Raw genomic sequence first — 56,937 nt, forward strand, 5'->3', positions numbered from 1 at the left:
GGTGCCAAGGTTTGTAGAGTTGTGGATTTGTAGCCGACCAAGAAATTGATAGAATTAAGAAATAGGCAGAGTGATAATATAGATTACGACAACTCGGGGCAGGGAGTTTGTCGGTAGCTCCTCCACGCCTGCATCGGTAAGGGCGCTTGATTCAAGTCGCGAATTGAGAGCGAGTTATTGTCTCGCGCAAAAATGCGATAAGTCAGGACTTATGCATGAAGCTGGAATTATAGTAGTATGTGAATCTATGATGCTATCATTGCCACGCAAGCAACTCTTACATGTCCTCCGTACTGTTCTATGCCAAAGCACTGTCTGATGTTTACCGCCAATATCGATTCGAAATCGATGAGTTTGCTCTTTCAGTACCTGGTTGATCTACAGCGCAAGGGTGCGAGGGAGCTCATTATCGCCATCAGCTCCCAGGGCGGGAACGTCGCGAGCGGCATCACCATGTATAATGCTATTCGGGCAGCCACGATCAACGTGACCACGCACAATATCGGGAATATCGATTCCATTGCCACCGCCGTTTTCCTTGCCGGCCAACAGCGAGTCGCGAATGAGAGCGCGACGTTCATGTTTCACGGGGTCGGCATCGGATTGACAGGCAATCAGCGTCTCGAAGAAAGAGATCTACTTGAGAAGCTCGACGTCGTAGCAGCCGAGCACCGACGCCTCTCGAAGCTGATCGCGTCGCACAGCAGCCTTGCTATCGACCAATGCATGGACTTGTTCAAGCAGCAGAAAACGCGAGACGCCGATTGGGCGCAAACGAAAGGGCTCGTGCATGAGGTGAAAGACTTTGTCATCCCGGCGGATGTCGATGTCCGGTATCTCGGTTAGACTTGGTGATCGGCGGGCGCGGGGAGGACGCACAGCGTGCGAGCTAGCTGTGGCCGCGACGGGTTCGTAGCGACGCATCAATCATGTCGGTTTCCACAATGCAGATGCCGTCGGCACGAAGAGCCGACATGATAATGTGACGCACGCTCGTCTGGCGCTCGGCGGCCCGGATCTTCAGCGCCTTCCATACATAGTCGGGCAGTTCCACGTTAAGCGCCTTCATCGCTGTCCTTAGTGGGGCAGGCTCATTCGTGACCAAAATCTTCGGCTTTTCGGATGGATTTTGCTCCAGCCGAGAGGCCTTGACGAGAGTGCTGACCCCCTTCTCTTGCGCGAGAGCTTCTATCTTAGTGTCCATATCTTCATCGAGCGGCTGGAATGGCAAACGTTGTTTCATGGTCAGCCTGCCTTGCGCAGCTCAGATTCCGGCTGCTCGGCGATGGCGTGGATTTCATTCACGAGTGCCGTGATCTCGGCGCCGGCACCCTTCCCCGGTTCGAAAATCGTCGGTGGTTGTCCATTCAAGAACATCTCGCGATAAGCAACCCTCTCGACCAAGGCGGTGCGGAAGAGCGGCATGCCTTTGCGTTCGAGCTCGGCGTAGGCGTAGTCGGTCACGCCTGTGCGTAAGGGGAAGATCTTAGTCAGCAGGAGCCGGTACGGAATCTTGCGGTTCGTGGTCTCGCCGACATCGCGGATGTCGCTGACAACGACCAACGCTTCGCGCAAATCTGGTTCGGAAGCTTGTGCCGGTATGATGACGAGATCGGAACGGGCCAGCGCCTTGAACAGAGTGACCTCCCTCGTCCCGGGCAAATCAATGCAGATATGGTCGTAGTCGCCCGAGGCTTCGGCGTCGCGGAAATACGTCCCGAAGGTCTCGGTCGCTATCGCGCTGACCGTTAGCCGGTCGATGGCCGCGCGTTTGGACCAGCGCCCGAGCGTGCGGTTCTGGTCGAGATCGATGACGAGCACGCGTGCCCCGCCGAGCGCGAGTGCACATGCCACGGCCGCGCAGGTTGTCGATTTACCGACGCCGCCTTTGGAGGACGCAAATGTAATAATCATGAAAGCCTCAAAAATGGATTTGTAGAAATGTGGATCGGTGTAATTGAACAATCGAATAGTTCCAAGGCTACGGGATTCGTTCAATTCTCCAAGCTAAGAATGGTGCAACAGTGCAAATGCACGATTACGTAATCCCATGAGCGTAGAAATACATGGTCCTACAGATGTGGAATCCTACAATTCAATGTCGTGATGATACGGCGCGGCCCAGCATAAGGCGCTGCGGCGGTGTTCGGGGCGGGCAGCTTCCCTGAGAATGTGTGCTTCCCCAATTCCCCAAATGTTGATTTGCGCAAACCTACGAAACAGGGCTTTTCGCTCTACGTTTTGCTGCCGGTATGCACAACGCCTTCGCGCCTCATCTTGCTCGTGGCATTTGCAAAGATGTTTTGGTCGTGGCGAGGGCAGGACGCGTTGAATGAAATCGGTTTCCGCCTGTTCGTGCGGGGATACGGTGCAATTCCAGATCTCCCGCTGCGCTTGTCTTTCGGGCCGTGCTTCAAGGGACAAGTGATAAGGACCGGATGTGCTTCACGTGAAAACATGCGAAGGCGGCGGGCCGCGCAGGTCAAAAGAATGATTGGTGAGGAAATGGGCGGCCCCCCGAGTCGCGCCCGGATTCCTGAGCGTTGCACGTGAATCCAACGGTGAGTTTTTGGGCGGAAGCAACCGCATGGGAAAAGTCAAAGCCCTTTAAACGCTCGGACATCGCGGCATCTCGAGAGGGTGGTCCGACGCGGGCGTTGTCCAGGCCGGGCATCTGTACCCGGATAAAGGGCCCTCTGGCCTATCCGCAAGCTGAGGCGGCGCCCTGACAGCGTTGAACGCTCGGCAAGCCCACACACCCGCTGGCAATCTTCGGCCTCACCGCTCCGCCGGCCAGGGCCTTAGGGCTTCGGGAGCGCAGTCAACCGATCACTGGCTTTTCGCCCTAACCGGTTTCCACCGCTGTTCCTCCTGCCGCCAGAAGGCGAGTTGGTCATGGCTTTTCGGCGTGCGTGTCACGTTTCAGCGTCGCCGATGCGCGTTCGGCTCCGACCATCGGCGACCTCAGCGATTCTAATTCTTAATTCAGTAGTTCAGATTCAGGGCGCATTTGTGCAAGGCGGATCAAACACTTGTGCCGCCAATTGTGAGGTTTTGGGCGGGATAGGTGAGCAAACGGGCGGAGTCGCGTGAGCAAATGGGCGATTTGCGGTGAGCATGAGGGCGGCTTTGCGCGAGTTTTTGGGCGCAAGCTCACCGTCGGGGTGACGTATCGGTGAGTTTTTGGGCGGCGGCTAATGTTCGGGCGTGTGCGCGATGACATCGATCCTGCCACGCGATCGAGCGTGACGTCCGACGCGGCTTTTCTCGCGCTCATCGAAAGCGTTGCGCATCTCATCGGGATCTTTGCGCAGCCAGGTCACAAAGAGCTTCTCGACTGCCCGGCCGCGCTTAACGACGCCAATATCGACCACGAAGTCCGATAAGAAATTGACTTCCTGCAAGGCCGGCTTGAGACAGTATTTATTGAAGTCGGCAAAGCGTTCCAGTTTGCCTTCGGGCACGCCGAGCATGCCGCGAAGCTCATCGACCGTAAATTCCTCCGACTGCTTGGCCATCCCGATACGCCGCTCGATCATCTCGTAAAGCCGGATAGAATACTTCGAGCGCAGCGAATACATGATGTGCGACTTGATGGTCGCCCACGCCTTACTTTGCGTAATCACGGCAAGTAGGTCGGCCGGGAAGGTGTAATAAAAATATCCGTCCTTGCGCTCTTCCTCCTTGTTGGTGCCGAGAAGATGGACACGAAAGGTGGACCAAGTGCCGCTGATTGGATCTCGAGCGCGGATCTTCGCCCAAGCACCCATCAGCGTGTCGAAGGCTTCCTCCAGGCGGTCATTGCTGTCGTGGCTGCCGCGCAACGATGCCTTAAGCACCTTGTGGACCGCCACATCGCGAATATTGTTCCAGGCGTTGGCGAGAAGCTGGTTATAGAGAATCGTTTCGCTGCGGTTCAGCGGTGTGATTTCGACGATATCGACCAGTTCGCGCGGCTTGATGATGCGGCCCATATGGCCGGGATCAAGCGGTTGACCATTGACCTTGATATCGGTCGCGAGCAGGGGTCCTGGGCGTTTGGGCAGCTCCGGATCTTCAAATACGCCAACAAGGGATACGCTCACTTCAGACACGCGCAAAGCGTGCTGATCAAAAGTGAGTTGGTCAAGCGATCAACTCACTTTATCCCGATCCGATACAAACGACTGCGCCCAAAGTTCACCACGGGCTCGCCTGCGGCTCGGCGGAATCCTTGGAGAGAGCCGGGATTCAGCTCGATCTCTTATCAAGGACAGTCTCGCGCGGTGATTATGCGGCTCTATGGTTCGCGATGACGGTCCCGATGAGCGCCACGAGCTTTTGACGGCGTTTGCGGTCGCAACAGATGAAATGCTTCGCTTCGAGATGCTCCAAAGCGTTGAGTGCCTGCTCCGCGTGCGTCGATATGCGGGGTGGATGAATCTCAGAAAAGCAAAGAGGCGCGAGCAACAAGATCACAAGATGTGGATCAATGCCCTGTTCGATAGTGACGCCCTTGCCGACCAGGATTTGCAGCAATCGCGCCGCCTCTTCATAATACTGCGGATAGTGCCGATGCATGGGCGTCATCGCTTGGATCCGCGATAGATGACCAGGATTCGCCGCTGCGCCTGTTCTCCGTGCCGAAGGTCTGCTGCAACAGTCCGGGGAACGATTCGAATCTCCGCGGTCGAATGATTGATGATATGGTCGCGCCACCAACGCTCGCGCGGCTTCAAAGGCAGGAAGCTAACGCACAATTGCGCCTCGCATAGCGCCGCCTTCGCCACCCAACGCGCGAGATTCTCGTCGTCGGTCGGGTTGAGCCATATGCGCCGCTCTTTCCAATCGGCATTGAGTGCATCGTTCAGCGGATGCTGATAGAAAGGCAGCGGAGCGAGATAGTCCCCGCCGCAGACATCCCAGAACAATTCAGAGTCTTCGGGTGCCTTCCAGAACAACTCGGTCAGGTAGTCGCGCAGGAATTCAGCCAGATCCGGCTCATGCCGCGGTAAGACTTCGATCCCTGTTGCACTCGCTAGATCCTGCACGATATCTCGCGCAGTTTCTGTGGCCGGTCTCCGCCGCCGGTTGAAATGACGCAAATGGGCCTGGAGAATCCCCTGGCCTCGATTTTCGGCTGCTCCATCCGATATTCGGAGTCCGCGGCGCTTCAGACGGCAGAGCGCTTGCAAAGCTTCGGCTGAATAGCTGTGCATGGCATCACCCGCGGCCTGTCTCACGCAGCGCAGCCTGCGCCTGAACGTAAGCTTCGACTTCCGCAGAAATCCAGCCCACCCGCCCCGGAGAATATCTCAACCGTCTGGGGAATTTTCCCGCCTTTTCAAGGCGATGAACATGTTGCCGGCTGAGCGGAATGATTTGGCGAAGCTCAGTCCATGTCAGAATACGCGTAGGAGTGCGAAGCTCGGCAGGCATGAAAATTCCTCCGGTGTCACATCACCAGAGTAGTAAGCATTTGACATATGTCAATACGAACTAGAGGCGAATTTTTGCTGCTTGATAGAGACGGCGTGCTCTCTTTTGATCGTTCGGAAAGCGGGCGAAGGCATCGGCAGGTTTTTTGATGTTGTACTTGGCAAGCTCCGCTTCGACATCTTGTCGAGACCGGCGCTTTTTCGCTTCGCCGAAGAAAGCCTTCAAGTCTTGTGGGACCTTATTCCGCCCGCCCCATTGCTTTAACGTGAGGTAGAGAGGCTCGTCTATTTTTCGTAAGTCGGCGATCGTTATATCTGCGAGCCAAGGTCCGTATACACGTCGCAAGAAACCGAGAGAGGTTTCGCCAGAACCTTCTGCTCGGCTTTCCCATAATTCCGGTGCACGTGTAAGCAACGGGGCTTGCTCCATCGGAGCGGCAGCGGAGCTAAATACGTCATTAAAGCTCTGACTCTGACGAATCACTTCGGCCAGTGTGGGCGAATCTCGAAGCAACTTCGCAAGTTCTTCAAGTAAAAATTCAGCGTGGAGTCGGTTCGCTTCCAAATTGCCTTCAATAGGCGCAAATTTATTGTAGTATTGACCGACGATTATCGCGTCATGCCGCTCAGCCTGCAAGTAATTTGCGACACTTTCGCGCAGATGGGACATCGATGGAATGGCAACACGGCCATTTGAGAGCAGAGAAAACTGCTCTGCGTTGGACTGAATGATAAAATCTGCAGCTTGACCAAGAAATGCTAGAACATTGGCCCGAGCCGACGACGGGTGGTCTGAAGCATCATGCGGGATCTGCTCTTCGAGTATTTGGCGAAACCTCGGCAGAACCACCTCATGTACAAAGCCGAAGGCGGTGACCTTCACCGTGAAAGGCGAAGAAGTCAGCAAGCGAACTATAAGGTGCTCGATTTCTGCGGATGTCCTTTGGACAAACCGATTTTCCAGGGCTTCTTTTGCCGCGCGCTCACCGTCCTGCGGCTCGGGCGCCCAATTGGCTTTTTGGTCTCGCTCAAAAGGTGATGGAGGCATGTCGGGCAGTCTGGCTCCCAAGGAGGTCCGCTACCTTAAGGATCGCCTCTTAGCCGTAAAGCGAATAAGGCAAATGATGATAAGACATCACCTAGCAGGCTTGGATAACGCCGAATTGGCGACGAGGGGGTGCAAGCGGGGGTAACTGCCCTTTTTGCGATCGAATCAAATAAGGAAGTCAAGATGATGGCGGCCCGGTGGGATTCCGCCCCTGGCACCATCGCCTTCTTGATGTTGAGTATTCCAAGAAGCCAAGCCCCATCAGTGTGTTGCGCTTACTCTCTCCGTGTAACGATGGTGAGCGACATGGCTGTTCGGGCTGGTGCGGCCGATGCGCCGCGAGGTTCTCTTAACGCCTGTTTCATCCAGCGCATCCCATCTGACGCAACTCCACGAGTGGCGGGGCTGCGTCTCGCATCCCGGTCGGCGATGGCTTCGCGTTTGTAACGCCTGGCGCGAACGCCCGGTCGATTCGATGCTCCCTACGCACCCAGCGCAGCCAGGACACATCGGGCGGCCGCTGCGGCGTTCATGGAGGTGGTCTACTCACACGGGGCATTCGAAAAGCAGATTGCGAGTCGTGCGGCGTGCTGCTGGCGGCCTTCGGGTTCGCGCCGAGAGATGCATTGCGCAGCCGCATGTCGCGCTCCAAGCCGGTCCGGTGACAACCGATGAGGCTGTGATGTTGTGCTCCGCGCTCACGTCATCGAGGCAGCTGCCTCTGGAAAGCGAAACGTGACGGTGATCGTGCCGGCTCGCATGGCACTGGCCCTCAAGACGACCTTGGGCAAGCACTTGGTTGCCCCGCGAAAGGTCCGACATCAGCCGGCCGATGACGCCGAGTTCGTGCTTCAATCGGCGTCTTGCGGTGTGTGTTCACGAAGCGGGTCGTCTCCCGGCGACGCTGCCGATCATCGAAGGCCCAGATAGGTAAGCGGCGGACTGCCGAAAGCACGACGAAACATCAGCGTGAAGGCAGCAGGGCTCTCGTAGCCAAGCTCGGCTGCAACCTTTGCGACCGGTACTCCCGCGGCCAGCTGCGGCATCGCACACAGCAAACAAGCCTGCTGGCGCCACGCAGTGAAACTCATCCCGATCTTTTGCGTGAATAGTCGGGTGAAAGATCGTCGGCTCATGCCGAGCGCCTCGGCCCACGAATCCACCGTCGCATGGATGTCCGGCTTTTCAACGAACTGATAGCAAAGCTCGGAAAGGGGCCCCTCGGCCGGGAAATGCAACGATAGCGGGGCTGCCGGCAATTCGCGCATCTCATGTTGAATCAGCCTCATCAATGCGTCGGAGCGTCCCCCAAGTTCGTATTCGAGAGGCAGCTCAACTGCTTCGGTCATGAGGCTGTGCAAGAAGGGAGAAATCGTCACAACCCGGCAATCGGTCGGCATTCCCTGGATTGCTCCGGGCTCGACATACAAGCTCAGGAAGGAAACATCGCCGACCATTCGCACCTGATGAATGGTTCTGGACGGGACCCACACGCCTCGGTGGGGTGGTGTCACCCATACCCCTTCAGGTGTCGTAACGACAATCAACCCCGTCGATCCGGAGATCAGCTGTCCTCGGACGTGTTGATGCGACTTGATCACGTAGCCACTGTCAAAGTCGCAACCATACGAGATGATCGGCCGCGGAGCGTGCTCAACCCTTGGGATGCAAACTGCTCGAACCACGGATCTACACCCGGCTCGTCAATGTCACGTCGGTAACGGGGCGTCTCACGGTCGATCCTCTTCGAGGCTGGATGATTGCGTCACCTTGCATGGAGCTCCGCCCGCTACTCACGGGCGAACAACGTAGTCGCGCTCCTAAACCGCGAGCGACTCGCTGCCCAACAGAGGTCTAAAGCCTCTTACTCGACTAGGTCGCAATGCTATCGCGTTTAGGCCAGTTTTGTTGGTCCATTGCAACACCTTTGCCGTCGAGCGTTCTGATTAGATACATTCAAACATCGACCGTGATGCAATCCGAATTCCGACGCGGCAAGGGTTCCCGAGGGCGGCACTGATCGCTGCCAGTTGCAACCGGGGTTATGAATGTCCATCACGGGTTTCCGCAAGATCACGCTACTTAGTGCTGCCAGTGCTCTCACTCGTGCATCGGCGGGCCAACTCGACGGCGGTGTCGCGTACGCCCAATCTGCATCCAATCTCCCCCCAGTGACTGTTGACGCCCCGGCGGCACGCCCCGCGCCGCGTGCGACTCCATCGCAGGGGAGAGCCGCGACAACACGTGCCAGTCGAACGCGGACAGTCAATCGGCCTTCGGCCGCGAATGCGCCGGCGGTCGCGGGAGCAAGCCCGGCAGAGATAGCGAGAGGTCACGTCGACGGCTATGTGGCGTCGAGAAGCGGTACGGGCACGAAAACCGATACGCCGTTGATCGAAACGCCCGCCTCCATCTCAGTCGTCACCCAGGACCAGATTCAAGCTCAAGCTGCTCAAAGCGCTTCGGAGGCCGTCCGGTACGTGGCGGGAGTTCGCACGGAGTTCACTGGATCAGACCGAAGGTTCGACAACGTCTACGTTCGCGGATTTCAGGTCGATAACTATCTCGACGGGATGCGGCTCACTGCGGCAGGCTACGCGAACGTCAACGTAGATCCGTACAACCTCGAACGGATCGAGGTGTTGAAGGGGCCGGCGTCGATTCTCTACGGAGCCGGCTCGCCCGGCGGCATCGTCGACATGGTGAGCAAGAAGCCGAAGTTCGAACCCTACAACGAGATGTTTGTGTCGACCGGCAGCTATGGGCGCATTCAAGCAGGCATAGACTCCACGGGGCCGCTCGATAAGAACAAGGAATGGGCGTACCGCCTGACCGCTTCAGGGTTCAATACGGGCACGCAGGTCGATAACGTCGACTATCAGCGGGTCTCGATTGCGCCGTCGTTGATGTGGCGGCCCGACAATAACACCAGCGTTACCCTGCTCGGGACCTATCAGCGCGATCCCAAGGCCGGTTACTTCGCGTTCCTGCCTCTGACAGGAACGCTCAATCCATTTCCAAATGGAAGTCGCGTCCCGACGAATTTTTACGCGGGCGAACCCAGTACCGATCAAATGAAGCGTGAGACCGGATCGATCGGCTATCTCGCCGAGCATCGCTTCGACAACGGCCTGACCGTGCGTCAGAACCTTCGATACACGGATGTGTCGAGCTACTTCAGGTCGGTGTATCCTTATGCAACCGACGCGACGCTTCCGAACACGCTCGACCGCTTCTCCTTCTATGAAGGCGATCACACGCGCACCTTCACCGTCGATAATCAGGTCGAGGCAAAGTTCAGGACGGGGCCGTTCCAGCACACGACGCTGTTCGGCATCGACTATCGTGATGGAACGTTCGACTACCGCGCTGGATCGCCTGCGGGCGCCGTTCCCACCATCAGCGTGACCAACCCGGTCTATGGTCTCTCCATCCCCTTGAATCCCACGGGCGGTGCGAACCAGACTTTCTCCCAGGTCGGGTTCTACGCGCAGGATCAAATCAAGGTTGATCGCTGGGTGGCGTTGCTGGGCGTCCGGTGGGATCACGCTCAAACAACCACATTGCCTGTCGATGCTCTTGGCACGGTGGGGACGACGCCCACCAGTCGCTTGGACGATGCCGCGACAACGAAGCGAGCCGCGCTGCTCTATAAGTTCGATAACGGCATTTCGCCCTATATTCAGTACACGGAGTCCTTCTCCCCTGAATTCGGCACCGACTTTTTCGGGAATGCGTTCAAGCCTACGACGGGGAAGATGGAGGAAGCCGGTATCAAATACCAGCCGGACCCCAAGTCGCTCTACAGCATCGCCTTTTACAATCTGGTCCAGCAGAATGTCGTAACGGCCGATCTTGATCCTTCCCACGCGTTTGCAAGCGTTCAGACCGGTGAAATCCGGTCGCGCGGCATCGAACTCGAAGGCAAGACGGAAGTGACGAGGAGCCTCGCGCTGCTCGCATCGTACACTTATCTGGATAACGTCATCACCAAGAGCAACACAGCCATCGAGGTGGGGCGCCGGCAAGCCGGCATGCCGATGCACTCTGCATCACTTTGGGCTGATTACACGTTTCGCTCGGGTGCTTTGGACGGCTTCGGAGTGGCTGGAGGCGTGCGCTACATCGGAGATCAGGATGTGGGAATCGACACGGCGACTGTCCTGACCAATCCTGCCGTCACGGTGTTCGATGCGGCGATGCACTACGACTTCTCCGCACTTGGGCCGCAGTACAAGGGCTATAAACTGCAATTGAACGCCACCAATCTGTTCGACAAGATCTATTTTGGACAGTGCCAGGATCGTGGCTGTTATTACGGGTTGCGCAGGCAGGTGATCGCAACGCTCCGCTATCAGTGGTGATCGCAGTCCCGCATCTGCCAGCTAGGCTGAACTGCGAATGAGAAGGACGAAGAGGGGCTTTCAAAGGCCCCTCTTTTTGCGACGGATGACGCTTGGCCGGAGTTTCCCGACGAGCCGCCAATGACCAACCCGCGATGGCCTCGGAAGCGGCGATCCCGCGGGCGCCATTTTGCGCGGTACGAGACAGCCTTGGAATCCGAGACCGATCTTCCGCTGGATGATGCGGAAGACTCGCCTCATGTTGCCCCCGCATCTTCGCGATGCCGCGGTCGCGAGACCTGAACCGACCCACATTCGAAAGAAGCAGCACCGGCCAATGCCGCGGCTAGAGCGATTCTACCGTATCGTCCGGGCAATCTACGTTATCAAGAGTGGTGAGGGGTTGTTGCTCGAAGCCCTTCGTTTAGCCTCCAGGCGGCCCCGGAGTTCATCTTTCGGGGTCGCCTCTCTCTACCGATGCAGAACAAACTTCATGGGCTTTCGTCCGGGCTGAGCCGCATCGAAACGTGACCGGATGGGTCTTTCAAGGTGCACGCTCGGGAGGTGGCGGCGATCCCGATCGTGAGGAGGCCGGACCTCGATTTAGAGCTATTACACATACCGAACAACTATAAACCTAGTTGACAGTGCCGGTTCCCGAATGTCACCGTCAACTATGATGATAGTAGAAGAGGCTTCCATGGACATTCAATTTACGGATCGAGAAGCCGAAGTCATGGAAGTGCTTTGGGAGCGCGGTCCTTCCCTCGTTGCGGAAGTCCGAGACGCGCTGAAGGACGACTTCGCCTACACGACGGTCCTCACCGTGCTCCGCATGCTCGAGAGCAAGGGCTACGTCGGTCATGAGCAGGAAGGCCGTGGGCATCGCTACTTCGCCACGGTGAAACAACAGGCGGCGCAGAAGAGCGCGCTGCGGCACCTGACGCGCAAACTCTTCAAGGGCTCCTCGGAGCTGCTGTTTACCCGCCTGGTCTCGGATCAAAAGCTCAGCGCGGAGCAAATCCGCAAACTGCGCAAGCTTTTGGCTGACAAGTCCGGTGAGGAAGACTGACATGCTGGCGTGGATGACATACGTCAACCTGGTCAGCCTGTTCCTGGGTCTCGCGGCTCTTTCGTTCGAGCGATCCGCGCGGCTTCGGAAGACCAATACCCGCTGGCTGTGGGGTGGCAGCCTTCTGGCCTCCCTCATCGTTCCCTTCGCGATTTCATCGGTCTCCGTTCAGGTTCCTCTGCTGACGACCGTCGGCGATCCCGCAGCCTCGACGAAAACCGTCGTCTTGCGGCAGATGACGCTGCCGCAGCTTTCCCCTTCGGAGTGGATTGCCGAGAGCGTCGGCGACGTTGCGGACGTTGGAGGTCTGGATGCGGCGCTTCAGACCGTCTGGATCGCAGCTTCCGCATCCCTGCTCCTGGCGATCGTCGCCAGCACCCTGCATCTGGCCTGGCGTCGACGGCATTGGACGTCCGAGAACATCTCCGGCGTCTCGGTCTACATCTCGGAGGACACGGGTCCGGCGATCGTGGGCCTCTTCTCTCCCCGTATCGTTCTGCCGCGCTGGCTCATGACGGCGACGCGCGCCGAACAGAAGCTGGTCCTCGCGCACGAGGATGCGCATCTCGAAGCGCACGACGCGCAACTTCTGGCCGTCGCCTTGTTTCTTCTCGTATGCATGCCCTGGAATCTGCCGCTGTGGCGGCAGATCAGGCGTCTCCGCTGCGCGATCGAGATCGACTGTGACGCGCGCGTGTTGCGGCGAGGCCATGCGATGCGCCGTTACGGAGAGCTCCTGGTCGCCATCGGCGAGAAGCAGCAGGCCAATGTCGCGGTTGTCGCCGCGATGTCCGAATCATTCCTCGAGCAGCGCATCCGCCACATGCTCCGGAGGCGCGCCAAGTGGGCCGGTCTTGCGACGGCGGTGCTGGTCTGCGCCGGAACGACTTTGGTCGCCGTCGCCGCGCATGTCAGCCCTCCGAATATCGGCGGCGCGCGCCAGCCGGTCTCCCTCAATGCGTCCACCCTCGATAGCTACACCGGTTACTACCGTCTCGGCGACAACGCGGTCCTGTCGGTGACCCGCGTCGGCGATCAACTGATGACGCAATCGACGGGGCACCGGTCCGTCCCGGTCTATCCGCTGAGCAAGACGACCTTCGCCGCGAAGGCCAGCGATGCGCAGATCACCTTCATCGTGGACGCGAGCGGAGGCAACCCATCGGCAATTTCGCGCCAGGGCGGCCGCGACCTCCTGCTGGCGCGCATCGACGAAGAAACAGCGCAGCAGATTGCCGCGAGAGTCGACCGGAAAGTCAGGAGTCAATCGGCCAGCCCCGAGACGGAGGTCGCGCTTCGGCGGCTTCTCGACGGGATCGCCGGCGGAGCGCCGCGCTATGACGAGATGACCCCGGCTCTGGCGGACGCGACGCGAGATCAACTGGCCAAGCTGAAAGCCGCCTCGGTGCAACTCGGCGACGTCAGATCCATTGCCTTCCTTGGCGTCGGATCGAAGGGCGAGGACGTCTATTCCGTCCGGCACGACAGGGGCACGTCACGCTGGCGCATCGCGCTGGACCTGAATGGATTGCTCTCGACGGCGTTGGTCAGCGCGGGGCCGTGAAGCCCCCGGGTTCGAGCGCAGGATTGATCCGCTCCTGAAGACCTTCAGGCAAGCGAACCAGGCAGCGAACAATACGAAATCTGCAAGCGCCGTGGGGACGGCGAGAACTATGGAGTGCACGTCAGTGGGGCGTCTTACATTGCGTCGGGGCAGCGCGGCTTTTCTCTGCTTCGTGAGTTATTCGGCTTTCGGCACCTCGTCCGCGTCGTCGCAATCCACGACCCTGCCTCCGGTTTCAGTCGATGCGCCGGTGCCGCGACATGCGGCGACGTCGGTCAACCGTCCTGCCGGTCAAACGGCTAAGCGCCGGTCCCGCCAGGCAGCGACGCGACCTGGAACGACGAGCCCGGCGCGAACTCCTCTTCCTTCGGAGGTGGCCGATGCCGCCCGCCGAAGCGAGGTGGGCTATGTGCCGAAAGTGTCCACGACGGGGACGAAGACGAGCGAGCCGGTCGCAACCACACCGGCGACCATCTCGGTCGTCAATCAGAGCCAGTTGGAGGCAACCCGGCCTGCGAACGTCGCCGAAGCGTTGCGGTACACGCCCGGTGTGATCTCGGAAGGCTTCGGCATTTCGAATCGTGACCAGATCTACGTGCGCGGCTTCAGCGAGACGGATGGCGGGATTCAGTATCTGGACGGATTGAGACTGCCGTTCGGCAGCGGCTTCGCGAGCCCCCGCCAGGATCCCTACCTCCTCGACCGGATCGAGGTCATCAAGGGGCCGGCGTCCGTGCTCTATGGTCAGGCCAGCCCCGGCGGGATCGTGAATTCGATCAGCAAGCGGCCGCTGGACGAGCCGTTTCACGAGGTCATCCTCCAGGGAGGAAACTGGAACACGGCAAATCTCGGCTTCGATTTCGGCGGACCGGTCAACAACAACCCAGACGTGACCTATCGACTGGCCGGTATCTTGCGCAACGCCGAGGCGCAGGCCGACTTCGTCCGGGATTTCCGCCAGGCCGTCGCTCCCAGCATCAGCATCAAGCCGACCGACGACACCAAGCTGACGCTGTATGCGAGCTACATCCACGACAGCCCCGGCGGACGCTTCTACAATCTGCTCCCGTCGCAGGGAACGGTGACCTACAATCCGAACGGTCAGCTGCCGCGAAACCGCTCCGACGCCGATCCCAACTACAACAAGTTCGATCAGACGCAGGCGAGCGCCGGCTACACGCTCGAACACCGCTTCGACAACATTTTCAGCTTCCGGCAGAATACGCGCTACTATCATGGGGAATCCGAGCTGAACGACGTCTTCTCGATCGGCTACCAGGCGGGGTCGACGACGACGGTCAACCGGTTCACGCGCCTGAACAAGGAGAAGCTCGACGGCGTCACGAACGACAACCAGCTGCAGGCCCGGTTCAACACCGGTGTCCTGCGCCATACCGCGCTTCTCGGCATGGACTATCAATACCTGAAGGATACGAGTGCGCTGGGCCTGGCCTTCTCGCTGCCGCTCAACCTGTACGCACCGGTCTATTATCAGGCCATCACGGCGCCGCCGATTCTGTCGAACCAGCTACAGCGGCAGGGCCAGCTCGGCGGCTATGCGCAGGATCAGGTGCAAGTCGGCAATCTTCATCTGCTCGCGGGCCTGCGATATGACGACGCTGCGACGGATACGACGAACCTGCTGACAAACGCGCCGACCCAAAGGAAATCGTCTTCGGCGATGACTTACCGCCTGGGCGCCTTGTACCAGTTCGAGAGCGGCTTTGCCCCATATGTCAGCTATTCGACGTCGTTCTTCCCGACGACGGGCTACGACTTCTTCGGTCAGCCGTTCAAGCCGACGACCGGCGAGCAATCGGAAGCGGGAATCAAGTTCCAGCCCAAGGGCTACAACGCCCTGTTCACCGTGTCGGTCTTCGATCTGACCAAGCACAATGTGCTGACGGCAGACCCGGATCCGACGCACGGTTCGTCACAGGTGCAGATCGGTGCGGTCCGTTCGACCGGCGTCGAGTTTTCGGCGACGGCGCGACTTCTCGACAACTGGAATGTGCTCGCATCCTACGTCTACAACGACGTGCGGGTGACGCAGGCCAATGTCAACGCCGGCACGATCGGCAAGCATCCCGTCCTGATCCCGGAGAACGCCGCGTCGTTGCTCCTGGACTACACGTTCAGAGGCGGTCCGGCGGCCGGCCTGACCCTGGGAGGCGGCGTCCGCTACATCGGCACGACTTACGCGAACGACATCAACACCGTCGCGGTGCCGAGCTACGTGGTGACCGATCTTCTGGCCCGCTACGACTTCGGAGCGCTCTCCAGGCAGTATGCCGGTTGGCAGGCCCAGCTCAACGTCTCGAACCTGTTCGACAGGGTTTATGTGGCCGGCTGTACCAATCTCAGCGCTTGCTACTACGGACAGGGACGCACGGTGCTCGCGGGATTGCGGTATCGCTGGTAGGCGGCGGTTCTCTCCAGCCGATTGTCTCGATGGCATGCGATGAATGCGAAAGCTGATCTGGCTTCACAAGTGGTCCAGCCTCACTTGCACGCTGTTTCTCCTGGTGACGTGCTTCACCGGGCTGCCTCTCATCTTCAGGGACGAGATCAATGATTGGTTGAGCGACGATCCGCTCTACGAGGTGATGCCGGCCGGGAGCCCCCGGGTCGATCTCGATCGCATCACCCGCGAGAGCTACGACCGATATCCCGGAGACATCATCATTTCGGTGTCCATCGACGACGACGATCCGAAGATCGTCGTCTTCATGGCCTCGTCCTGGGATGCCTTCGCGAAAGACCAGAGCGTCGCCCACTTTCTCCGGTTCGACGCCCGAACGGCGAGACTGCTGAAGGAGTCGAAGCCGGTCGATGAACGAAGAATGACCCTGACCGGGGGCGTGCTTCAATTGCACCGAAATCTGTTTGCGGGCATGTTCGGCGAACTCCTGCTCGCTACAGTCGCCGCTGCGTTCATCGTCTCGCTGGTGTCCGGCGCGTTGCTGTACGGCCCCTTCATGCGCCGGCTCGAATTCGGCACGATACGGCAGTCCCGCTCGCCCCGCATCAAATGGCTCGACGTTCATAATTTTCTGGGCATTGCCATCGTTGTCTGGATGGTCGTGGTGGGCGCGACCGGCCTGATGAACGAGCTGTCTTTGCCGCTCTTCAATCTCTGGCGATCGACCGACGTCCGGAATGCGCTTGCCCGCAGCGTGGGCGATCCGATCTCGCCGAGCCGCCTGGGATCGCTTCAGGATGCTTTCGAGAGTGCCCGAAAGGCCGTTCCCGGCATGACCGTATCGAGCGTGATCTTTCCCGGGGGTGCGTTCAGCACGCCTTACCACTACGTGTTCTGGGCGAAGGGCAATTCGCCGCTCACGGCCAAATTGTTTCAACCGATACTGGTCGACGCGCGCGATGGAGAGTTCGATCGGCTGCTGCCCATGCCGTGGTACCTTCGATTGCTCGAGCTATCGCGGCCGCTGCACTTCGGCGATTATGGCGGACTGCCGCTCAAGATCATCTGGGCGCTCCTCGATGCCGTTACGATCCTCGTCCTCGTCACCGGGATCTATCTCTGGCTGGTGCGGAACGGGCGCGCCGATCCGCGGCGATGAGGGGCGGTGGCTTCGCGCCGGACGGCAAGATCGGGGGGCGAAGCGCCGCACCGGCGATCCGCCCAATGAGGCGTTCGTTCGAAGCTCGCGAATGCGCCGGCCCCTGCCGCGAGAACGCTTCCATCAACCGGGGCTGGTTTCCAGGCCCTCGGGCTGCCAGCCCGCCGTGGCCGACAAAGCGCGCGCGTGGGCGAGCAACGTCGTTGCCGTCGCGCCCTTGAGGTCGTCGTCGAGGATTCCGATCGGCCCCATCATCGTAATGGCCGCGATCATGGCGCCTGTCTGATCGAAGATCGGCGCCGAGAAGGAGGTGAAGTTCGGCAGCAGGGCATCGCGGCAGCGGCTGATGCCGTCGCGCTGGATGGCCGCCACCATCTCCTCCACCTCGGCCTTCGTCGCTGGCGCATCATCGATCCGCGCGTGCCGGGACCGCTCTTCCTTGAGCTCCTGTTCCAGCATCGGCTCGGTGATCGAGCGCGGCAGGTGCGCGAGGAAATTGCGGCCGAGCGCCGAGCGCAGCAGGCTGAGCACGCTGCCGACACGCAGTTCGATGATCGGCCGGCTGGCGCCACCCTCGACGCGATAGATGATGGTCGGTCCGCGATTGCCCCACACGCCGAGAAAGACCGTATGGCCGATCGTCGTCGCCAGTTCGGTCATCGCCGGGCGGGCGGCGGTGAAGACGTCGAATTGCTCGATCGCGGCCATGCCGAGCTTCAGTGCGTAGGGACCGAGCGCATAGCAGCCGGTGTCGGTCTCCTGCCGGACGATGCCCACGGCCTGAAAGCTCACGAGGTAGTAGTGGACGTTGGCTGCCGACATTCCCGTCTTGGTGGCGATCATCTTGAGCGGGACGGGACGCAGTTCGGTGCGCAGGTAATCGAGGATCCGGAAGCCGATCTCGATCGACTGGATGCCGCGGCGCCCGGAGCGTTCCGCCTTCTCCGGCTTCACGGATTTGGGCCTCGGTGCCCCTGTGGCGCGCTCCAGAACGGGCGCGAGCGATCTGTCTGGCGGCGGGTTTCCGCGCGGCTTCTTCACTGAAAATCCTTTTGAATCAGATCGTTATTCGATCCTGAGGCATGGCGCATTATTGGGCTCGGCGCGCCGGATATTCAAGCTTGAATGATTTGATAATATCATATCTATCTGACTATATACGAAGGAACCGTTCCGTATGCCGCAGGCGGGGCTGGCGGGACACCAAGCAGGGGAATGGCGATGGATGCACTCACGGAGACGGAGACGGCGGCGGCCGCCCATCACGATCTGACGCGGAGCGAGGAGCGGCAGGTCGTGCTCGCTTCGACGCTCGGCACGATCTTCGAGTGGTATGATTTCTTCATCTACGGCTCGCTGGCCGTGTTCATGAGTTCGGTGCTGTTTCCGGCGGACAATCCGACGGCCGCCGTGCTGGCCTCGCTCGGCGCGCTCGCCGCGGGCTTCGTCATCCGCCCGATCGGCGCGGTGGTGTTCGGCCGCATCGGCGATCTGGTGGGCCGCAAATACACCTTCCTCATCACCATCGTGATGATGGGCGGCGGCACCGCACTGATCGGCTTCCTGCCGACCTATGCCGCGGTCGGCCATGCGGCGTGGATTTCGCTGGTCGTGCTGCGCCTGATCCAGGGCCTTGCGGTCGGCGGCGAGTACGGCGGCGCCGTCGTCTATGTCGCGGAGCACTCGCGTCCCAACCGGCGTGGCTTCCTCACCGGCTGGATCCAGATCACCTCGTCGGTCGGCCTGGCGCTCTCGATCGCCGTCATCATCGGCACGCAGAGCCTGATGAGCGAAGCCGACTTCAAGGCCTGGGGCTGGCGCGTTCCCTTCATCATCTCGATCGTGATGCTGGCATTCTCGATCTATATCCGCGCCAGGCTGCATGAATCGCCGGTGTTCGCACGGCTCAAGGCCGAGCGGCGCCTGTCGAAGAACCCGGTCCGCGACACGTTCGGCCGCTGGTCCAGCCTGCGTCTCGTGCTGATCGCGCTGTTCGGCGCCACCGCCGGCATGGGCTCGACCTACTTCACGGGACAGTTCTACGTGATGATCTTCATGCAGCAGGTGGCGAAGATCGATCTGCAGACGTCCTACATCCTGATGGCGGTCGGCCTGATCATCGGCGCTCCGGCCTTCATCTTCTTCGGCTGGTTGTCCGACCGCGTCGGCCGCAAATGGCTGATGATGGCGGGCCTCGCGCTGTCGGCCCTGTGCTATCGGCCGATGTTCGCCTCGCTGCTGGAAGCCGGCAATCCGCAGCTCGTCGCCGCAACCCGCAGCGCGCCCGTGATGGTGCATGCGGATGCGTCCAGCGAAGCGTGCAAGTTCGGCCTCGCGGCCGCGTTGCTTAGCACGCACGGCGATCACAGCAAGCCCTGCGTTCAGGCCAAGAAGCTGTTGATCGCGAGCGGCATCAACTTCAGCTATGCGCCGCCGATCGACGGAAGCGCCGTGGCGATGTCGGTGAAGGGCACGACGATTGCGGGTTACGACCCGGCCGCCTACCGCAAGGCGCTGGCCGACGCCGGCTATCCCGCGAAGGCCGATCCCGCCAAGGTGTCGTCCGGCTACATCGTCTTCCTGCTGATCGTCATGACCATCATCGTGGCGATGATCTACGGGCCTGTGGCATCGTTCCTCGTCGAGGTCTTCCCCGCGAACATCCGCTACACGGCGCTGTCGTTCCCGTATCACATCGGCGCGGGCATCTTCGGCGGCTTCCTGCCGTTCTTCGCCACCTATCTCTCGCTGGCGGTGGGTGACGTGTTTGCGGGGCTCTGGTATCCGGTCGTGATCTGCGCCGCGGTCGCGGTGATCGGCTCGATCGTGCTGCCCAACAAGCCGAAGCTCGAGACCGACTACTGAATCCTTCACGTCGCACGCGGGCTGCCGTCATGGCAGCCCGCGTTTCGCAATCTCGTCACCTTCCGGGAGGGGTGCCATGACTTCGAACAGCCGCAGCTACAAGGCCGCCGTCATTCAGGCCGGGTCGAATCCGAATGACACGCTCGCATCCGCCGAGAAGGCGGTCAGCCTGCTCAAGCAGGCGGCCGACGCGGGCGCCCGGCTGGTGGTCTTTCCCGAAGCTTTCCTCGGCGGCTATCCCAAGGGGAATTCGTTCGGCGCGCCGATCGGCCTGCGCAAGCCTGAAGGCCGCGATGCGTTCCGCGTGTACTGGGAGCAGGCGATCGATCTCGACGGACCCGAGGTCGAGGCAATCGCGACGGCGACGGCCGCCACCGGCCTCTTCGTCGTCATCGGCTGCATCGAGCGTGATCGCGGCACGCTGTACTGCACGGTGTTGTTCTTCGACGGTACGAAGGGTCTCATCGGCAAGCATCGCAAGCTGATGCCGACCGCGGGCGAGCGCCTGATCTGGGGATTCGGCGACGGGTCGACCATGCCTGCCTTCGAGACCTCGCTCGGCACGATCGGCGCAGTGATCTGCTGGGAAAACTACATGCCGGCGCTGCGCATGCACATGTACAGCCAGGGTGTCAGCATCTACTGCGCTCCGACCGCGGACGATCGCGATACCTGGCTGTCGTCGATGCAGCATATCGCGCTCGAGGGGCGCTGCTTCGTGCTCACCGCCTGTCAGTATCTCAAGCGCGGCGCGTTCCCCGAGAACTATGAATGCTCGCTCGGCAACGATCCGGAGACCGTGCTGATGCGCGGCGGCAGCGCCATCGTCAATCCGCTCGGCAAGGTGCTGGTCGGGCCGAATTTCGACGGCGAAACGATCCTCTATGCCGACATCGATCTCGATGACGTGGCGCGCGGCAAGTACGATTTCGACGCCACCGGTCATTATGCGCGGCCCGATGTGTTCCAACTCATTGTCGACGACCGGCCGAAGCTCGCGGTCTCGACGGTCACCGCGTCGCCGACGAGGACCTGAGCAGCATGTTCTTCGACATGGGCCAGCTTGCAGCGGAGATACGCTACAAGATCCTCACGGCGACCGTGACCCCGCGCCCCATCGCGTGGGTGACGACCCGTTCGGCCGACGGCATCGCGAATGCGGCGCCGTTCAGTTTCTTCAATGTCCTGGGGCACGAGCCTCCGACGGTCGTGCTCGGGCTGCTGCGCCATCCCGAGAAGGGATTGAAGGACACGGCGGAGAATATCCTTGCGACCGGCGAGTTCGTTGTCCATCTCGTGCCGCACCAGATGGCGGAAGCGATGAACGCGACCTGTGTCGACGCGCCACCCGGCATCGATGAACTCGCGCTGGCCGGCCTGCAGACGGTCCCATCACGGATGGTTTCCCCTCCGCGCATCGCCGGCGGTCCGGTGGCGTTCGAATGCCGCAGCCTGTCGTCCCACGAGACCGGGCCGAGACAGATCGCCGTGATCGGCGAAGTCGTGTGCGCCCATGTGGCGGACAAGTTCGTTCTCGACGCCGGAAAGGGCTACATCGACACGCCAGCCCTCGATCTCATCGCACGCATGCATGGGAGCGGCTGGTACGCGCGCCCGGCTGATCTGTTCCAGCTGGCCCGCCCTGCGCCGATCGGCGAAAGCGTGATGAAATGAGATTTGGCCGGCGTGCCGCCACGCCGATCAAGCGTCCGGCGGCGTCTGGCGCGCCGCATTGTAGACGGCGCGGATGACGTCGAGAATCTCGCGCACTTCCGGCGAGGTGTCGCTGGCGCGAAAACTCATGATGAGCGGCGAGGTGATCGAATCCTCGGCGAGCGGGCGATAGAGCACGCCGTGCCTGCGTAGCTGCTGGACGGATTGCGGGACCAGGCTGATGCCGACGCCGGCCGCGACGAGGCCCAGCGCGGTCTGCAGCTCGCGAACCTCCTGGACGACCTGCGGCTCCGTGCTCCGGTCGCGAAAGAAGGACAAGATCTGGTCGGCATAGCTCGGCCGCGGCGACCTCGGATAAAGCACCAGGGGTTCGGCGGCGATATCTGCGAAGCGCAGCGTCTTGCGGTCACGCAGGCGATGATCCGGCGAGAGCGCGACCAGCAGGCTCTCCTCGACGATCACCTCGCGGCGGATGGCCGGATCATCGAAGCGAAGGCGGCCGAAGCCGACGTCGATGCGCCCTTCCTTCAGCGCCGCGATCTGCTCCACCGTGTTCATCTCGACAAGTCCGACTTCGAGCCGGGAATGGGTCTCGCGGAAATCGCGCACCACGTCGGGCAGTCCGCCATAGAGCGCTGAGCCGACGAAGCCGATGACGAGCTGGCGCCGCCCGGTCTCGCCGAAGCGGCGCGTCGTGATGCGGAGCTCGTCGGCCCGCTCCAGGATCTGCAGGGCGTGCTCGTGGAAGAAACGTCCAGCCGGCGTGAGGCGCAACGGCCGGCTGCCGCGCTCGAACAGCGCGACACCCAGTTCGTCCTCGAGATCGCGCATCTGACGGCTGAGGGGCGGCTGGGCGATGCGCAGCTTCTCCGCCGCACGCGTGAAGCTCCGCTCGCCGGCGATCGCCGTGAAATAACGCAGATGGCGCAGTTCCAATTGATACCTTTTAGGTATGGAGGAGGACCAACACGGTCTTTGACCTCAGGGCCTCCGGCGTGAAATGCCCTATCCCAACAGGAGAGACGCCCTTCATGAGCACCAACGTGCCAGCTCGGATCGATGAGGTCGAGACCTTTTTGGTCGATGTGCCCACCATCCGCCCGCATCGCCTGTCGATGCACACGATGAACAGCCAATGCCTGGTCCTTGTCATGATCCGGTGCTCCGACGGGACCGTCGGGCTCGGCGAGGGCACGACCATCGGCGGCCTCAGCTATGGCGAGGAGAGCCCGGAAGGCATCAAGCTCACGATCGACACCTACATCGCCCCGGCCATCATCGGCCTGGACGCTTCCCGGGTCGCCGCGGTCATGGCGGGGGTGAAGCGTCGGGTGAAGGGCAACCGCTTCGCCAAATGCGCCGTCGAGACCGCGCTACTGGATGCTCTCGGCAAGCGCCTCGGCCAGCCGGTGTCGGAACTCCTCGGCGGACGCCAGCACGATACGCTGCCGGTTGCCTGGACGCTCGCCAGCGGCGATACGGCCCGCGATATCGACGAAGCGGAAGAGATGCTGGCCAAGCGCCGCCACAACATCTTCAAGCTGAAGATCGGCCTGCGTGCCTGGAACGACGACGTGGCCCATGTCGCCGCCATCAAGAAGGCGCTAGGCGATCGTGCCAGCGTCCGCGTGGATGTGAACCAGGCGTGGTCCGAGCCCGTTGCGCGCCGCGGCATTGCCGCGCTCGAGGCCGCCGGTGTTGATCTGGTCGAGCAACCCCTGTCGCGCGACCATCGCGGCGCTCAGGCGCGCCTCGCCGGACGGTTCACGGTTGCCATCATGGCCGACGAGGCCTTGCATGGCCTGACGGATGCCTTTGACGTCGCGGCCGGCGGCACGGCCGATGTGTTCGCGCTGAAGATCGCCCAGGCCGGCGGCTTGTTCGACGCCGCGAAGATGGCGGCCGTGGCGGAGGCCGCCGGCATCGGCCTCTACGGCGGCACGATGCTCGAAGGTGGCGTCGGCACGGCGGCCTCGGCGCAGGTGTTCGCGACGCTGCCGCAACTGGCGTGGGGCACCGAACTGTTCGGCCCGCTGCTGCTGACCGAGGAGATCCTGGCGACGCCTCTGCGCTACGGCGACTTCGCGCTGCAGGTGCCGACTGGTCCCGGCATCGGTGTCGAGCTGGACATGGAGCGCGTCGCATTCTTCAGCCGTGATCGCCGCGCCCCGCGCGTCCATCCGGTCCTGACATCCGTGGGAGCCTGAGTCATGCTGTTCCAGGTCGAAATGAACGTCGAGATTCCGCACGGGCTCGCCCCCGAGTTGGTGGCGCAACTGAAAGAGACCGAGCGTCAACGCGCGCAGGAATTGCAGCGCAGCGGCCAGTGGCGCCATCTGTGGCGCGTCGCCGGTCGCTACGCCAATGTCAGCATCTTCGACGTGGAGAGCAACGAGGCGCTGCACGACATCCTGTCGACCCTGCCGCTGTTCCCCTTCATGCGCGTGAGCGTGACGCCGCTGTGCCGGCACCCGTCGTCCGTTCGTACCGACGACAGCTAGGCGCGCGGAACGGACCCCGGTCAACAAGAAGCAACAGTCATCATTTTCCTTGGGCGGAAACCACACCATGAACGAACAGATCATCACCGAGCCGCTAGAGACCTTCCAGGTGCCCGCCTCGGGCAATGGACAGCAGGAGCGGGACGCCGCGATCGAGAACGCGGCGATGCGCAAGGTCATCTGGCGCATCGTTCCGATCCTGACACTGTCGTATTTCCTGGCCTATCTCGACCGCATCAACATCGGCTTCGCGGCGCTCGAGATGAACAAGAGTCTCGGACTGTCCAGCACCGTCTATGGATGGGCGGCCGGCGTGTTCTTCGTCGCCTACATCATCTTCGAAATTCCGAGCAACCTCGTCCTGGAGCGCGTCGGCGCGCGGATATGGATCGCGCGCATCCTCATGACGTGGGGACTGATCGCAGCAGGGACCGCGTTCGTCGCGGGACCGACGTCGCTCGTCGTCATGCGGTTCCTGCTGGGCTTTGCCGAGGCCGGCTTCTTCCCGGGCGTTCTGCTCTATCTCACCTTCTGGTGTCCGGCGGCCTATCGCGCCAAGGTCATCGCCGCGTTTTCGGTGTCGGTGCCGCTCGCAGGCTTCGTCGGCTCGCCGCTGTCGGGCGCGCTGCTCGGCATGGACGGTTATCTCGGATTGCACGGCTGGCAGTGGCTGTTCATCGTCGAGGGATTGCCCGCGACGTTCCTGGGCCTGTTCGTCCTCGTCTATCTTCCCAGCAAGCCGGACTCCGCGAGCTGGCTGTCCGCCGAGGAGAAGCGCTGGCTGCAGCGCAAGCTTGCCGCGGAAGAGAAGGGCAACCCCGGCAGTTCGCATGGCAGCGTGTGGCGCACGCTGGCCAATCCCCGGGTGCTCGCCCTTGGGCTCGCCTCCGCCGGCAGCCTTGCGACCGGCTACGGCCTCGCCTTCTGGCAGCCGCAGATGGTGAAGTCGTTCGGCCTCACCAACTTCCAGACCGGTCTGGTCAATTCCGTTCCCTTCGCCGTCGCGGCGGTCGGCATGTTCGTGTGGGCACGCCGTTCCGACAGCCGGCGGGAACGCGTCTGGCACACGGTGGTGCCGTTGCTGGTGTCGGCAGCCGCGCTGGCGTCCTGCATCTATCTCCATCAACTGAGCCTGGTGGTCGTCGCACTGTGTTTCGCGCTGCTCGGCGGATACGGCGTGAAGGGACCGTTCTGGGCGCTGGTCTCCGAATGGACGTCGCCGTCGGAGAAGGCGGCCGCGATCGCCATGATCAATTCGCTCGCCAACATCTCCGGCTTCGTGGCGCCGTTCCTGCTCGGGTTCATCAAGGACCAGACCGGAAGCTTCGTGCTCGGCTTGATTCCGATGATCGTCCTGGCCCTGATCGGCGCGGCAACCATCCTGATCCTCAAAGGGTACGCGGCTGCCGGCTCGCGCCGGCTGGTGTCGTCGACCGGCTGACGATTGCCCGCGCGGGGCGAAGAACCGCGCAGAATGCGACGCATGAAGGCCGGAGGCATCGAGAACGATCGCCCCCGCGCCTCAGGCCTCCGCCTTCCTCGCGCGCCCCAGCGCGAACTGCCCGACCGGGCCTTCGACGTGGAAGTCCAGTCCCGTCATCGCCGCGAACAGATCGATGTTGCTGGTGCCGATGGCGCAGCCGCCGAGGCCCATGTCGGTCGCCGTCAGGTAGAACGTCTGGATCAGGCTGCCGACGTCCTTCAGGATCAGCGAATAGGCGATCGAGCTGTATTTCCGGGAGATCCGCCCGAAGCGCGCGGCGATCGTGATCAGGATCTGCGGCGGGCCTGATGCATCCATGGCAAACGTGGCGGCCATCGCCAGTGCCTGAATCTGTTGCGCGGAGGCATCGATCGCGACCAGCGCGTGGCCGCCCGCGTCGTAGTGATAAAATCCGCGCGCGAGGCCCTCGCAGTTCGAGACCGTCAGATACAGTTCCAGCTCATAGGCGCTGCCTGCCGCCGGATACGGCCTCGAACTGTAGGAGGCCGCGTGGCCACCGCCGGCATCCGCGCCGCTCGTCCATTCCGACATCACGCGGGCGCTGGTGCCGAGAAACCGCGCGAGCTCGGTGAGCGTGATGGGATGCCGGTCGTCGAAATCGCGGGTCGAATGACGCGCGTGCAGGAGTGCCGCGAATGGCGAGGTGGGCGCGGGCGCCAAACTGCCGAGCGGGATCGCCTTGCCGGGCCAGCGCGGGCGCACCGCGGGCAGGGGCGGAGTGACGCCGGCATAGGCGTAGGCGCCGCCGACGGGATCGCCGTGCCGGCCTTCCGTGCTCCGCGTGTGAAACACGAAATCGTGGAAATCCCAGAGCACGAGATCGCCATCGCCTTCGTTCACGCGAAGGCCGTCCGCATCCTTCGCGCCGAGCTTGAGCAGCAGTGCGCTGTCGAGCAGCAATCCGAGCAGGTCGAGAGGCAGGGCGGGCATCTGCCGGCGCAGCTTGCCGATCTGTTGCGGCCGCGACAGCGCGGCCAGCATCGCCGCGATGGCGGGATCGCCGATCCTGAACAGCGCCCCGGCGCGCGGCGATTCCAGCACCATCTCGTTGCCGCGCCGGCGCAGATAGGCGAAGCGCGACAACACGACCGTATCGCCGTTCGATAGTTTGACGGGACGCGGCCAGTAGTCCGCGATCTGCGGCTCGATGATCACGAGATCCCGCTGCTCGCGGGGCGAGAACAGGCGATAGTCGAGGAGCCGGTGCCGCGCCAGCCGCTGTGCCAGCGCGAGAACCTGTTTCGCCAGCGCGCTCCTGCCGGACATTGAAGCAAGCGGCAGGCCGGTGGCGAGATCCGCGGCGCGGTCGATCGCGGCGGGGCTGAACTGTCCGAGATTGACCGCATGATCGCCGGACACGGCGGCGATGCTTCCGTCGGCCTGCATGTGAAGGGAGACACGGCCGTTCAGCCGGGCCGCGATGATCGGCGTTGCGGTCCTGGTCGGCTTTTTCCGGGGCGCGCGCACGAAAGCCCGCCCTCAGGTGTGCGGCAGGAACGGCGTCAGCTCGCTCTCCAGCCGCGGGCGATCCAACAGTCCGAGCTTCACCGGGACGTCGTAGAGGCGTCCGGGGCCGAAGCGGCGATAGAAATGCCGCAAGCCGGGAACGAGCACCCTGACGACGGGGACCTCGACGTCGGGCCGGGTCTGGTCGAGCACGAGGAAATCATATCCCGCGCGGACCGCGATCTCGACGCAGGCATTGACCTGGTCGCGCGTGTTGTCGTGAACCGCGAGGCCCGGCGCCGGAGGGACGACCGGATCGTCGCTGGGAATCAGGAACGGATGATCGTCGAGCCGCAGCGGCGTGACACCGTCGAGCGACGGCTTCTCGCCGCTGCCGCCGCCCATCAGGCCGATCGACATGAACTGGGTCAGCTCGGTGAGGGAGCGCAACAGCGCGATGCGGCGATCGAAATGCGAACCGGACCCGAACTCGATGTTCTCGTGCCCGTTCTGCATCCAGTGCATGATCGCGACGTAGGAGGGAATGCCGAGATCGGTGGTGATGTCGAGCACCCAGAGCCGGCGCCCCGCGTCGGCGAACTGGCGCTGCAGATCCCGCACGTAGGAATCCTCGAATTGCGACAGATCGACTTCGGCGCGCCGGACGCGATTGTACCACCAGATCGCATAGGCATCGCGTTCGACCAGTTCGAGGAAGCCCTGGACGATGGCCTCCTCGCGGGTGTTGCCGGCCGCGCATCCGTTCGAATCGGTGTGGAAGCCGCCATAGAAGAAATACAGAAGGCCGGTCGGAAGATACCTGAACCGCTGGTCGCGCAACGACCAGACCGGCGACCACTCGGTCCGCGACGAGGGATCGAACGGCTCGGGCACCGGATGCGAATCGTCGGCCTGCGGAACGTGCCTGTTCTGAAACTGCGTCTCGCTGAAGAACTGGACGTCGTTGGGAAGCAGCGCGTCGCCGGGCGCGAAATCGGCAAAGCGGCGCGTGGTCCTGATCTCGTCGCCCTGGAAGATGCCCGAGTAGCGCTCGATCGCCTCCATCAGCGCGCTGGCCTCGCCTTGTTCAGCCGTGGAGCCCTTGCCGAAGCTGCCGCCGCTGAGGCCCGACCTGAGCTGGTCGACGTTCCAGGCCGGCGCGGAGAAATTGTGGTAGGCGAAGAAATTGGTGTTCATCGGCAGGTCGGCCTCGATCCGCTCGAGCCGCGAGACCACGCCGGTGAGCGGGCTGACGTGCCTGCGGAATCGCGCCACGGTGGCCCGCGATGTCACGGTGCGGTATCCGCCGCTGGTCATGACGAGCTTCCTGCCCTCGGCGATCTCGACCGGCACCGGCGTTCGTCGCGGATTGCGCAGCTTCTTGCTGCCGCAGGTCCGGCATTGCGGACGCTTCGCGACGAAATGCTTGGCGATGGCGGCGCCGGTCAGGTCGAAGCTTGCGATGTGATCGCCGAGATCGGTGCGAAATCCCGACGCGATCGCCTTGGCGATTTCGACGGCCGCGAAGTGGATCGCGGTCTGCCCGACGGGGTCGCTGACCAGCGGCGACGTCGTGACCGCTTGCGCCGAGCCGCGCTGGAGAAATCCCTTGATCTCGCGATTGCGGATCATGCGATCGAACAGGCAGGTCCAGCAGGCGCTCTCGCCCGGCTTGAACACGGGCCCCACCAGCGGAAACACGCCGGATGGCTGCACCAGCAGCCAGGGCGTGTCCTCGGCCACGCGCGCCTCGTTCAGTTCGGCGAGCCGTCCCTCGAGATAGTCGTTCACGAGCGTGATGACGAGCCTGGGCGATCGCGTGGTGACGTGCACCCCGAGCTTGCCCAGCGCCGCGCTGAGCTCGCTCGCGCCCTTGACGTCGATCGATTCCACCCGCACGGGCCAATCGCGGAGGTTTTCTTCGGCCTCCTGCGGCGGCAGGCCGAGGCTTGCCCAATATCCGTCGACGGCGCCGGTGTAGGCCTGCGATGGCGCGCTGACGACGTAGCGTCGCTCCAGCAATCGTTTGATCGCTTCCTCGATCTCGGCCGCGGGAAAATTCCGCGCAAGCTGGCTGACGATCTCCGGCGCAGCCTTTCCGTTTTTTCCGATCGCGCTCGCCACGGCGCAATAGAGGTCGCCGTGCAGGAAGAACTTGCGGCTCTCGGAATAGAGACAGACCACGTTGGGAGGGAGCAGATAGACGGTGAAGTTCGGCGCGAAGCGCAGGATGCCCTTCCGGGGTGCCTTGCGTGTCTGCTTCGTGGCGCGGCTCTTTCGCTTGACTGTCATCGGGCCAGCACGCTGATCCTGTTCCCGTCATTCCGATTGCCGGCGCGCGACGAACGCATGGCCGGTCCGGATCGTGCCGGGCTCGACCGCAGGCTTCCCTGGCACGAGTTGGAACACACCCGCCCGCCATCGGCAAGCCGACTGAAGCGCGATGCGAGCGCGACGAAGCGTGATCGGCTTTGGTGGTTGCCTGTTCGGGCGTGGCGAAGCGATCGTTGCGACGCACGCAGCAAATTGGCCGGGCGGCTTGCGAGCCCGGCCAACGAATTCCCGAACTGTCGGTGTCCGGCGCAGAGAGCGCTGACTCCTAGCACCAGCGGCAGCGGCCCCACGATGCACAGCAACCCGTGCAGGCCACCGGCCAGGGGACGCCGATCCAGCCGACGCCGCAGCCACCGCAACCGACGCCGCAGCGACAGGCTCTGCAGCCTGCGCAGCCTCTGCAGCCGCCGCAACCTCTGCAGCCGCCACAGCCTCTGGCGCCGCCGCAGCCATGGCAACCGCCGCATCCTCGCGCGAGCAGCACGCCGCTGAATCCGGCTTCCTGATTGGCGAGATGGAAGGTGGCGAGGCTGACGTCAGCGAGTTCTTCTTCGCTGAGCGCGGTGAAATGGCCGGGCGTGTAGTTCGGTCTTTGTTGAAGTTCGCCGGTCGGCACCGCGGACGCTGCCGCGCTTCCCGCCAGCGAAAAAGTCAGTCCGGCGACTCCGAGTGCCGGGACTGCGGCTTTGGTCATTCGCTTCTTTTTCGAAGCTTGCTTCGTCCGCTGCATGGCCGCATCCTCCAAGGCTGGAAGAACGATCTTCTCCGATGATCCTACGCCGAGCGAACAACCTCGGCAAGATTCACGCGAACACGAAATGTTATGATCGCGTTCAAATTGCATTCATCTTCATGAACGACATCGCTACAAATTCTTGTCGATCACTTCGCGATGCGGTCATGATGCAGTGCGCAACCGTCTGTTCATTCGCACGGGAAGGCTAGCTTGGCCGATCAACACGGACGCTTCGTCTGGCAAGAATTGGTGACGACGGACATGCCGTCGGCGGCCGCGTTCTACGCTGCGGTCGTCGGCTGGACTGCGAAGGACGCATCGCGCGCGGAACTCGCCTACACGCTGCTGGCGGCGGGAGATGCGCCGGTCGCCGGCCTCATGGATCTTCCCGAAGAGGGCGTGCGCATGGGCGCAACGCCGCGATGGATCGGCTACGTCGCCGTCGATGACATCGATGCGCGCGCCGCGCAGATCCGCCGGCTTGGCGGCGCCGTGCTGGTGGCGCCGACCGACAGCAACATCGGCCGCATCGCGGTGGTGGCCGATCCGCAAGGCGCGACGTTCGCGCTGGTCAACGGGCTGATCTACGGCGGGTCGCAATCGTCCGCATCGGACGAGCCCGGACGCGTGGGCTGGCACGAATTGCTCGCCGAAGACCGAGGCAAGGTGTTTCCGTTTTACGGGAAGCTTCTCGGCTGGCGCCACGGCACCGCAGGTGCCGAGCCGGCGAGCGTGTACGAATTGTTCGCGGTGGCCGGGCAGACGATCGGCGGCATGCTCACCAAGCTGCCGAGCGTACCCCAGGCGTGCTGGCTGCATTACTTCAACGTCGCGGACGTCGGCGCGGCGGCAAGACAGGTCAATGCCGGCGGCGGACAGGTTCTGCTGGGGCCGATCGAACTGTCGGACGGTTGCTGGATCGTGCGATGTGCCGATCCCCAGGGCGCGCTGTTCGCGCTGCAGGGGGCGTGGGATCAGCAGGCCATCGCGGGATCCTCAGGCGCGGAAGTCCGCTGGTCCGCGAAATGGGGCGACATCGCATCCCGGGGCAGGGTGGTGCTGCACAAGATCAGGCGCTAACGGACGCGCGGACGGAGCACGGGCAGGAGTGCAGATTCCGTTTCGCGGCTAGCGTCCGACCTTGGCCGGATTCGCATGGGCCAGATTTGCAAGGCTCGCCGCCAGCTCGTCGCTCCGGAACGGCTTCGTCAGCCGCGACAGGTCCGGCGTAATGCCCTCGTTGTTGGCGTAGCCCGACACGACGAGAATCTGAATCTCCGGATACTGGCTGCGCAGCGCAAGGCCGAGATCGGTTCCGCTCATGCCCGGCATCAGATGGTCCGTGACCAAGAGGTTCGGCCGCAAGCCTTCCCTGACGCGCTGGAGCGCGTCTTCCGCCGAGCCGGCTTCGACGACCCGGTAGCCGAGCTCGTTCAGCATCTCGGCCGTGCTCATGCGGACCAGCGGTTCGTCATCCACCAGCAGCGCCGTGCCGGAGAGAAGCGGCTGCAGTTTCGGTTGCGGGGCAGCGTCGACCGGACTCACGACCGCGTGGCTGACCGGGAGCCATAATTCCACATTGGTCCCCGCTCCCACGGTGCTCTTGATCGTCAGCGCGCCGCCGAGCTGCGAGGCAAGGCCGTGAACCATCGAGAGGCCGAGACCCGTCCCTCGACCGACCCCCTTGGTCGAGAAGAACGGTTCGACGGCGTGAGCCAATGTGGTTTCGTCCATCCCGACGCCGGTATCGGCAACGGAGATGCAGACATAGGTGCCGGCCGCCAATTCCGACCTGTGCTCGCCGTCAATCGTCCGGGACTTGGCGGAGATGCACAGCTTGCCTCCGCTCGGCATCGCGTCGCGGGCATTCACGCTGAGGTTCAGGATCGCCATCTCGACCTGGTTGGGGTCGGCCATCGCTTCGGGAAGATCCGCAGGGGTGTCCACCGTCACCTGGATCTTCGGTCCCGTCGTGCTCGAGATCAGCTCGCCCATGTCGGTCACGAGCTGGCTGATGTTGACCGGCACCGCCTGAAGCGGCTGCCGCCGCGCAAAGGCGAGGAGGCGTTGCACGAGCGTCTTGGCGCGTTCCGCCGCCTGCGCGGCGCCGGCCACCAGGCGATGTTCGCGCTCGCCGCCGATGCCCTTGCGCTGGAACAGGTCGAGCAGCCCCACGATCGGCGTGAGCAGGTTGTTGAAATCGTGCGCGACGCCGCCCGTGAGTTGCCCCATGGCTTCCATCTTCTGGGCCTGGCGCAGCGCTTCCTCGGCTTGCGCGAGCCGCGCCTGTTCCTCCAGGCGCTCCGTCACGTCGCGGCCGGTGAGGAATGCGCCGATGCGCGAGCCGTCCGCGGCGCGCAGTGCCTCGAATTTCATTTCGTAGACCCGGCGGTCGAAGCTGGGATCGCCGAATTCCTCGATGTTGGTGAAGGCTTCGCCACCGAGCGCGCGGCCCCAGATCGCCGTCGCCGCAGTCAGATGCTCGGGCCGGTCGGCGAGGAATTCGTGCAGGGAATCTCCGACCTTCGGCCTCTTGCCGTAGATGCGCTCATAGGCGTCGGCGCAGGAGGCGTTGATCGCGAGCCAGCGATAGTCGAGATCGAGCGCCTGAATCTGCCCGTCGGTCGTCTCCACGATGGTGGCGAGCAGATGACGCTCCGCGGTGCGTTCGGCCACGCGCTGCTCCAGCGTCGTGGTCAACTCCCTGTAGCGCGCCTCGCTGGCCCGCAGCCGCGTCTCGCCCAGCACGCGCTCGGTCGTGTCGGACACGATGCAGAGCACGCCGCCGACCGATCCGTCGTCATCGGGCACGGCGGAGTAGGAGACGTCCCAATAGCTGGTCTCGCCGTAGCCATGACGTTCGATGTAGAAGGGGCGATCCTTGGCCGCGAAGGTCTTTCTGGTGTCGCGGACCCCGGCCAGCAGCGGTTCGAGATCGTCCCACAACTCGCCCCAGTTCTCGATCGCGGGGCGGCCGAGCGCACGGGGATGCTTGTTGCCGATGCCCGGCGCATAGGCGTCGTTGTAGAGCGCGACGAAATCCGGACCCCAGAACAGCACGATCTGCGCCTCGACGGCCAGCAGCATGCCCACCGTCGTCTGCAGAGCCCGGGACCAGGTCCGCGGGTGGCCGAGCGGTGAACCGGACCAGTCGAGGGTGCGCATCATCGCGCCGACGTCCCCGCCGCCGGCGAGGAAGCTCACATCAATCGACTGCCGAGCGACTTTCTCTGACAGCACCGGACCCCCGCGACGCATGACTTGGGCTCCGTGCCCATTCGAGCCCGGATTTCAAGGACTCGTACTCGAGGGCCATAACGCCGGATGAAGCCTCCGGTTCCATTCCGGTGGTGCGGCGCCGTGCTTGTGCTATTTTCGGGCCTCCGCAGAACGAGGCCGTCCATGCTCCCCATCCCCGCCGACATCTTCACCGAGCCCGACGACGTCTCGCCGGACGGGCTGGCGAATCTCGGGCCGCTGCGGCGGCTGGCCGGAGTCTGGCAGGCCGACAAGGGTATCGACATCAACCCGAAGGGCGAAGGCCCGGAGCGGCGGGTCTTCATCGAGCATATCCGGATGGACCCGATCGACCCCCAGGCCAACGGGCCGCAGCTCTTCTACGGGCTGCGCTATCACATCCACATCAACACGCCCGAGGAGGACATCACCTTCCACGATCAGGTCGGCTACTGGCTGTGGGAGCCCGCGACCGGGCTGATCATGCAGACGCTGGCGATCCCGCGCGGCCAGGTGCTGCTGGCCTCGGGCAAGGCCAAGCCCGACGACGCCAAGATCTCGGTCACGGCCAAGCGCGGCGAGACCAATTACGGGATCTGCTCGACCGACTTTCTGGAACAAGCCTTCCGCACCGACAGTTACCGCTGCGACATCACCTTCAACGAGGACGGCAGCTGGAGCTATCTGATCCAGACCGAGCTCTTCGTGAGAGGCGCCCCGTTCGATCATCACGACACCAACACGCTCAAGCGCGTCGCGCCGCCGAAGCTCAATCCGCTGGCGGCGATCCTGCAGGACCGCGCCAAGGGCGGCGGCACGGCGGCCTGAAGCGATCCGGAGATTTCCATGAAACCCTACGTCATCTGTCTGATGGCCTCCAGCGTGGACGGCCGTACGCATCACAGCCGCTGGCGGCCGAAGGGCGCCGGCTCGGAATGGTTCGAGAAGATCCATGACGAACTCGGCGGCGATGCCTGGCTGATCGGCCGTGTCACCGGCTCGGAATTCGCCAAGGGCAAGCCTTATCCCGCCGAAACGCGGGAGCGATTTCCGCGCGAGAACTGGTTCGCGCCCACTGCCAGGACGCCTGGCGTCAAGGCCTATGGCGTCGTGCTCGATGCGCACGGCAAGATCGGCTGGGGCCGCTCGGACATCGGCGGCGATCCGATCGTCGTGGTGCTGACCGAGGCGGTCTCGGATGCGCATCTCGCGGGCCTGCGCGGCGAAGGCGTGTCGTATGTGTTCGCCGGCAAGTCCGAGATCGATCTGGCGCTGACGCTCGAAATCCTCCATCGCGAGCTCGGCGTGAAGCGCCTGCTTCTGGAAGGCGGCGGCGCCGCCAATGGCGCGTTCCTGCGCGCCGGGCTCATCGACGAACTCGATCTGATCCTCTGTCCCGCGGTGGACGGCGCCAGGGGCGCGCCGATCGTATTCGATTCGACGGAGGCGGAGAGCGACCGGCGTGCGCCCGTCACGGCGATGACGCTGGAGAGCACGCGGCAGCTCGGCGGCGGCGTCCTGCTCCTGCGCTATCTGATCCGGAACGAACTCGCGGGCCAATGAAGCGCCGGCATGTCTGACAGGTCCGAGCATATCGTCGTGGTCGGCGCCGGCGCGGCCGGCCTGATGGCGGCACGCGAACTGGCGCGCGCCGGCAAGCGGGTCACCATCCTGGAGGCGCGCGATCGTTGCGGCGGGCGCATCCATCCGCTGCCTGCCGCGCAGTTTGGATACGCCGCCGATGGCGGTGCCGAGTTCGTGCACGGCGAGGCACCGGTCACGCGCGCCCTGCTGCACGAGGCGGGACTGTCGTTGCAGGCGATCGAAGGCACGCAGCGGAGCTTCGACGGCACCAAACTCCTGCGCGAAATCCATCATGATCCGCATGAGGCCGAGCTTCATGCCGCGCTGAACGATCTCAAGGACGATCTGACCGTCGCGGACTTCCTGCGCCGTCACTTCGCGGCGGACGAATACGCCCGCATGCGTCATTCCATCCGGCGCATGGTCGAGGGTTACGATGCCGCTGACCCCGAGCGCGCCTCGACGCTGGCGCTGCGCGAGGAATGGATGAATGGCGGCCACGGCATGCAGGCGCGCATCGTCGGCGGCTACGGCGCGCTCGTCGCGTTCCTGGCGGCGGAGTGCCGTGGTCATGGTGTTGCCATCCGCTTCGGCGCGGTGGTGTCCGCGATCGAGGCGGGCCGGGGCGCCGTCGTCCGCTGCACCGGCGGCGAGGTGTTCGCCTGCGACGACGTGATCCTCACCGTACCGCTGCCGTTGCTGCGCGAGATCGCGCTTCCGGAAGCCGTGCGCGAGAAGGCGTCGGCCGCCGATGACATCGGCTTCGGCAACGTCGTCAAGATCCTGTTGCGCTTCACGCGGCCATGGTGGCGCGACGGGGCGGCAGACCTCGACGATCTCACCTTCCTGTTGTCGGACGAGACGATCCCGGTGTGGTGGACGCAACGTCCTGCCGAGCATCCGGTGCTGACCGGCTGGTTCGGCGGCCCGCGGACGGCGGAGCTGTCGGGTCTCGACGCGCAGGACTTGGTCGATGCCGGCATCGATTCGCTTGCCGCAATGTTCGCCCGGCCGCGCGACGACATCGCCCGCAGCGTCGTCGCGGCCATCGCGGCCAACTGGGCCCGCGATCCCTTCGCTCGCGGCGCCTATTCCTGGGCGACGCCGCGGACGCGCGCGGCGCAAACGATCCTCGCGCGCGCCGATGGTCCGGTCCTCTTCTCCGGCGAAGCGCTCTATCGCGGCCGCGACATGGGCACGGTCGAGGCGGCGCTGGCGAGCGGGCTGGAGACGGCGGAGACGATCCTGCGGAGATAGCGCGCCTGACCGTCAGCGGCACGCGCAAAAAAGGCCCGCATCGCTGCGGGCCTTTTCGTCGCTTGGCGGGAGCGCATTCACCAGCGGTGACCGCCACCTCCGAAGCTGAAAGTCACGCCGGGGCCGCCGCCGCCGTAATAACCGTAGGGCCCGCCGCCATAATAGCGGTGCGGCCGCGGGTAGTAGCCGTAGCTGCGATAGTGCGGACGATAATAGCCGTGGTGGTGATGGCGCCAGTGATGGCGGTGTCCATGATGATGATGGCGCCTGTGCTGCGCGCTGATGTCGGTCGATCGGCTGCCCTGTACGTTGCCCTGCACGTTCTGCTTCGCGCCTGCCTTGCCGGCTGCGTGCGCCGTCGATCCGCCGGCGAGCGCCGCAGCGCCGACAGCCATCGCGACAAAGAGATACTTCATGTCATCACTCCAGTTGAGATGTCGTGTGACAACAGATGGGCGCATGGCACGTTCCGGAAAGCGCGGGCGTCGAAACGACGCAGTTATTGGTTCCGGATCGCGCGGATGTTCGTGAGGTCTATTGTCGCGCCGTCAGCACGATCACGGTGTCGCCATCACGTCGCCACAAGCGACGTGATCACATCGTGCGTCGTGACGATGCGCGCGAATTCGCCGTTGAGGTTCGACAGCGTCATCGCGTGGATTTCCTCGGCCGAATGCGTATCGCCGTCGGGGCCGACGCGATCGAATGTCCACGTTGCATCCCGCACCAGCCTTGCGTCGAAGCCGAGATTGCCGGCCATCCGCGTCGTCGTCTCGACGCAATGATTGGTGGTGGCACCGCAGATGACGACGGTGCCGATGCCGGCCGCGCGCAGCCGCTCATCGAGATCGGTGCCGATGAAGGCGCTGTTGACGCGCTTGACGATGACGGGCTCGCCGGGCCTTTCGCGCGCCTCGTCCTTGACCACGTAGCCGGTGCCCGACGGCAGGAAGGAAGAGCTCGGCCTGGTGCCTTCGTGCCGGATGTGGAAGATCGGCGCGCCGCTCGCCCTGAACGCGCCCAGCAGGTCGACGATGCGCGCGACCGCGTCCAGATTGTTGCGCCGTTTGCCTGCCGCCTCCCACTCGTCGAACGCGCGCTGGACGTCGATGACGACGAGGGCGGGGAGGGGGCTGGTCATGGCGCGGCCTTCGGACTTGCTTGCTGCGCCGAGTATGCGAGCCCTGGGAGGGCGCAAGCAATGCCAATCTTCCCTCGATTAGGGACGGCTCTCGCGCGTCGGGCGTAATGCAAGGCCTCTTCGACTCCATGCGAGTCCGCGCGGCATGGGTCCTGCGGAGCCGCGCGACGCGCTCCGCCGCGTCCGGGACGAAAGTTCGGGCTGGTGACGGATCATCGTCACGGATGCGGATCGGGAAAGCCGTGGCGTTCGGAGAGCGCGGCGAGGATCGCGTCCTTGTCGGCGATGAAGGCGCGGCCGCGGTGGCTGCCGGTCTGGTGCGGCGAGGCCGTCCCGTCCGCGAGCACGAGCAGGGGCAGCGACTGGTTCTCCGCGCCGACCAGCGCGACGACGGCCTGCCGCGGCAACGGCCACGCGATGCGCTCGACGTCGAGCCTTTCGGCGAGTGTGGGAAACGAGGCGAGCACGCCCTCGATCAGCGCGCAATGCCAGCAATAGAAACGGCGGCCGGGGAAGGCCGGGTCCTCGAAATCCGGTCGCAGCAGAAACAGCAGGTCGCGCGTCATGGATCGCTCCCGGGACATGGCCGCCTTGCTGAGGATCAAGACGGCAGGGACTGGCCGGCCTAGTATCGAGGCCCCAGATTGATGGGGGATCGTCGAAGTCGCGAAAGGACGCCATGCCGGGGCCGATCAGTCAACCACAGGCGCTCGCCGACGTGAGGACGCTTCCGGAGTTGTTGCGCTGGCGCGTCCGGGCGACGCCCGATGCGGAGGCCTATCGGCATTTCGATACGGCTGCCAAGCGCTGGGTCAGCCAGTCCTGGCAGGAGATCGATGCCGAGTTCGAAGGCTGGCGGCGCGCGCTGGCCGCCGAGGGCTTTGCGCCCGGTGAACGCGTCGCGATCCTGATGCCGAACGGCATTGCGGACATCGCGATGGACCAGGCGGCATTGTCGCGCGGCCTCGTGCCGGTGCCGATGCACGCCGTCGACAACCCCGACAGCATCGCCTACATCCTCGGCGATTCCGGTGCGCTCCTGTTGCTCGTGGACACGCTGGAGCGCTGGCAGGCGATCGTGGCCACCGGCCGGCCGCTGGGCAATCTCAAGCGCGTCGTCTGCGCGGACGCGAGCGGTCCGGCGCCGTCCGATGCACGGATCGTGGCGCTCGACCGCTGGCTCGCGGCCGCACCCGGCGCGTCGGCGCCGCTGCCCGACGTTGCGGTCGAACAGGACGATCTCGCGGCGATCGTCTACACGTCGGGGACCACCGGACGGCCGAAAGGCGTGATGCTGTCGCACCGCAACGTGGTCGCCAATGTGAAGGCGGTCGATCGGCGCCTCGCGGCGCTGCCAAGCGATGTGTTCCTGTCGTTCCTGCCGCTCTCGCACACTTTCGAGCGCACCGGCGGCTATTATTATCCGATCGCGGCGGGTGCCTGCGTCGCCTATGCGCGCTCGGTGCCTCAGCTCGCCGAGGATCTCAGGCATGTGCGGCCGACGGTGCTCAATTCGGTGCCGCGGATCTATGAGCGCATCCACGCGCTGATCATGCAGCATCGCGCGTCCGCCGGCAGCGTCGAACGCGCGCTGCTCGACCTCGCGATCGCCGTCGGCGGCCGGCGTTTCGATGCGCGGCAGGGACGCGGCACACTCTCGCTGCTCGACCGGCTGGCCTGGCCGCTGCTGAAGCGGCTCGTCGCCGACAAGGTGCTGGCGCAGTTCGGCGGCCGCCTGCGCATCGCGGTGTCCGGCGGCGCGCCGATCGCCGAGCCGGTCATCCGCCTGTTTCTCGCGCTCGGGCTCGACATCCTGCAGGGCTACGGCATGACCGAGACGTCGCCGGTGGTTTCGGTCAACACGCCCGAGGACAATGATCCGCGTTCGGTCGGCCGCGTGCTCGACGGCATCGAGGTCCGGCTCGGCGAGAACGACGAGCTTCAGGTGCGCGGGCCGAGCGTGATGCTCGGCTACTGGCACAAGCCGGACGAGACGCGCCGGGTCAAGGACGCCGACGGCTGGCTGCACACCGGCGATCAGGCCCGCATCGAGAACGGGCGCATCACCATCACCGGCCGCATCAAGGATATTCTCGTCACCTCGACCGGCGAGAAGATCGCGCCGGTCGATCTGGAGACCGCGATCCTCGCCGATCCCCTGTTCGAGCAGGCGCTGGTGGTCGGCGAGCAGCGCCCCTTCCTCACTGCGCTCGTGGTGCTCAACGCCAAGGCCTGGGTGGAAGAGAAGCAGCGGCTGACAGCGGCGGGCAAGCAGGGCGAGGCTGCGGAGCGCGCCGCGCTGCTGGCGCGGATCGCGGCCGCGGTTAAGGCCTATCCGTCCTACGCGACCCCGCGCGCGGTGTGGTGGACGCTGGAGCCCTGGACCATCGCCGCCGGCCTGCTCACGCCGACGCTGAAGAACAAGCGTCCCGCGCTCGAGCATCGCTTCGCGGCCGAGATCGAGCAGATCTATGCGAGGAAGCCGGCCGCGGCATCAAGGCCCGCGACCTGAGACGGCCCGTTACCTGAAGGGATCGTGGATCGAAGGCGTGGACTGGCGGATGCGGCGCACGCTCACCGGCGAGCCGTCGGACACGAACAGCAGCTCGTAGCGCCGGCCTTCGCTGTCGGTTGCCGAGCAGGTGATGTCCGAGACCTGCTTGGCGGCGAAGTTCCCGGTCTGCCGGCACCGTCCCGTGGACGTCTGCTCGGCGGGCACCGGCAGGCCGTCGACCCGGGGCCGGCTCTTGGAATTGAGCAGCATGCGGTCGATCGGCAATTCGTAGGAATTGTCGTCGGCCCGGGTGCCGTTCTCGCCCGAGAACGAGATGACATGGCTGTCGTCGCTGGGGTCGTCGATCGCCACGGCGAAGTTGACCCGGCCCTTGTCGGCGTGGGCGTAGGCCACCGTCTTGCAGCCGAAGGTGCGTCCGGCGACCTTGAGCGTCTTGCAGTGGCCCGACATCAGGGCCAGGAGGTCGATCAGGGAATTCTGCTGGGCCGGCGGATTATTGACCGGGAGGAAGGAAGAAGACTGGCCAAAACAAGGGGTTACGAGGGCAGTCAGGGATGCGGCGAGGACCAAACGGCAGAGGCTCATTGTCGGGCTCTTGTGCCAGGGGACCACGGAAAAGTTCCGTCCTACAACCATCGAACGCCGAATTGGTTGCGATCCCGTTTGTATTGTCAAATCCGACTGGAATACCACCGCGCCACCCGTCGGCGATTCGCCCAAATCGCCCCCATCCATCCTGGCAGGCACTTGCCGCCAAACCGATGTTTTTTTCGTGGCAGAGGCCGGTCGCTACCCCATCCCCGCCAGCCAGCGCGCATCGCGCAGGGAGGGGCGGCGGTGGAGACGGGTGTCGAGCAGTGCGCGGGCGCGCGGCAGATCGCCGCTCCGGATCAGCGCCACGATGAAGGTGTCCTCGACCAGCTCGCGCTGGGCATGGCTGCCGCCGATGCGCACGACCTCGCCGAGCACGGGCGCGAGCTCGCCGGCGCAAGCCCGATAGTCTTCATCCGCAAAGGCCGCCAGCGCGCGGCAGATCGCCGGTACGACCGGGCCGGCCGGCAGCTTGCCGTCGGCGAGCCGCTGCTCGATCACGGCAAGGCGCGCGGCCAGCGCCTCGCGGTTCTGCGTCGCGGCGGCGAACAGCGCCATGTGGACGTCGGCGAACGGCAGGCCTGATTTCGGAAACAGGCGCTGGGCGGTCGCGTCGGCTTCGGTCCACAGCGTTTTCGGCACGGCGTGGCCGTAGGCGGACAGGCGCCAGAGCAGCGAGGCGGCGTCGGTGACGACGTTCAGCGGCGGTGCCTGCGTGGCGGTCGGCTGCAGGACGTCGGCATAGATCGCGAGCGCGCGGGCCGCATCGCCGTGCTCCAGCGCGCCGAGCGCCTGGTGCCAAAGGATGTGGCCGTGCAGGATGCCGGCGCGGTCGTAGGACGGAATCCAGGCATCGACGAGACGATCGGCCTCGTCGATCGAGCCGTCCTCGAACATCGCATGCAGCACGGCGTGCGCGGCATGGGCGTTCTCGCGCCGCAGCGCGAAGCCGCGCTCGGTCACGCGGCGTCCGCGCGCGACGTCGCCGTTCTCGGTCATCGCCCAGCCGGACATGGTGAGGAACCACCAGTCCTCGCCGTAATGCGCCGCGACACGCTCGCACAGCTCGTGGCGGGCGCGGTCGTGATCGGCCATGCCGGAGAAGGCGAACAGGCCGAACGCACCGAGCGGCAACGACAGCACCACGGCGTCGCGCGGCCACGCATCGACATGCTTCAGCGTCGATGCCAGCGCCTCGGGCAGGCGTCCCTCGATCGCGAGCGCGAGCGTTTCGACATGCGAGCGCTCGCGCTCCGTGCCGCGCCTGGCGACGAACTCGCGCGCCGCGGCCGCCTTCTGTCGCGCCAGATCGCCCTGCTGGTAGAACGCATGCAGCCGCGCCCGCGCGATGTGAGGCAACGCGAAATCCGGATCGGCCGCGATCGCGCGCTCCTGCGCGTCCGTCGCACCGGTCCATCCCGCGAGCATGAGGTCGATACCCTCGCGATAGGCCGATGCCGCCTCATCCGAGGTGGTGGAGATCGGCAGGCCGTAGCGGTCCTCGCGTGCCATCGTCGTCTCCGCTGTCACGCCGTCCGCGCGCGGCGGCCCTCGATCGGATAGGCGGGGTCGTTGTAGCCCGGCGTCGAGGGATGTCCCGGCGTCACCAGGCGGTCGATCAGGGCTTCGTCCTCGGCGGTGAAGCGGTAGTCGAGCGCGCGGATGTAGTCATCCCATTGCTGCTCGGTGCGCGGGCCGGCGATCACCGAGCTGACGAAGGCCGAGTTCAGCACCCAGGCCACCGCGAACTGGCCGGCGGTGATGCCCTTGCTCTCGGCGTGGTGCTTGATCTCCTGCGCGAGCCGGAGCGATTCCGGCCGCCACTCGGTCTGCATCATGCGGGTGTCGTTGCGGCCGGCGCGCGTCTCCTTGTCCGGCGCCGCATCGGGCTTGTACTTGCCGGTGAGCACGCCGCGCGCCAGCGGGCTGTAGGACACGATGCCGAGACCGTAGTAGGTGCAGGCCGGGAAGTGCTCGACCTCGGGCATGCGGTTCATGGCGTTGTAATAGGGCTGGCTCACCGCCGGCCGGTCGATGCCGAGCCGGTCGCAGATGTTGCAGATCTCGGCGACGCGCCAGGCGCGATAGTTGGACAGGCCGAAATAGCGCACCTTGCCTGATCGGATCAGGTCGCCCATCGCGCGCACCGTCTCCTCCAGCGGCGTCGCGTGGTCTTCCTTGTGCAGATAGTAGATGTCGATGTGGTCGGTGCCGAGCCGCTTCAGGCTCTCGTCCGCCGCCTGCAACACCCAGCGCCGCGACAGCCCGCCGCGATTGGGATCGCTGCCCATGGGATTGGCGAGCTTCGTCGCGAGTACCCAGGCCTGCCGATTGTTGCCGATCGCGCGTCCCACCACCTCCTCGGATGCGCCTTTCGCATAGGCATCCGCGCTGTCGATGAAATTGACGCCGGCCTCCTGCGCCTTTGCGATGATCCGCTGCGAGGCGGCTTCGTCGGTCGGACCGCCGAACATCATGGTGCCCAGGCAGATCGGCGAAACCTTCAGGCCGCTGCGGCCGAGCTGGCGATATTTCATGTGGCTATTGTCCTGGGCGCTTCGATTGCACGCCAGCATAGCCGCCCGGTTTCGTCATTGCGAGCGCAGCGAAGCAATCCAGAGATGCGCGCGTGAAGGGATGCCGGATTGCTTCGCCGCGTGCGCAATGACGCGGAAGCTGGCGACAACATGCTCGACTGTCATCGCCCGACTTGATCGGGCGATCCGGTACGCCGAGGCGCCGGTGCTCGATCGAGAGGCCGCGGCTGACTGGATGCCCCGCCTTCGCTGGGAATAGAGAATGATGGCGCGTACCGCGGCCCCGCTGCTTGGCTAACCCGGTCCCTTCAGGATCTTGAACACGCCGTTCGCCATCACGATGCAGCGGTCGTCGACGGTGACCTCGGTGCTCATGAAGATCAGGCTGCGCGTCGAGCGGACCACGCGCGGGCGGGAGATCAGGATGTCGCCGATCTGGCCGGCCTCGACGAAATGGGTGTCGAGCTGCACCGTCGCCATGTACTCCTTGCCCGAGACGTAGCGGGCGGTCATGCCGCAGGTGCGGTCGGCGAACGTCATCATCACGCCGCCCTGGACCATGCCGCGGCGGTTGTGGTGCTTGTCCTCGGTGGCGAGCGCAAATTCGTAATGGCCGCCGACCTTGCGCTCCCACAAGGGGCCGATCAGGTGCATGAAGCCAGTGGTCTCCAGGATGGTCCAGCCGTCTGATTTGAGCCTTGCGGCGGCCTTGTTCGTCATCGTCCGGTCCATCCTTGCACGCGTCTCTCTCCACGTTTCATCAGGTGCGGTCCTGGTGTAGTCAAGCATCATGAGAGCTTTCGACGATGCCACCAGACGGAATATCGCAGAGGCCTGCGCGACATTCGCGCGGCTGCTGGACGAAGCCGGGCCATCAGCGCTGAAGCGCGCCGCGGTGGTGCTGGCGCTAACCGAATCCAGTGAAGGCGGCGACACCGCCTTCCTGCTCACCAAGCGCGCATCGAGCCTGCGTGCCCATCGCGGCCAATGGGCGCTTCCGGGCGGACGCTGCGATGCCGGCGAAACACCCGTCGAAGCCGCGCTGCGCGAACTCGAGGAAGAGCTCGCGCTCAAGCTCGGCGGCGACGCGGTGCTCGGCTTGCTCGACGACTATCCGACGCGCTCCGGCTATCTGATCACGCCGGTCGTGGTGTGGGCGGCCGACAGTGCGGCGATCCGGCCGAACCCGGACGAGGTCGCCTCGGTGCATCGCATCGGACTTGCGACGATCGAGCGCGAGGAGGCCTTCGACTTCGTTGCGATCCCGGAAAGCGCGCGCCGTGTGATCCGCTTCCATCACCAGATGAGCCTGATCCACGCGCCGACGGCCGCGCTCATCTATCAGTTCCGCGAGGTGCTGGCGGGACGGCACACCCGCGTCACCGACCTGGAACAGCCGGTGTTCGCCTGGAAGTGACGATGGTAAACGGCGCGTTAACGTGACGGTTACCGGATGCCTGCTAAGACGACGGCATGCATCGTTCGATTCGAAATAGTCTCGCGCTGGTTCCACTCGCGCTCGTCCTGCTCGCGCCCGCCGCGCGGGGCGGCGACGCCGACGCGCTGCCGCCCGCCATCCGCAATGCCAGGGCACAGTTGCTGTCGCAATTCTTCGGGCAGGGCGGCGCATCGTCCGCCGTGCTCGAATATCGCCGCAAGCTCGAGGAATACCAGGCGGCGCGCGCCGCCTTCGATGCCGAGGCGGGCGCCTATTGGAGCCAGATTTCGGAGAAGCGGCGCACCCGCAATGCCAAGCGGCGCAGCGGACAGCAGGTCACGCTCGACGATTACGTGCTGGAGCATCCGCCGCTCTACAACGGGCCGAAGCGGCCGGTGAATCCGGAGCCGGAGGAAACGCCGTCGCGTCCGGAGCGGAAGCCGATCCCCGTGGCCGCCGATTTCCTGCGCGCGGCGCAGGAGCTCTATCAGTTCACGCCGCAGCGTCCCGCGAACGAGGTCGAGTTCAAGCGCGCCTATGCGCGCTACGCGCGGGCCGCGGGGCTTACCCGCGAGCAGGCCGTGCGGGTCTATTCGTTCGAGACCGGCGGCACCGGCAATTACGACGTGCAGGCGGGAATCGAGCATGGCGGCAAGCGCGCGATCTCGACCGCGATGGGCTACAACCAGTTGCTGACGACCAACAGCGTCGAGCTGCTCGCCGAGCAGGGCGACGAGTTCATCCGTGCGCTGGGTGCGAAAGTGGCGCAGACTTCGGGACCGGCCCGCAAGACGCTGGAGCACAAGCTCGCCGTGCTCAAGCGCATGGTGGCGCATGCGAAGTCGGTGCCCGACACCTGGTCCGAGCACGAGAAGATCGGCAACACCGCGCAGGGCTGGGCCATGCATGCGATGGTGCTCGACGTCGACGTCGGCCCGATGCTGCAGACCCACAAGCTGCTCACGTCGGTGCTGTTCGCTCGCGCCAAGGGCTACACCCGTCCGCTCACGGCCGCCGAGCTCGAGATGATGAACCTCACCGGTGACGGCACCGGGCTCGACATGGTGACGATGCCGCAGGCGATGCGCGAGCAGGTCCCGACCTCGAACTTCTTCCAGCGCGGCGGCTACGAGCGCAACCCCGTCGCGATCCGTCACAACACGGTCGCAAAACTGCTCGCCGTCACGGATGCGCGGATGGACTCGAACAGCAACAACGCCGCCGCGAAGGATCTGGCAGCGGCGTTCTAGCGCCCTTGCCTCGCCCCGCTCGCGATCGGGGCGAGGAGAGCACAGCGTCAGCGCGGCTCTTACCGATCCGACCCGAACTTGAACTTGCCGTCGCCCTCGAGATAGGGGCCGGTGCGCATGTAGAGCTGGCCGTTCTGGCCGATGAAGAACAGCGTGCCCTTCGGCACCTTCTTGGCGCCCTTCAGCAGTTCGCCGGCGTTGCTGGTGCCCATCTTGTAGGAAAACGTCTTGCCTTCCTTGTCATAGGCATAGCCCGTGTCGGATCGGAGCTCCCACGGCGTCGCCGCGCTCTGCGCCATTGCGGGTGCAGCCAACACGCCGAGCGCGGCTGCGAGTACAAATGTCTTCGTTGAAAATGCCATCATCCATCCTCTCCAAGATCGGATATCCATCTTGAACAAATCGCGAACGCCGTGTCCGGGTCGATCCGCCGGCCGCGCTGCAGCACTTCACGTCCCGCCCAGCAGTTTGTGATTTTCCCTTTGTCCCCTCGCGACTATGGTCCGCTTTCCGTCTAGAACGCAACTCGACAAAATTACTGGTGGGGATGATTCGGATGCTCATGAAAATTTTCTCGGCCGCCGCCCTGTCGTTGATGGTGCTGGCTCCCGCGGCCCGGGCCGACGATTACCAACTCAGCCACAACCAGAGGATTTCCTGCAGCCGCGGCCTTGCTCCGGGCAAGCTGAATACGGCGACCTGCAAATCCTACACTTACCTCTTCAACACCAAGACCTCGGAGTATTTCCGCTGCCAGGTCTCGTTGGCGCTGACGCGTGACAACAAGGAAGTCATCAACGTGCAGACCGACGGCGGCTGCACCAAGAAGCCGCGCATCTTCGAGGCCGACGGCCATTACGATTTCGATGCCACCGAGACCGAGCCGCCGAACACCAACTCGTTCTTCGGTCCGGGCGGCTATTCGGTCTGGGCGGCCGACGTCACCGCGCAGAAGATCCGCGGCTGCATCACCATCTCCTCAGGCCTCGGCTCCGATATCTCCAAGTGCCTGGACATGACCTTCCAGTGACAATCCGCGCGCTCTCGCGCCGCTGTCAGGCCATCGCGTTCGAAGATTGACCGGAGGTCGTCATGCCCGGGCTTGTCCCGGGCATCCACGTTCTCTGCCGTGCGCAAGGCGGTTGGCCGAAACAAGCCCGGCCAGGACGCTACGCAAACCTCAGGGCGCCCAATCCTCGCCCCAGCGATAAACCTGCGCTTGCGGGGGGAGAGCGGCGAGACAGTGTCCTGCCGCGCCGGTGATCGAAGCTTTCGCCTCTCCGCCGGCTGCGCCATGTCGCCGCACCACCCGGTTCCCTCAAAAGTTGAGCCGGATCGGCCGTTTACCGCAGTCCTGTTTTGCCTTTTGGATGGGTTGACCCGCTCCCCTCATCCGGCCAATTTCGCGCCGGTTTGGGGAGTACAGAAATCATGAAATCGACGATTCTCGGCGCGGCCGCAGCTCTTGCTCTGGCGGCGTCGGCACCTTGCGCGCATGCGCAATCCTTCATCAACGTGCTGACCGGGGGGACCTCCGGCGTTTACTATCCGCTCGGGGTCGCGATCGGTAAGATCTACGGCGACAAGATTCCGAACGTGAAGACGCAGGTGCAGGCCACCAAGGCGTCGGTCGAGAACCTGATCCTGCTGCAGCAGGGCCGCGGCGAGATCGCATTCACGCTGGGTGACTCGCTGAAGGCCGCCTGGGAAGGCGACGAGGAGGCGGGCTTCAAGAACAAGCTCGACAAGCTGCGCACCATCGGCGCGATCTATCCGAACTACATCCAGATCGTCGCCACCGCCGAGAGCGGCATCAAGACGCTGGCCGACCTGAAGGGCAAGAGCCTGTCGGTCGGCGCGCCGAAATCGGGCACCGAGCTCAATTCCCGCGCGATCCTGGCCGCCGCCGGCATGACCTACAAGGACCTCGGCAAGGTCGAATATCTGCCGTTCGCCGAATCGGTCGACCTGATGAAGAACCGCCAGCTCGGGGCGACCCTGCAGTCGGCCGGCCTCGGCGTGGCCTCGTTGAAGGATCTCTCGACTTCGGCGGCGATCACGGTGGTGTCGGTGCCGAAGGAGACCGTCGACAAGATCGGCCCGCCCTTCATCTCGGCGATCATTCCGGCCAACACCTACACCGGCCAGGACAAGGACGTTCCGACCGCGGCTGTCGTGAACTACCTCGTGACCAGCTCGGCGGTGTCGGACGACCTCGCCTACCAGATGACCAAGCTGGTCTACGAATCCCTGCCTGAGCTCGCCAACGCGCACGCGGCGGGCAAGGAGATCAAGCTGGAAGCGGCGGCCAATGGCAGCCCGGTGCCGCTGCACCCCGGCGCGATCCGCTACTACAAGGAAAAAGGGCTGATCAAGTAAGTCTCCGTGCCTTGTCATTCCGTGGCGGCTCGTCGGAGCCGGGCCGGAATCTCGAGATTCCGGGGCTGGTCCTTCGGACCGTCCCGGAATGACGGGGGAGAGAACCGCAAGTGCCCGGGCTCGTCCCGGGCATCCACGTTCTTGAAGTACTGCGAGCCGTGGATGGCCGGGGCAAGACCGGTCATGACGGTCTGATTGGACCGCGTTGCTGCGATCAAGTGAATAGGCTGGACTGGGGCGATTTGAGATGCTGGAAAAGGCTGGGGCCAACGAAGCGCCCATCAAGGTTGAATTCGACAATTTCGAGCATGGTTTTCCAGAAGGCTTCGGCCCCGGCTGGTGGGGCACGCTCGCCTACTGGATCGGCATCGCGTTTGCGACCTTCCAGCTCTATGTCGCTGCCTTCAACTACCTGCCCAGCCAGGTCGTGCGCGGCGTCCATGTCGGCTTCCTCGTTCTCCTGACCTTCGGCCTGATCGCGAACTTCACCGCCAAGAGCGCAGTCGGCCGCGCGGCGGGCTGGCTGATCGGCGGGGCCGGTTTCTTCTGCGGCCTCTATCAATGGATCTTCTATGCCGACCTGATCGCGCGCGACGGCGATCCGACGAAGCTCGATCTCGCGGTCGGCACGCTGCTCGCCGTCCTGATCTTCGAGGGCACGCGTCGCCTGATGGGCGCGGCGCTGCCGCTGATGTGCGGCGCCTGCCTGCTCTACTGGTTCTTCGGCCAGTATCTGCCTTCGCCGCTGAACCATCGCGGCTATGACTTCGACCAGATCGTCACGCATCTCTCCTTCGGCACCGAAGGTTTCTACGGCGTGCCGATCTACGTCTCGGCGACCTACATCTTCCTGTTCATCCTGTTCGGCTCGTTCCTGGAGCGCGCCGGCATGATCCAGCTCTTCACCGACGTCTCGCTCGGCCTGTTCGGCCGCACCCGCGGCGGCCCGGCGAAGGTCGCGGTGTTCGCCTCGGGCATGATGGGCACCATCTCCGGCTCCGGCGTCGCCAATGTCGTCACCGTCGGCCAGTTCACGATTCCCCTGATGATCAGGTTCGGCTATCGCCGCGCGTTCGCGGCCGGCGTCGAGGCGACGGCGTCGATGGGCGGACAGATCATGCCGCCGGTGATGGGCGCTGTCGCCTTCATCATGGCGGAGACGCTGGGCGTCCAGTACTCGGAAATCGTGAAGGCGGCCGCGATCCCCGCGGTGCTCTATTTCGCCTCTGCTTTCTGGATGGTGCATCTGGAAGCCGGCAAGCACGGCCTCGTCGGCATGAAGCGCTCGGAGATCCCGAGCGCCTGGAAGGCGCTGGTGACGCGCTGGTATCTGGTGTTGCCGCTCGCCGCTCTCGTCTACATGCTGTTCGAGGGCTTCACGCCGCTCTATGCCGGCAGCATGGGTCTCGCACTCACGGTGACGCTGATCCTCGGCGCCAGCATCACGGCCGGGGCCTCCTCGAACGTGATCCGCTATATCTTCTGGATCGGGCTCGCGCTCGTCGTCGCCGCGCTGTCGCGCGACGGTCTGCAGATCGTGCCGGTCGCGAGCGTCGTGGTCGGGCTCATCGTGATCACGGCGTTCGTGCGCGGCGGCATTCCGGCGCTGCGTTCCTGCCGCGATTCCCTCGCCGAGAGCGCCAAATCCGCCATCACCGTCGGCATGGCCTGCGCCATCGTCGGCGTCATCATCGGCATGATGTCGCAAACCGGCGTCGGCACCATCTTCGGCAGCTGGGTGATCGGTCTCGGCGAAACCAGCCTGTTCCTGGCGCTGGTCATGACCATGCTGCTGTCGATCCTGCTCGGCACCGGCATTCCGACCATCCCGACCTACATCATCACCGCGGCGCTGGCTGCGCCCGCGCTGGCGAAGCTGGGCGTGCCGCTGATCGCGAGCCACATGTTCGCGTTCTACTACGGCATCATGGCCGACCTCTCGCCGCCGGTGGCGCTCGCGGCGCTCGCCGCCGCGCCGATCGCGAAGGAGAACCCGGACAAGATCGGCTGGGAGGCGATGCGCATCGCGCTAGCCGGTTACGTCATTCCCTTCATCTTCGTCTATTCGCCGGCGCTGATGTTGCAGGCCGGCGATCCCATGGCGGCCAAGCTGGGCTTCTACGGCGCGGTGGCGCTGGCGACCTTCAAGGCGCTGGTGGCGATCGCCTTGTTCGGCATGGTCGCGATCGGCTTCCTGTTCACGCGCCTGACCGTGATCGAACGCCTGGTGGCGCTCGGCGCCGCGCTTTGCCTGCTCGGAGATTTTCCGTTCAGCGATACCGCGGGCTTCACGATCTCCGCGGCGCTGGCGCTGTGGCAATGGCGGCAACGACCGCCCGCCACGGTCGAGGCAGTGTGAGCCTCTGCTTCGCGACAGCCGGAGGCGTGAAGGCGCTTGCGCTTTCCGCCTTCACGCTGGTGTGGACGCATTCGATCGCGAAGGTCGATTGGCAGGAGGACTGGCGGGTCACGCCCGCCGGCCTCGAACTCGTGCAGGCCCGCGTCAAGGGCACCGGCCCCGGCATGGAGCCGCCGCCCGAGGCCCGGCTGGTCGATGGCTGGTTTCAGTGGCAGCCGCATCGTGCGCCGATGCCGGACGTGGTGCTCGGCAATTCCGGCGCGGCCGGCGAGTGGCGGCTGTGCCATGATGGAAGCTGCCAGACGCTTTCCGAGATTGTCGGCCATCCAATCGGTGCTAACGTCACGAAGATGACGATCTGCAACGATCCGTAGTCAGGACGAGCGAAGCGATCTCGGGGCATGTCGATCCCGGACGCGGCGTCGTTCAGCCGGACTACAGCCAAGAACAACAATCAGCACGGGAGACACGCGATGGATCGGCTCAAGGGCAAGGTTGCGATGGTGGTCGGCGCCGGTTCGATCGGGCCCGGCTGGGGCAACGGCAAGGCGACCGCGGTGACGTTCGCGCGCGAGGGCGCACAGGTGTTCTGTGTCGACCGCAACGGCGCGGCAGCCGAGGAGACCGCGAAGATCATCACCGGCGAAGGCGGCAAGGCGACCTCGTTCACCGCCGATGTGTCGCGCGCGAGCGACATCGAGGCGATGGTCGCGGCCTGCCTCAAGGCCTATGGCCGCATCGACGTGCTCGACAACAATGTCGGCATCGCCGAGATGGGCAGCGTGGTCGACGTGACCGAGGAGAGCTGGGACCACGTCTTCAGCGTCAACCTCAAGAGCGCCTATCTCGCCATGAAGCACGTCATTCCCGTCATGGTGAAACAGGGCGGCGGCTCGATCATCAACATCTCCTCGATCGCCTCGATCCGTCACCTCGGTATCTCCTATGTCACCTACGGCACTTCGAAAGCCGCGATGAACATGATGACGCGCACCACCGCGATCGAGTTCGCGCGCCACCATGTCCGCGTCAACGCGATCCTGCCCGGCCTGATGAAGACGCCGATGGTCGCCCATTCCGCGGGCCTCGCCGCGAGCTATGCCAGCGGCGACGTGGAGGAGATGTGGCGCAAGCGCGACGCGCAGGTGCCGATGGGCCATATGGGCGAGGCCTGGGACGTGGCCAATGCCGCGCTGTTCCTGGCCTCGGACGAATCGAAATATGTGACGGGGATCGAGCTGGTGGTCGACGGCGGCATCACCTGCAAGGCCGGGGTGTAGTTTCCTTGCGTATCGCTCCGGCGCAAAGCCGGGGCGGATACGCGACGCAGGTCGTTTGGCGGCGGCCTGGATCCCGGATGGTCCCAAGCCTGTGCCGCGCTGTTCCGGGACTTCTTACCCGCCTGCGCTCAGCTCCGCGCGGTCGAGTTCCTCCTCGATCCGGTGAAACGCGTCGTCGCCGATGACCTCGGTCGCGCGCAGGCCGAAGATCGATTTTCGCGCGGCCTCGATGGCGCGGCGGCGCAGGGGATCGGCGGGCAATCCGCCGTTGGCGATGCCGCCATCCGGACTCTCTTCCGCCTGCATCAGGACTGCGCGATATTCGAGCCGCAGGATCTCCGCCTCTTCCGACGGATCGCTCTCGATCGCATCGAGCGCGGCACGATAGGCGACCGCCCGCGCCAGCGCGACCTCGGTGCCGACGGGATCGTCGTCCTTCAGCCCGAACGCCAGGATCAGCGGCCTGAGCGTCAACCCCTGAATGACGAGAGACCCCAGCACGACCGCGAAGGCGATGAAGACGATGAAGTCGCGATAAGGGAAGCTCTCCGGCAACGCGAAGGCGGTGGCCAGCGTGACGAGACCGCGCATGCCGCACCAGGAGATGATGAGGCCGCCCTTCGGCGAGGCGACGGCGTTCGGATCCTTGGGATGATACAGGCCGTGCGCGATCAGCACGCGCAGCGTCGTGCGATAGAACATGATCCAGGCGAGCCGCACCAGCACCACCGTGAGCAGGATCCAGCCCGCGGCCACGCAATATTCCCAGCGCACGTCGGCGTCGAGCCGTGACCAGATCGGCCGCATCTGCATGCCGATCAGCATGAAGGCGAGCACGTTGAGCACGAACACGATCGTCTCCCACACCGCGTAGGAGGACACCCGCAATCGCGCGGACATCCTGGCCGGCGCGGTCCGCGCGATGGCGATGGCGTAGATCACGATGGTGAGGATGCCGGACAGGCCGAGATGTTCGGCGGCGATCCAGATCATGAAAGTGGTCGCGAACTGCATGATGATCGAGCTCGGCGCCTCGGTCACGCGCTCCATGATGGGCGGGACGATGCGCGCGGCCAGCAGGCCGGCGAGAACGCTGCCGACCAGCGCCAGCGCGATCGTGGGGCCGACCTCGCTCCATTTCAGGTGCTCCATGGCGACCGCGCCGACCGCGATGCGATAGATCAGCAGCGCGGTCGCATCGTTGAGCAGGCTCTCGCCCTCCAGCACCTTCACCATGCGATGCGGCAGCTTGACCTGGCTCAGGATCGCGACCGCCGCCGCGGCATCCGGCGGCGCCACGATCGCGCCGAGCGCCACCGCCGCGGCCCAGGGCATGTCGGGCACCAGATGGTGCGCGACGACGGCGACGCCGACCGTGGTCAGGCCGACCGCGGCCACGACCAGGGTCGAGACGGGAACCCAGTTGTTGCGGAGATCGCGCAGTGAGGTGTCGAAGGCGGCGTCCAGCAGCACGGGTGCGACAAAAAGCGCCAATGCGAGGTCGGGCTCCAGCGTCCAGGTCGGACTCTTCGGCACGAAAGCGATCAGCGCGCCGCCGATGGCGAGAAAGGTCGGGTAGGGGACCTTGATCCGCCGCGCCAGCGCCGATAAGGCAACTGCGCCGAGCAGCAATGCGATGATCCATTCGAATGTCGACACGGCAAGGCCTCGAAACCGACTTGAGCGACGCCACAGGCTAACAGTAATCCGGCCGTATGATGGATAGCGCGGCCACAAGGCAAGACCTTTCGACTGCACCGACCATGCGTTCTTCCCTCCTCACTCGATCTTGTAGCGCCGCCCTGTTCTGGGCGCTTTCGCTTGGCCTGGCCCGGGCCGCGACCGGCGGCGAGCCGGTCGCCGTCCCGCAGGTCGACGTCGCGCCGTGCCTGGCCGCCGCTGCGACCGACGATGTCGCCAAGGCCACGGCGGCCTGCGCTGCCGTGATCGACAACGAGAAGACGGCCAAGCCGGACCTGATCAAGGCGCTGGTCGCGCGCGGCGCGCTGCTGGCGCGTCATGACCAGATCGACCGCGCCATCGCCGATGACAGCCGCGCGCTGCAGCTCGATCCCGCGCTTGCCGACGTCTTCAACGCCCGCGGCGAGCTCTGGCTGAAAAAGGGAGACCGCCCGAAGGCGGTGCAGGATTTCGGCGCGGCGCTGAAGATCGATCCCAATCACGAGAAGGCCAGAGCCAATCACCGGGCGATGGCGCTCGAGCTCGAGCGGATCGGCGCGCAGATGGCGGTGGCCGGAAAGCCCAGCTTCAACTGCGTGCGCGCACGCCGCGCGGTAGAGAAGGCGATCTGCGCGAGCCGCGAACTCGCCGATCTCGACCGCGAGGTCTATGCCGCCAATGCCCGCGTCATCGGCGAGGCCCGCAACGCGAACGAGGCCCGGACCCTCCAGCGCGAGCAGGACAATTTCATCGCGCGCCGCAACGCCGAATTCGGCCGGCCGGGCTACGACCTGAAGAAGGCGATGCACGAACGGCTGCAGCGCTTGAACGGCGTGGACGGGTATTGACGTTCGTCTCCGTCCCGCTGGCGGCGGGGCGAACCGCGCCCTTTCCGCGATGCGCAGCGGCGAGCGCGCTCTATCAGACCGCCGCGCAGACGAATCCGCTGCCCTTGCGCCGGATCTTCCCAACCGAGGGCGAGGGGAAATGCGCGGTGCAGCACAGCGTGTCGGTGTCGCAATAGCGTTCAAGGAAGTCGCGGCGCGTGACGGCTGCCTGCGCCTGATCGACGTCGAACTTCACCGACATTTCCGGATACAGCGTCTGGATCGGCGAGTGCATGAGATCGCCCGAGAACACGGCGTCGTCCTTGCCGCGGCCCATGGTGAATGCGACATGGCCGGGCGTGTGGCCCGGCGTCGGCAGGATGCGGACGTGATCGCCGATCTGGTGATCGTTGCCGACGATCTCATGACGCTTGGCCTCGACCACCGGCAGCACGCTGTCGGCGAAGGGCGGCACTTCCGCCTTGGCGTTCTGCTCGGACCAGAAATCGAACTCCTGCCGCGCGAACACATAGCGCGCCTTGGGAAAGGTCGGGACCCAGCGGCCATTCTCCAGCCGCGTGTTCCAGCCGACATGATCGACATGCAGGTGCGTGCACATCACGAAGTCGATGTCGCCCACGGCGAATCCGGCGGCCCCCAGCGCGCGCAGATAGGTGTCGTCGGTCTTCATGTTCCATTTCGGCCGCTGCGGCCGCGGCTTGTCGTTGCCAATGCAGCTGTCGATCAGGATGGTGTGATGCGGCGTCTTCACCACGTAGGACTGGAAGCACAGCAGCAACACGTCCTGATCGTCGAGCGCGCCGGCCTTGCGCATCCAGGCCCGGTTCTCGGCCAGCACCTCGGCCGTCAGTCCCGGCAGCATGTCCAGCGCCGGCACGAACGAGGTTTCCTGCTCGACGACGCGATGGATGGTGAGATCGCCGACCGAAAATTTCAGGCTCATGAGAACTCCCGCTTTTATGCGGCCGGCGGCACCGAGATCTTCACGGAGGGCCGCTCCAGCATCTTCTGGTGGAATGCGTCGAGCTTCGGATAGGCCTTGCGCCAGCCGCAATCGGCGAAGCGGAAGTCGGCATAGCCGAGCACGCAAACGAGGCCGATCTGCGAAATGTCGAACGGGCCGTTCAGCACCTCCGGCATGTTCTCGAAGCGCGCCATCCCGGTCCAGGCCCGGTTCCAGTGGTCGTCCGACCACGCCTGCCATTGCAGGCCCTGCGGCCGCACCATCTTCTCGTAGCGGCACAGCAGCATGGAATCGAGCATGCCGTTGATCAGCGAGTGATTGGTCTTGGCCTTCCAGCGCTGCCGGCCGTAACCCGGGATCAGGCTGCCGCCGGCCGTCTCGTTGAGATATTCGACGATGACGTAGGAATCCAGGATGACGTCGCCGTCATTGGTGATCAGCACCGGCAGCTTCTTCAGCGGCGTGATGCGCGAATAATCCTGGTTGGCCGTGCCCGGTGCGACGGTGGCGGGAACGAGTTCGATCTTGTCGATCAGCCCGAGCTCGATCGCGGCGATGCGCACCTTGCGGGCAAAGGGCGAAGCGGGCGAGAAGGTGAGTTTCATGGAGGCAATTCCCTGCGGTCGTCCTTGAGCGAACGTTGTCTCCTCCGTCATGGCCGGGCTTGACCCGCCACCCACGCATCCGCGCGTGGTCAGACTGCGAGGCGCGGATGCCCGGGACATCTTGCGCGACGACGCGCCTCTGCCCCGGGCATGACGAGCGGTATGCCGATCGCGGCTTACGCCCCGATGATCTCCTGCCGCTGCTCGCCGAGGCCTTCGATGCCCAGCGTCACGACGTCGCCGACATTGAGGAAGGTCGGCGGCTTCATGCCGAGGCCGACGCCGGGCGGGGTGCCGGTGGTGACGACATCGCCGGGCAGCAGCGTCATGAACTGCGACACGTAGGAGATGCACTTGGCCATCGAGAAGATCATCGTCTTGGTCGAGCCGGTCTGGCGGCGCGTGCCGTTGACGTCGAGCCACATCGACAAGTTCTGCACGTCCTTGACCTCGTCCTTGGTGGCGAGCCACGGCCCGAGCGGGCCGAACGTGTCGTGCGACTTGCCCTTGGTCCACTGACCCAGGCGTTCGGTCTGGAAGTTGCGCTCGGAGACGTCGTTGCAGACGCAGTAGCCGGCGACGTGGTTCAGCGCATCGGCTTCCGAGACGTATTTGGCGCGGGTGCCGATGATCGCGGCGATCTCGACCTCCCAGTCGAGCTTGGTCGAACCGCGCGGCTTTTCGACCGCGTCGTTCGGGCCCGAGAGCGAGGTGTTCGCCTTCAGGAAGATGATCGGCTCGGTCGGGATCGCGGCCCCGGTTTCCTTGGCGTGGTCGCTGTAATTGAGGCCGATGGCCACGAATTTCGAAATGCCGGTGACGGGGGCGCCGAAGCGCGGCTTGCCGGAGACGGCGGGCAGCGAGGCAGGATCGAGCGCGGCCAGCTTCTTCAGCGAGTCCGGCGAGTAGGCCTCGCCGGTGAGGTCCTTCACATGGGCCGACAGGTCGCGCAACTGGCCGGATTTGTCGATCAGGCCGGGCTTTTCCGCACCCTTTTCGCCGTAACGAACAAGCTTCATTCTCGTTTCTCCCTCAGATGGACCGATCGGTTGAACAGCTTCATGGAACAGGGCGGCGGGAAATTCAACCGCGGACTAACAGGCGTTCCCGCATTGCTCCCCCTCATCCTGAGGAGCCCGCCGAAGGCGGGCGTCGCGAAGGATGGTCGCGGGCGAGAGCTGGGCCTT

The 56,937-nt window shown here is 64.2% G+C and carries 51 protein-coding genes; 26 read left to right on the forward strand and 25 right to left on the reverse strand.

The features are described 5' to 3' along the window. Positions 1–318 precede the first annotated feature (318 nt). Positions 319–846, forward strand: a complete 528-nt coding sequence (locus QM712_RS14390; RefSeq protein ID WP_415023773.1) for an ATP-dependent Clp protease proteolytic subunit — start codon at positions 319–321, stop codon at positions 844–846. Between the two features lie 43 nt (positions 847–889). Here QM712_RS14390 and QM712_RS14395 read toward each other — a convergent pair whose 3' ends face one another. From QM712_RS14395 to QM712_RS14430, 8 genes are all read right to left on the reverse strand, one after another. Beyond that, the gene (locus tag QM712_RS14395; RefSeq protein WP_415023774.1) at positions 890–1,243 is read right to left on the reverse strand and encodes a hypothetical protein; all 354 of its coding nucleotides are present in this window, start codon (positions 1,241–1,243) and stop codon (positions 890–892) included. Between the two features lie 2 nt (positions 1,244–1,245). Continuing rightward, a complete protein-coding gene (locus tag QM712_RS14400) occupies positions 1,246–1,965 on the reverse strand; it encodes an AAA family ATPase (protein WP_415023775.1) in 720 nt (239 codons plus the stop codon). Between the two features lie 1,229 nt (positions 1,966–3,194). Then, positions 3,195–4,094 (reverse strand): replication initiation protein, encoded by a 900-nt coding sequence (locus tag QM712_RS14405; protein ID WP_415023776.1) that lies wholly within the window; start codon positions 4,092–4,094, stop codon positions 3,195–3,197. Positions 4,095–4,269: 175 nt separating this feature from the next. Continuing rightward, positions 4,270–4,569: a hypothetical protein gene (locus tag QM712_RS14410; RefSeq protein ID WP_415023777.1), complete on the reverse strand. Its 300-nt coding sequence runs from the start codon at positions 4,567–4,569 to the stop codon at positions 4,270–4,272. Beyond that, positions 4,566–5,198 carry a hypothetical protein gene (locus tag QM712_RS14415; protein ID WP_415023778.1) on the reverse strand — a complete coding sequence of 211 codons (633 nt, stop codon included), beginning with the start codon at positions 5,196–5,198 and terminating at the stop codon, positions 4,566–4,568. Before QM712_RS14415 ends, QM712_RS14410 begins: the two co-directional genes overlap by 4 nt. A gap of 4 nt (positions 5,199–5,202) precedes the next feature. After that, positions 5,203–5,418 carry a helix-turn-helix transcriptional regulator gene (locus tag QM712_RS14420; protein ID WP_415023779.1) on the reverse strand — a complete coding sequence of 72 codons (216 nt, stop codon included), beginning with the start codon at positions 5,416–5,418 and terminating at the stop codon, positions 5,203–5,205. A 60-nt stretch (positions 5,419–5,478) separates the two neighbouring features. Next, positions 5,479–6,486, reverse strand: coding sequence for a hypothetical protein (locus tag QM712_RS14425; RefSeq protein WP_415023780.1), 1,008 nt, complete (start codon positions 6,484–6,486; stop codon positions 5,479–5,481). Between the two features lie 890 nt (positions 6,487–7,376). Then, complete coding sequence (locus tag QM712_RS14430) at positions 7,377–7,922, reverse strand: helix-turn-helix domain-containing protein (protein WP_415023781.1); 546 nt, start codon at positions 7,920–7,922, stop codon at positions 7,377–7,379. Positions 7,923–8,855: 933 nt separating this feature from the next. On the opposite strand from QM712_RS14430, the gene QM712_RS14435 reads away from it, so the two are divergent. The 5 genes from QM712_RS14435 (at position 8,856) to QM712_RS14455 (ending at position 17,025) form a co-directional block, all read left to right on the forward strand. Next, a complete protein-coding gene (locus QM712_RS14435) occupies positions 8,856–10,829 on the forward strand; it encodes a TonB-dependent siderophore receptor (RefSeq protein WP_415023782.1) in 1,974 nt (657 codons plus the stop codon). Positions 10,830–11,508: 679 nt separating this feature from the next. Then, the gene (locus QM712_RS14440; RefSeq protein ID WP_415023783.1) at positions 11,509–11,880 is read left to right on the forward strand and encodes a BlaI/MecI/CopY family transcriptional regulator; all 372 of its coding nucleotides are present in this window, start codon (positions 11,509–11,511) and stop codon (positions 11,878–11,880) included. A gap of 1 nt (position 11,881) precedes the next feature. Then, entirely contained in the window at positions 11,882–13,444 is a 1,563-nt protein-coding gene (locus QM712_RS14445; RefSeq protein WP_415023784.1) for a M56 family metallopeptidase, read from the forward strand. A gap of 409 nt (positions 13,445–13,853) precedes the next feature. Then, the gene (locus tag QM712_RS14450) at positions 13,854–15,866 is read left to right on the forward strand and encodes a TonB-dependent siderophore receptor (RefSeq protein ID WP_415023785.1); all 2,013 of its coding nucleotides are present in this window, start codon (positions 13,854–13,856) and stop codon (positions 15,864–15,866) included. Between the two features lie 43 nt (positions 15,867–15,909). Further along, positions 15,910–17,025: a PepSY-associated TM helix domain-containing protein gene (locus QM712_RS14455; RefSeq protein WP_415023786.1), complete on the forward strand. Its 1,116-nt coding sequence runs from the start codon at positions 15,910–15,912 to the stop codon at positions 17,023–17,025. Between the two features lie 123 nt (positions 17,026–17,148). Here QM712_RS14455 and QM712_RS14460 read toward each other — a convergent pair whose 3' ends face one another. Then, complete coding sequence (locus QM712_RS14460; RefSeq protein WP_415023787.1) at positions 17,149–18,066, reverse strand: IclR family transcriptional regulator; 918 nt, start codon at positions 18,064–18,066, stop codon at positions 17,149–17,151. Between the two features lie 180 nt (positions 18,067–18,246). Between QM712_RS14460 and QM712_RS14465 the strand changes: the two genes are divergently transcribed. The 3 genes from QM712_RS14465 to QM712_RS14475 all read left to right on the forward strand — a co-directional run bounded on the left by QM712_RS14465 (position 18,247) and on the right by QM712_RS14475 (position 21,564). Further along, on the forward strand, positions 18,247–19,890 hold the full coding sequence (locus QM712_RS14465; protein WP_415023788.1) for an MFS transporter: 1,644 nt from the start codon (positions 18,247–18,249) through the stop codon (positions 19,888–19,890). A gap of 76 nt (positions 19,891–19,966) precedes the next feature. Then, the gene (locus QM712_RS14470; protein ID WP_415023789.1) at positions 19,967–20,926 is read left to right on the forward strand and encodes a carbon-nitrogen hydrolase family protein; all 960 of its coding nucleotides are present in this window, start codon (positions 19,967–19,969) and stop codon (positions 20,924–20,926) included. Between the two features lie 5 nt (positions 20,927–20,931). Beyond that, complete coding sequence (locus QM712_RS14475) at positions 20,932–21,564, forward strand: flavin reductase family protein (protein ID WP_415023790.1); 633 nt, start codon at positions 20,932–20,934, stop codon at positions 21,562–21,564. A gap of 27 nt (positions 21,565–21,591) precedes the next feature. On the opposite strand, the gene QM712_RS14480 is transcribed toward QM712_RS14475, so the two are convergent. Beyond that, on the reverse strand, positions 21,592–22,500 hold the full coding sequence (locus QM712_RS14480) for a LysR family transcriptional regulator (protein ID WP_415023791.1): 909 nt from the start codon (positions 22,498–22,500) through the stop codon (positions 21,592–21,594). A 95-nt stretch (positions 22,501–22,595) separates the two neighbouring features. Here QM712_RS14480 and QM712_RS14485 point away from each other — a divergent pair, with 95 nt between their 5' ends. From QM712_RS14485 to QM712_RS14495, 3 genes are all read left to right on the forward strand, one after another. Next, entirely contained in the window at positions 22,596–23,771 is a 1,176-nt protein-coding gene (locus QM712_RS14485) for a muconate/chloromuconate family cycloisomerase (protein ID WP_415023792.1), read from the forward strand. 3 nt (positions 23,772–23,774) lie between these two features. Next, complete coding sequence (gene catC, locus QM712_RS14490) at positions 23,775–24,065, forward strand: muconolactone Delta-isomerase (RefSeq protein WP_415023793.1); 291 nt, start codon at positions 23,775–23,777, stop codon at positions 24,063–24,065. Between the two features lie 67 nt (positions 24,066–24,132). After that, positions 24,133–25,506 carry an MFS transporter gene (locus QM712_RS14495; RefSeq protein WP_415023794.1) on the forward strand — a complete coding sequence of 458 codons (1,374 nt, stop codon included), beginning with the start codon at positions 24,133–24,135 and terminating at the stop codon, positions 25,504–25,506. An 81-nt stretch (positions 25,507–25,587) separates the two neighbouring features. On the opposite strand, the gene QM712_RS14500 is transcribed toward QM712_RS14495, so the two are convergent. Then, entirely contained in the window at positions 25,588–26,955 is a 1,368-nt protein-coding gene (locus QM712_RS14500; RefSeq protein WP_415023828.1) for a SagB family peptide dehydrogenase, read from the reverse strand. 93 nt (positions 26,956–27,048) lie between these two features. Next, entirely contained in the window at positions 27,049–29,307 is a 2,259-nt protein-coding gene (locus QM712_RS14505) for a TOMM precursor leader peptide-binding protein (protein ID WP_415023795.1), read from the reverse strand. A 493-nt stretch (positions 29,308–29,800) separates the two neighbouring features. Here QM712_RS14505 and QM712_RS14510 point away from each other — a divergent pair, with 493 nt between their 5' ends. Further along, positions 29,801–30,121: a hypothetical protein gene (locus QM712_RS14510; protein WP_415023796.1), complete on the forward strand. Its 321-nt coding sequence runs from the start codon at positions 29,801–29,803 to the stop codon at positions 30,119–30,121. A gap of 174 nt (positions 30,122–30,295) precedes the next feature. Further along, positions 30,296–31,165, forward strand: coding sequence for a VOC family protein (locus QM712_RS14515; RefSeq protein WP_415023797.1), 870 nt, complete (start codon positions 30,296–30,298; stop codon positions 31,163–31,165). A gap of 48 nt (positions 31,166–31,213) precedes the next feature. Here QM712_RS14515 and QM712_RS14520 read toward each other — a convergent pair whose 3' ends face one another. Continuing rightward, positions 31,214–33,343: a PAS domain-containing protein gene (locus QM712_RS14520; protein ID WP_415023798.1), complete on the reverse strand. Its 2,130-nt coding sequence runs from the start codon at positions 33,341–33,343 to the stop codon at positions 31,214–31,216. Between the two features lie 144 nt (positions 33,344–33,487). On the opposite strand from QM712_RS14520, the gene QM712_RS14525 reads away from it, so the two are divergent. The 3 genes from QM712_RS14525 to QM712_RS14535 are packed head-to-tail and all read left to right on the forward strand — an operon-like array spanning position 33,488 to position 36,163. Further along, the gene (locus QM712_RS14525) at positions 33,488–34,150 is read left to right on the forward strand and encodes an FABP family protein (RefSeq protein WP_415023799.1); all 663 of its coding nucleotides are present in this window, start codon (positions 33,488–33,490) and stop codon (positions 34,148–34,150) included. A gap of 18 nt (positions 34,151–34,168) precedes the next feature. Next, positions 34,169–34,885 (forward strand): RibD family protein, encoded by a 717-nt coding sequence (locus tag QM712_RS14530; RefSeq protein ID WP_415023800.1) that lies wholly within the window; start codon positions 34,169–34,171, stop codon positions 34,883–34,885. Between the two features lie 9 nt (positions 34,886–34,894). Further along, positions 34,895–36,163, forward strand: a complete 1,269-nt coding sequence (locus QM712_RS14535; protein WP_415023801.1) for a flavin monoamine oxidase family protein — start codon at positions 34,895–34,897, stop codon at positions 36,161–36,163. Positions 36,164–36,240: 77 nt separating this feature from the next. On the opposite strand, the gene QM712_RS14540 is transcribed toward QM712_RS14535, so the two are convergent. The 3 genes from QM712_RS14540 to QM712_RS14550 form a co-directional block, all read right to left on the reverse strand. Beyond that, positions 36,241–36,579: a hypothetical protein gene (locus QM712_RS14540; protein WP_415023802.1), complete on the reverse strand. Its 339-nt coding sequence runs from the start codon at positions 36,577–36,579 to the stop codon at positions 36,241–36,243. A 155-nt stretch (positions 36,580–36,734) separates the two neighbouring features. Then, positions 36,735–37,304 carry a cysteine hydrolase family protein gene (locus QM712_RS14545; RefSeq protein WP_415023803.1) on the reverse strand — a complete coding sequence of 190 codons (570 nt, stop codon included), beginning with the start codon at positions 37,302–37,304 and terminating at the stop codon, positions 36,735–36,737. 218 nt (positions 37,305–37,522) lie between these two features. Next, positions 37,523–37,870: a DUF3088 domain-containing protein gene (locus tag QM712_RS14550; protein ID WP_415023804.1), complete on the reverse strand. Its 348-nt coding sequence runs from the start codon at positions 37,868–37,870 to the stop codon at positions 37,523–37,525. Between the two features lie 113 nt (positions 37,871–37,983). On the opposite strand from QM712_RS14550, the gene QM712_RS14555 reads away from it, so the two are divergent. Then, positions 37,984–39,816, forward strand: a complete 1,833-nt coding sequence (locus tag QM712_RS14555; RefSeq protein ID WP_415023805.1) for an AMP-dependent synthetase/ligase — start codon at positions 37,984–37,986, stop codon at positions 39,814–39,816. A gap of 9 nt (positions 39,817–39,825) precedes the next feature. On the opposite strand, the gene QM712_RS14560 is transcribed toward QM712_RS14555, so the two are convergent. The 4 genes from QM712_RS14560 to QM712_RS14575 all read right to left on the reverse strand — a co-directional run bounded on the left by QM712_RS14560 (position 39,826) and on the right by QM712_RS14575 (position 43,667). Further along, the gene (locus QM712_RS14560) at positions 39,826–40,404 is read right to left on the reverse strand and encodes a hypothetical protein (protein WP_415023806.1); all 579 of its coding nucleotides are present in this window, start codon (positions 40,402–40,404) and stop codon (positions 39,826–39,828) included. A gap of 204 nt (positions 40,405–40,608) precedes the next feature. Beyond that, entirely contained in the window at positions 40,609–41,922 is a 1,314-nt protein-coding gene (locus tag QM712_RS14565; RefSeq protein WP_415023807.1) for a tetratricopeptide repeat protein, read from the reverse strand. Positions 41,923–41,936: 14 nt separating this feature from the next. After that, positions 41,937–42,947: an aldo/keto reductase gene (locus QM712_RS14570; RefSeq protein WP_415023808.1), complete on the reverse strand. Its 1,011-nt coding sequence runs from the start codon at positions 42,945–42,947 to the stop codon at positions 41,937–41,939. Positions 42,948–43,241: 294 nt separating this feature from the next. Next, entirely contained in the window at positions 43,242–43,667 is a 426-nt protein-coding gene (locus QM712_RS14575; protein ID WP_415023809.1) for a PaaI family thioesterase, read from the reverse strand. A gap of 67 nt (positions 43,668–43,734) precedes the next feature. Here QM712_RS14575 and QM712_RS14580 point away from each other — a divergent pair, with 67 nt between their 5' ends. Together QM712_RS14580 and QM712_RS14585 are read left to right on the forward strand one after the other, a co-directional pair. Beyond that, a complete protein-coding gene (locus QM712_RS14580; protein WP_415023829.1) occupies positions 43,735–44,364 on the forward strand; it encodes an NUDIX hydrolase in 630 nt (209 codons plus the stop codon). A 56-nt stretch (positions 44,365–44,420) separates the two neighbouring features. Then, entirely contained in the window at positions 44,421–45,635 is a 1,215-nt protein-coding gene (locus QM712_RS14585; protein WP_415023810.1) for a hypothetical protein, read from the forward strand. Positions 45,636–45,694: 59 nt separating this feature from the next. Here QM712_RS14585 and QM712_RS14590 read toward each other — a convergent pair whose 3' ends face one another. Next, the gene (locus QM712_RS14590) at positions 45,695–45,997 is read right to left on the reverse strand and encodes a hypothetical protein (RefSeq protein ID WP_415023830.1); all 303 of its coding nucleotides are present in this window, start codon (positions 45,995–45,997) and stop codon (positions 45,695–45,697) included. A 185-nt stretch (positions 45,998–46,182) separates the two neighbouring features. Here QM712_RS14590 and QM712_RS14595 point away from each other — a divergent pair, with 185 nt between their 5' ends. From QM712_RS14595 to QM712_RS14615, 5 genes are all read left to right on the forward strand, one after another. Further along, positions 46,183–46,665, forward strand: coding sequence for a hypothetical protein (locus tag QM712_RS14595; protein WP_415023831.1), 483 nt, complete (start codon positions 46,183–46,185; stop codon positions 46,663–46,665). A gap of 401 nt (positions 46,666–47,066) precedes the next feature. Further along, positions 47,067–48,014, forward strand: coding sequence for a TAXI family TRAP transporter solute-binding subunit (locus QM712_RS14600; protein ID WP_415023811.1), 948 nt, complete (start codon positions 47,067–47,069; stop codon positions 48,012–48,014). 247 nt (positions 48,015–48,261) lie between these two features. Next, positions 48,262–50,373, forward strand: a complete 2,112-nt coding sequence (locus QM712_RS14605; protein WP_415023812.1) for a TRAP transporter permease — start codon at positions 48,262–48,264, stop codon at positions 50,371–50,373. Then, positions 50,334–50,747 carry a DUF1850 domain-containing protein gene (locus tag QM712_RS14610; RefSeq protein WP_415023813.1) on the forward strand — a complete coding sequence of 138 codons (414 nt, stop codon included), beginning with the start codon at positions 50,334–50,336 and terminating at the stop codon, positions 50,745–50,747. Before QM712_RS14605 ends, QM712_RS14610 begins: the two co-directional genes overlap by 40 nt. Positions 50,748–50,846: 99 nt before the next feature. Beyond that, complete coding sequence (locus QM712_RS14615; protein WP_415023814.1) at positions 50,847–51,653, forward strand: SDR family NAD(P)-dependent oxidoreductase; 807 nt, start codon at positions 50,847–50,849, stop codon at positions 51,651–51,653. Positions 51,654–51,767: 114 nt separating this feature from the next. Here QM712_RS14615 and QM712_RS14620 read toward each other — a convergent pair whose 3' ends face one another. Beyond that, complete coding sequence (locus QM712_RS14620; protein ID WP_415023815.1) at positions 51,768–53,312, reverse strand: cation:proton antiporter; 1,545 nt, start codon at positions 53,310–53,312, stop codon at positions 51,768–51,770. A 104-nt stretch (positions 53,313–53,416) separates the two neighbouring features. On the opposite strand from QM712_RS14620, the gene QM712_RS14625 reads away from it, so the two are divergent. After that, positions 53,417–54,181 carry a tetratricopeptide repeat protein gene (locus QM712_RS14625; protein ID WP_415023816.1) on the forward strand — a complete coding sequence of 255 codons (765 nt, stop codon included), beginning with the start codon at positions 53,417–53,419 and terminating at the stop codon, positions 54,179–54,181. A gap of 73 nt (positions 54,182–54,254) precedes the next feature. Here QM712_RS14625 and QM712_RS14630 read toward each other — a convergent pair whose 3' ends face one another. The 3 genes from QM712_RS14630 to QM712_RS14640 all read right to left on the reverse strand — a co-directional run bounded on the left by QM712_RS14630 (position 54,255) and on the right by QM712_RS14640 (position 56,769). Next, on the reverse strand, positions 54,255–55,124 hold the full coding sequence (locus QM712_RS14630; protein WP_415023817.1) for an MBL fold metallo-hydrolase: 870 nt from the start codon (positions 55,122–55,124) through the stop codon (positions 54,255–54,257). A gap of 14 nt (positions 55,125–55,138) precedes the next feature. Then, a complete protein-coding gene (locus QM712_RS14635) occupies positions 55,139–55,750 on the reverse strand; it encodes a glutathione S-transferase family protein (protein WP_415023818.1) in 612 nt (203 codons plus the stop codon). Between the two features lie 176 nt (positions 55,751–55,926). Further along, the gene (locus QM712_RS14640; RefSeq protein ID WP_415023819.1) at positions 55,927–56,769 is read right to left on the reverse strand and encodes a fumarylacetoacetate hydrolase family protein; all 843 of its coding nucleotides are present in this window, start codon (positions 56,767–56,769) and stop codon (positions 55,927–55,929) included. Between the last annotated feature and the right edge of the window lie 168 nt (positions 56,770–56,937).

This window comes from Bradyrhizobium sp. (assembly GCF_047605465.1).
In the GTDB taxonomy this organism is placed as follows: domain Bacteria; phylum Pseudomonadota; class Alphaproteobacteria; order Rhizobiales; family Xanthobacteraceae; genus Bradyrhizobium.

What these genes read in the sequence shown, in the direction of transcription:
- QM712_RS14390 (WP_415023773.1), top strand. Translation starts at nt 319, where the DNA reads ATGTTTACCGCCAATATCGATTCGAAATCGATGAGTTTGCTCTTTCAG.
- QM712_RS14395 (WP_415023774.1), bottom strand. Translation starts at nt 1,243, where the DNA reads ATGAAACAACGTTTGCCATTCCAGCCGCTCGATGAAGATATGGACACT.
- QM712_RS14410 (WP_415023777.1), bottom strand. Translation starts at nt 4,569, where the DNA reads ATGACGCCCATGCATCGGCACTATCCGCAGTATTATGAAGAGGCGGCG.
- QM712_RS14415 (WP_415023778.1), bottom strand. Translation starts at nt 5,198, where the DNA reads ATGCACAGCTATTCAGCCGAAGCTTTGCAAGCGCTCTGCCGTCTGAAG.
- QM712_RS14420 (WP_415023779.1), bottom strand. Translation starts at nt 5,418, where the DNA reads ATGCCTGCCGAGCTTCGCACTCCTACGCGTATTCTGACATGGACTGAG.
- QM712_RS14430 (WP_415023781.1), bottom strand. Translation starts at nt 7,922, where the DNA reads ATGGTCGGCGATGTTTCCTTCCTGAGCTTGTATGTCGAGCCCGGAGCA.
- QM712_RS14440 (WP_415023783.1), top strand. Translation starts at nt 11,509, where the DNA reads ATGGACATTCAATTTACGGATCGAGAAGCCGAAGTCATGGAAGTGCTT.
- QM712_RS14445 (WP_415023784.1), top strand. Translation starts at nt 11,882, where the DNA reads ATGCTGGCGTGGATGACATACGTCAACCTGGTCAGCCTGTTCCTGGGT.
- QM712_RS14455 (WP_415023786.1), top strand. Translation starts at nt 15,910, where the DNA reads ATGCGAAAGCTGATCTGGCTTCACAAGTGGTCCAGCCTCACTTGCACG.
- QM712_RS14465 (WP_415023788.1), top strand. Translation starts at nt 18,247, where the DNA reads ATGGATGCACTCACGGAGACGGAGACGGCGGCGGCCGCCCATCACGAT.
- QM712_RS14470 (WP_415023789.1), top strand. Translation starts at nt 19,967, where the DNA reads ATGACTTCGAACAGCCGCAGCTACAAGGCCGCCGTCATTCAGGCCGGG.
- QM712_RS14475 (WP_415023790.1), top strand. Translation starts at nt 20,932, where the DNA reads ATGTTCTTCGACATGGGCCAGCTTGCAGCGGAGATACGCTACAAGATC.
- QM712_RS14485 (WP_415023792.1), top strand. Translation starts at nt 22,596, where the DNA reads ATGAGCACCAACGTGCCAGCTCGGATCGATGAGGTCGAGACCTTTTTG.
- catC (WP_415023793.1), top strand. Translation starts at nt 23,775, where the DNA reads ATGCTGTTCCAGGTCGAAATGAACGTCGAGATTCCGCACGGGCTCGCC.
- QM712_RS14495 (WP_415023794.1), top strand. Translation starts at nt 24,133, where the DNA reads ATGAACGAACAGATCATCACCGAGCCGCTAGAGACCTTCCAGGTGCCC.
- QM712_RS14500 (WP_415023828.1), bottom strand. Translation starts at nt 26,955, where the DNA reads ATGCAGGCCGACGGAAGCATCGCCGCCGTGTCCGGCGATCATGCGGTC.
- QM712_RS14505 (WP_415023795.1), bottom strand. Translation starts at nt 29,307, where the DNA reads ATGACAGTCAAGCGAAAGAGCCGCGCCACGAAGCAGACACGCAAGGCA.
- QM712_RS14510 (WP_415023796.1), top strand. Translation starts at nt 29,801, where the DNA reads ATGGCAACCGCCGCATCCTCGCGCGAGCAGCACGCCGCTGAATCCGGC.
- QM712_RS14520 (WP_415023798.1), bottom strand. Translation starts at nt 33,343, where the DNA reads ATGCGTCGCGGGGGTCCGGTGCTGTCAGAGAAAGTCGCTCGGCAGTCG.
- QM712_RS14525 (WP_415023799.1), top strand. Translation starts at nt 33,488, where the DNA reads ATGCTCCCCATCCCCGCCGACATCTTCACCGAGCCCGACGACGTCTCG.
- QM712_RS14530 (WP_415023800.1), top strand. Translation starts at nt 34,169, where the DNA reads ATGAAACCCTACGTCATCTGTCTGATGGCCTCCAGCGTGGACGGCCGT.
- QM712_RS14535 (WP_415023801.1), top strand. Translation starts at nt 34,895, where the DNA reads ATGTCTGACAGGTCCGAGCATATCGTCGTGGTCGGCGCCGGCGCGGCC.
- QM712_RS14540 (WP_415023802.1), bottom strand. Translation starts at nt 36,579, where the DNA reads ATGAAGTATCTCTTTGTCGCGATGGCTGTCGGCGCTGCGGCGCTCGCC.
- QM712_RS14545 (WP_415023803.1), bottom strand. Translation starts at nt 37,304, where the DNA reads ATGACCAGCCCCCTCCCCGCCCTCGTCGTCATCGACGTCCAGCGCGCG.
- QM712_RS14550 (WP_415023804.1), bottom strand. Translation starts at nt 37,870, where the DNA reads ATGACGCGCGACCTGCTGTTTCTGCTGCGACCGGATTTCGAGGACCCG.
- QM712_RS14555 (WP_415023805.1), top strand. Translation starts at nt 37,984, where the DNA reads ATGCCGGGGCCGATCAGTCAACCACAGGCGCTCGCCGACGTGAGGACG.
- QM712_RS14560 (WP_415023806.1), bottom strand. Translation starts at nt 40,404, where the DNA reads ATGAGCCTCTGCCGTTTGGTCCTCGCCGCATCCCTGACTGCCCTCGTA.
- QM712_RS14565 (WP_415023807.1), bottom strand. Translation starts at nt 41,922, where the DNA reads ATGGCACGCGAGGACCGCTACGGCCTGCCGATCTCCACCACCTCGGAT.
- QM712_RS14570 (WP_415023808.1), bottom strand. Translation starts at nt 42,947, where the DNA reads ATGAAATATCGCCAGCTCGGCCGCAGCGGCCTGAAGGTTTCGCCGATC.
- QM712_RS14575 (WP_415023809.1), bottom strand. Translation starts at nt 43,667, where the DNA reads ATGACGAACAAGGCCGCCGCAAGGCTCAAATCAGACGGCTGGACCATC.
- QM712_RS14585 (WP_415023810.1), top strand. Translation starts at nt 44,421, where the DNA reads ATGCATCGTTCGATTCGAAATAGTCTCGCGCTGGTTCCACTCGCGCTC.
- QM712_RS14590 (WP_415023830.1), bottom strand. Translation starts at nt 45,997, where the DNA reads ATGGCATTTTCAACGAAGACATTTGTACTCGCAGCCGCGCTCGGCGTG.
- QM712_RS14595 (WP_415023831.1), top strand. Translation starts at nt 46,183, where the DNA reads ATGATTCGGATGCTCATGAAAATTTTCTCGGCCGCCGCCCTGTCGTTG.
- QM712_RS14600 (WP_415023811.1), top strand. Translation starts at nt 47,067, where the DNA reads ATGAAATCGACGATTCTCGGCGCGGCCGCAGCTCTTGCTCTGGCGGCG.
- QM712_RS14605 (WP_415023812.1), top strand. Translation starts at nt 48,262, where the DNA reads ATGCTGGAAAAGGCTGGGGCCAACGAAGCGCCCATCAAGGTTGAATTC.
- QM712_RS14610 (WP_415023813.1), top strand. Translation starts at nt 50,334, where the DNA reads ATGGCGGCAACGACCGCCCGCCACGGTCGAGGCAGTGTGAGCCTCTGC.
- QM712_RS14615 (WP_415023814.1), top strand. Translation starts at nt 50,847, where the DNA reads ATGGATCGGCTCAAGGGCAAGGTTGCGATGGTGGTCGGCGCCGGTTCG.
- QM712_RS14625 (WP_415023816.1), top strand. Translation starts at nt 53,417, where the DNA reads ATGCGTTCTTCCCTCCTCACTCGATCTTGTAGCGCCGCCCTGTTCTGG.
- QM712_RS14630 (WP_415023817.1), bottom strand. Translation starts at nt 55,124, where the DNA reads ATGAGCCTGAAATTTTCGGTCGGCGATCTCACCATCCATCGCGTCGTC.
- QM712_RS14635 (WP_415023818.1), bottom strand. Translation starts at nt 55,750, where the DNA reads ATGAAACTCACCTTCTCGCCCGCTTCGCCCTTTGCCCGCAAGGTGCGC.
- QM712_RS14640 (WP_415023819.1), bottom strand. Translation starts at nt 56,769, where the DNA reads ATGAAGCTTGTTCGTTACGGCGAAAAGGGTGCGGAAAAGCCCGGCCTG.